Source organism: Kitasatospora sp. NPDC088742 (genome assembly GCF_055584905.1).
This window is the reverse complement of sequence record NZ_JBVJLD010000003.1, coordinates 43654-98888: the sequence shown is the minus strand read 5'-3', so window position 1 is coordinate 98888 and position 55235 is coordinate 43654. Positions and strand designations below refer to the sequence as shown.

Sequence of the window (55235 nt, the reverse complement as noted above, 5' to 3'; positions counted from 1 at the left end):
CCCGTAGCGCGGGGCGTCGCGCAGCAGTGCCAGGACGCAGTACTCCAGCACGCCCTTGCGCAGCTGGGTGGCGACCGCCCCCTCGGAGGGTTCGGTGCCACCGCCGCCGCCCGTCTGTGTGTTGCCAGGTACCATGCGATGCAAGATAGCAGGCGAAGCAAGGCACCGCGCAAGACCACACCCGAAACCGTTTGACCTGTACCGCAGGATGTCAGGGTGATCACCAGTCAGCAGGCCGTCGCCATCGTCGAAGCCCACCTGGCCCGCGCCGAGAGCTGGCCCTGGGACGAGACCCCGCCGCCGGTCGTCATCCAGCGCGTCAAGGAGATCCCGCACGCCGGCTGGCTGATCCACTACGACCGGACCGACTACGACCCCTCCGCGCAGCCGCGCGCCGTCGGCTGGAACGGCGGCCACCTCATGGTCGACGGCGAGGACGGCAGCCTCCACCACGTCAACGCCGTCTGGTGGACCGACGAGGGCTGGACCGACGACTACCTCCTCCACGTCCGGGGCCACCGCTCCCCCGACCCCCTCGCCGCCACCGTCCGCACCCTCCACACCACCGCCGGCACCGTCGCCGCCCTCGCCCACCTCCGCCGAGCCGCCCCCCGCCTCACCCTCTCCCAAGCCCGCGCCTACCTCACCGCCGTCCACGAAGGCGCCGAACCCCCGGACGACCTCCACCAGTTGACCCGCCCCCTCCCCCTCGAACCCCCCACCCACATCGAAACCGTCGCCGGCCCGGCCCGGGGAGCCGTCACCTACTCCTGGGGCCGTTCCCGGTTCGAGGCCCAGGCCGCCCCGGTCGCCTGGGCGGCCGGCGTACTTCGCACCGCGCGCCGGACCATCGGGGACTTCCCCGAGATCGACGACGCGCTGCTGCTGGCAGAGACCGAAGAACGGTGGCCCCAGGCCCGCGAAGTGTTCGACCGGCTGCGGCGAAGAAGCCTGCGACAGGACGCTCCCCTGAACGAGGATCAGGCCCTGCTCTTCACCCTCGCCGAACTGGTGGCCGAGGTGACGCACAACGCATCGGGCTCACGGCCCCCGTTCGATCACGACTCGGGATGGCGCATCGGGCCCGTCGCCCACCGCCTCGCCTCGACGACGGACGATCCTCAGCTTCGGGCCGAACTCGTAGCAGCCCTCGGTGGAGAGCCACCGAACAGTTGACCGAAGAGGCCGGCGTGCGCGGTGGCACGGCCCTCCGAACATCCAGCTCGAACGGGGACTGAGACTCCGTCAAGTGAGCACCGATGAACAGATCGTCGCCATCCGGCCCGTCGGAGGGTGTGCAGGTGGTCACCCCCACCGGCGCGGTCGAGATCGCCGGGCTGACGCCCGCCCGATTACCGCAGGGCGGCGGCCAGTGCCTCTGCGTTCTTCTTGTCGATGCGTGGGAACGTCAGGCTCACGCCGTCGCCCGCGTCGCCGAAGGCGATGCGCAGCAGGCTGACCACGCCGATCTTGGCCTCGGCGAGCGAGACGTGCTCGCGCGGCACCTCGCCGAGCACCTTGCCGCCGGGGCCGCCGAACCAGAAGGTCTGCGTCAGGAAGATCAGCCGGCGGTTGGTGACCACCACGAACTGCTTCGCGCCCGCGGTCAGCAGAGCCGTGCCGAGTCCGCCCGCGGCCTCCAGAAGTACGCCCTGTCTGACGACAGTTCCGAGCCTGCTCGCGGAGTAGGCCCCGACCACGGCGCGTGCGGCGGCTATCGGCTGCTCACCGGGTTGAAGGGCCGATGCCACCTGCTCGAACGCGCGGATCTGCAGCTTCTGGTTCATTACGTCTCCGTCTCGTGCCGTGTGAATTCCGCGCCGATGGTAGTGATCGGGCGCCCGTTCGACGAGAGGTTCGGCACAAGAAAATCGGCCGATGAAGGCCTGGAATGCTTTCCCGCCCCCTGGGAGGCAGCCATTCACCCCTCACCGCCGTCCACGCGGGCGTCGAACCCCCGGACGACCTCCATCAGTTGACCCTCCCCCTCCCCCTCGAACCCTCACCCACATCGAAGCCGTCGCCGGCCCCGCCCGCGCCGGCCACCGCCGGTGGTGCACGGTTCAACCTCGGCCGCAACCTCGGCGCCCCGCTTGACAAGTGGTCTCGGCCTTCCGGTCTTAGAGTCGATAACAGGGGTGTCCGGAGAAGGTGATGAAGTGATCCAGGTCGATGTCTCTCATGTAGTGAAGGCTGCGACCGTCGACCCACCGGCCCCTGAGGGAGCCAGGCCGACGTTCCCCGACGACGTGCGACCCGTTGAGCAGGCCCTGGCCGAACGGGGGCTGCTGCACCCGGACTTCGTGGACGGCTCGTTCGGCACGCTGACCCTCAACGCCTACAGCCGGCTGCAGCAGTCGTTCGGCTTCAGCGGCAGTGACGCGGACGGAATCCCGGGTGTCCGTACGCTCAAGCAGCTGGGCGCGGAGAGCGGCCTGTTCTCCGTCGTCGAAGGCGCGGAGGCGCCAACATCCGCTCAGGGACTCGGTATCCCGATCTCGGCCGTGATCTACGACAAGGTCGTCGACGGCAGCACGAGTGCCGCCATCAACCGGGTCTGCCAGCTCCTGGGCGTCCCGGTCACGGACTGGCTGCCCGGGTACATGACGATCGCCGTCCGTGAATCGAGCTACTTCTTCAACGCGGTCAACACCAGCGACTCCAACGCGCACGGCCCGCTCCAGTCGGACGGCAATCCGCTGTACTGCTCCCGCGGTGTCGTGCAGTGCATCCCGCCGACCTTCGCGAACTACCACCAGCCGGGTACGCCGAACCACATCTACGACGGCATGGCGAACGTCGCCGCGTCGATGAACTACGTCATGGACAGGTACGGCGTCGCCCGCGACGGGCACGACCTGGCGGCCAAGGTCCAGCAGGCGGACTCCAACCGGCCGCCCCGCGGATACTGACGCGCGGGAAGCGCCCTCCCGCCTCCGCGTCACGGCACCACCCTGCCCTGGAGGAACCCATGAAGCTCGTCACCCGTGCGGAACTCGGCTTCCCCGAGTCCGAAGCACCCCTGCAAGCCAGCACACTCGGCGTGAAGGTCCACTACGAGGGAACCAACGTCTCGACGTCCCTGCTGGACGACCACGAGGCCTGCATCCGCGAGTGGAAGGACATCCGCGCCTCGCACCTCGCCAACACCAAGGAGCACTTCTCCGACGTCGCCTACAACTACGCCGCCTGCCCGCACGGCTTCCTGCTCGAGGGCCGAGGGATCGGTCGGCGAACCGGTGCGAACGGCAACCAGCAGCTCAACCGTGACCACTACGCCATCGTCGGACTCGTCGGAAACGTCGGGCTGACCCAGCCCACCGACGCCATGCTCGGCGCCATCCGGGACGGCATCGAGCTGCTGCAGCACAACGGCGCCGGGCCCGACATCAAGGGCCACCAGGACGGCTTCAGCACCGACTGCCCCGGCGAGCCGCTGGAGTCCTGGGTCAGGCACGGCGCACCGCGGCCCAACGGCGCACCCGGGCAACTCAGCGCACTGCTGGAACCGTTCCCCGGTGCGGACTTCTTCCGGCCGGGCCGGCACTCCGACGTGATCACGCGGATGGGCGTGCGCCTCGTCGAGGAGGGCTGCTCCCACTACAAGGTCGGCCCCGGCCCCGACTTCGGCCAGGCCGACGTGGATTCGTACGCCGCGTTCCAGCGCAAGCTGGGCTTCTCGGGCGCCGACGCCGACGGTATTCCCGGCCCCACCAGCTGGGCACAACTCCGCGTCCCGGCCGCCTGACCGACCCGCCGACCCGACGCCGGCACGGACGACCAGCGGGAGTCACGCGGGTTGACCGGGCCGCCTCGGGCCGGCGGCACCCGGCACCCGTCACCAGTCGCCCTTCACCAGTCGGGAGCGACGTCGGACCCGAAGTCCCCGCCGGCAGGGCGCTTTTCGAGGTGCAGGTGCGGACCGTTGGCGTTGCCCGTGGCGCCGACCAGGGCGATCGTCTGCCGCGCGCCCACCGACGCGCCACTGCCGACGAGCCGCTCGGACAGATGGCAGTACCAGTAGTCGAACCCGCCGGAGCGGAGCACCAGGAAGTTCCCGAAGCTGTCGTCCACCCCGGTGCGGGCGACGGAGCCGCCGAGCACCGCGACGCAGCCGGTGCCCGAGTCGGCGGCGTAGTCCGCACCGGTGTGACGGCCCAGGCTCCACATCGGGCCCGTCTTGTTGTAGGCGGTCGTCACCCCGTGCCCGGGCACCGGAGAGTCGGCGCGATCGCCGCCACCGCCACCGGACGGGCCGTCAACTGACGGAACCTGGAGCTGGTCCCAGGACTGCCTGCCCGGGATGCCGTCCGCGTCGTCGCCGAAGAATCCGAGCTTCTGCTGCCAGGCCGAGTAGGACTGGCGGTCGACGTCGGTCCACTCCGGCCCGGGCCCCACCTGGTACCGCCCGCACCCCTCCGCCACCAGACGACGCCCCATCGCGGTGATGACCGGGCTGTTCTGCCCGGCGTGGAAGAACTCTGCTCCAGGGAACGGTTGCGTGGACATCGCTTTCTCCTCAGTGCAGCCTCGTCGGCCCCTCGTCTCCACCGTGCGCTTGCCGGGGGAATCCTGCAATTGCAGTAGCGCGACCAGGAGTTGCTCACGACGCTCGACCGGTGGTCACCGGCGGAAGAACTCCACCTCCGCCAGGGCGACGCGGCGGCCGGGGCCGTTGCCGTAGGCCCCGTCGACGGTGAGCCGCAGGCGCTGGACCTCGCTCACGGCGAGGTGGAACTTCTGCGGGCCCGGCGCGTCGGCGAGGTGCAGGGTGCGGGTGGTGCTGCGTCCGGCGGGGGTGGTGAGGGTGACGGTCAGGGACCGGGGCCGGGCCTGGGTGAGGAACTGTTCCGCGTTGGCGGAGGTCCCGGCGTGGACGACGAGGTCCACCAGGCGGACGGGGGAGGCGAATTCGGCCTCCAGGTACGCGCCGCGGCCATCGTCGCCCTCCGACGACGGGGCCCAGAAGCGGTCGTTGGTGCCGTCCACGGCCAACGCGGCCTGGTGGCCAGGCTGTTCGGAGGAGGCCCGGACGGCGGTGGGGTGGATCTGCTGGGGGTCCGACACCCGGTCACGGACCGCCTCGACTCCCGCCGACAGCTGGGCCCGGCCCAGGTACCCGCCGCCCAGCAGCACGACCAGGACCAGCAGCGGCAGCACGAACCGGGGCCGCCGCCACATCCGCCGCCTCGGCCGCTCCCCCGCCGACGGAGCCACCCGCTTCGGACGGCGCGGCCCGAACAGCCGACGCCACCACGGCGGGCGCGCCGCCACCGGGGCGTCGGCGAGCGAGGATCCGCAGCGCCGGCAGAAGCGCCGGCTCGGCACGTTCCCGGTGCCGCACTGACCACAGATCAACTCCCCTGGCGCGGGCCGCTCCTGCGGCTCGGCGGGAGGTGGCGGCGGCGGCTGCACGGCAGGCGCGGAAGCCCCCGGCTGAACGGGCCCCGCGGCCGGAGCGGCGGGCACACGGGCGGTCGCAGCGGCGGGCGGAGCAGCGGGCGCGGCAGCGGGCGGCACCGTCGGTGGTGTAGTCGGCCGGGGCGGCACCACCGGCCGCGCCGCGGCGGGCGGGCCCGGCTCCGGCCGGTCCTCCCAGGACAGGTACGCGCCGCAGGCCCCGCAGAAGTCCTCGCCCCGCGTGGTCGGCGCCCCGCAGTTCTCACAGGTCGTCACGTGCCCCGCCCTCTCCGTCACCCGTCACGATCTCCACCTGCGGCCGCAGGTGCGCCGGGCACTCCGCCCGGACCAGCTCCAGCACCGCCGCCGCGTCCACCGCCGGCCCGCCCCCGGCTACCCGTAGCCGCACCACCAACCGCCCCTGCGGCGACCCCGGCAACGCACCACCGGGCTCCGCCGACCAGGCCGCCCCGCCGCTCTCCTCGATCTCCGGCCGGACGCCGAAGTGCAGCTCGACCCGGTCCGCCAGCCCCGCCGGGGTGCCGCGCAGCGCGTGCAGCCCGACCGCCCGCCGGACCGCCTCCCGCCGCCGCCCCTCCTCCGCCGGGAGGGCCGGGGCGCCGACCCAGTGGGCCAGGCTCAGCACGAAGTCGGCCGGGGCCAGCGACGGGTCGAAGTAGGCGGGCAGGTTGTCGAGGGTGGCGAAGACCGGGGCGAGCACACCGTCCAGGGCCGCCGTGAAGCGGTGCAGGAAGTCGTTCTCGCCGTAGACGGCCGGGAGTTGGTCCGCGATCGGGTGCGGAGAGGCCAGCCCGGGCACCGCCCCCCGGCCACCCCCGTCGCTCGTCACGAGACCCGCACCTGGTGCTCGAAGGAGAAGACCAGCGCGTGCGGCGCCAGCGCCACCCGGTCGGTCGCCTCGCCGCGCCGCCGGGTACGCGGATCGGCCGGGTACAGCCGGACCCGCTCCACCAGCTCCAGCCCGGGCAGCCGTTGCAGCACCGCGAACAGCTCCCCCGCCACCACCAGCCGCCCGAACGGCCAGCCCTCACCGCCCGGACCGCCCGTCAACGGGTCGAGGTAGCGGTGGAGTTCGGCCGTGGCCAGCCGTTGCAGGGCGCCGCGCGAGCGGCCCGAACGGGCCTGGACCTCGGCCACCACCGTGACGCCCTGGTAGTACGGGGGCTCGACCAGCAGCCGGGCACCGAGCAGTCGGCGCGCGTCCAGATGGGCCGTCACCCTCTCCAACAGGTCGTCCGAGCAGACCAGTTGGGCGAAGTCCAGCTGCCCCGTCCGTGGATCGGCCTCGGCCCGGGGCACCAGCAGCACCCGCACCCCGCCCGCGTCCGGCCCGTGCTCCTCCGCCACGCAGCGCACCCGGCCGACCTCGGGGGCCGCCTCCCGGGCCAGCTGCTCGTAGTCCTCGGCCGTCACCGCCCGTCCCCTGGTGCGGAGTTCGAGCTGTCCGCGATGCCGGGCGTCGTCCACCTGCTCACCGTCCACGCCCCCGGTGGCGGCGCTCCGGTTCTCCACCCGGGCCAGGTAGGGCACCGAGCTGCGCAGCACGGTCAGGGTGCGGCGGGCCACGTTGCCCTGCCGTCCTCCGCCGGTGCGGTAGGCGCGCAGCCGGACGGGGGTGCCCTTGGCCGGGACGGCGCCGTAGCGGCGCAGGGCGCCGTCCGGTTCCCGCACCGCCGGGCCGACGCGGACCTCGCCGGCGGCGCGGTCGAGGCGGAAGTGGCGGTCCTCGGGGCCGGAGTCGGTGAAGTGCTCGACCTCCCGCCACTCCTCGCCCGCCACCTCCAGCACCAGCGGCCCGCCGCCGGCGGCCACCGGTGGGCGGGCCACGGGGAAGCACTGGCCGGGCACGCCCTCGGCGGTGCCGAGCAGTTCGGCCGTGACCAGTTCGCCGTGCACGGCGGTGGTGGTGCCGCCGACGGTGAAGGCGCGGGCCGCGACCAGCTCCGGGCTGCCGGAGTAGTCGGGGCGGCCGGGCAGCGGCGGCAGCACCCGGCAGCGCAGCCAGCCGGCCCGGCGGCGGGCCTCGACCGAGGCGGTGTGGCCGCCGGGGACGTGCAGCAGCACGTCCCCGGGGCGGTTGAAGCCGCCGGTGGTGTCGCTCTCCACCTCGCACTCCACCCACCCCTCGGCCGTCCAGGCCTCCCAGACCAGCGGCGGATGCAGCGGGTTGATGCCGTGGCCGCGGACCGGGAAGTCCAGCCGGAGCGCCACCAGGCAGTGCGGCACGGCCTGGGAGAGGCCGAAGGCCAGCACCTCGCCCGGCTGCGGCACCGCGGAGAAGCAGGCCGTGCCGCGGGCGTCGGAGAGTTCGACGTCACGGTCCGTCAGCCGCCCCTCCACCCCCGCTGCCAGATGGAGCAACTCACAGGGGAGGATGGCCAGTTCGCGGTCGGTCGAGAAGACCACCGGCTCGTCGGCGGCGGTCCGCTCGGTGGCCACCTCGGTACCGGCCGGGACCACCACGGGCTGCTGCTGCGGGGCGGAGAGCCGACAGGTCAGCTCCGTCCGGGCGGCGGCCGGCGGGTGCAGCCGCAGGCCGATCAGGTCCAGGAAGGCCAGGTGGTTGCGGTCCGGCACCCGGTTGAGCCGGTAGAGCAGCTGGTCGACCATGTGGGCGAAGGTCTCGATCAGGGTGACGCCCGGGTCGGAGACGTTGTGGTCGGTCCACTCCGGGCAGTGCTGCTGCACCGCCCGCTTGGCCTCGTCCACCAGGGCCTGGAAGCGGCGGTCGTCCAGGTTCGGCTTGGGCAGGGTCACGGCTGCCCACCGACCGGGCCGCCGGCGCCGTCGTGGTCGTGGTCGTGGTCGGGGATCACGTAGAAGGGGAAGACCAGGTTGCGCGGATCGTTGGTGCCGCGCACCGTGTAGCGGATGTCGATGTAGAGCTTGCCGAGGTCCGCGGTGTCGAAACCGACCGCCACATCGGCCAGTTCGATCCTCGGCTCCCAGCGCTCCAGCGAGAGCCGCACCTCGTAGCCGATCAGCCCGGCGGTGGCCGAGTCGGCCGGGGCGAAGACGTGGTCGTGGATGGCGCAGCCGAAGGCCGGGCGCATCGGCCGCTCGCCCGGGGCGGTGCCCAGGATCAGGTGGATGCTCTGCTCGATCTCGCGGTCGCCGCCGACCAGGGCGATCGAACCGGTCCGGTCGGTGCGCACCGGGAACTCCCAACCGGCGCCGATGAACTGCTCGTTCACACTCATCCGCCGATCAGCACCGTCATGCAGCCCACCAGCACCGGTGCCCCGCACCCCGCCGGATCGCCCATCCGGACGGCGGGCCGCCCGCCGATCAGCACGGTCGGACAGCCCGGCGGCACCATCACCGTGGGCGGGTGCACGGCGGGTGGTGGGAACGAACAGACGTGCGGGGTGCCGACCACGGCGGCGGGCAGGCCGCCGATCAGCACGGTGGGCACGCCGGGCGGCCCGACCACCCCGGGGTGTCCGGTCGGGTCCCCGACCCTGGCTGCTGGCGGCATCCGCCCTCTCCGTCCGTTCGCTGCTTGCCGGTTGACCGCTGATCAGTTGATCCGCACCAGGGCGGCCTGGATGGAGCAGCTGGCACCGCCCTTGATCTCGGTGCTCGCCCGGCCGTCGATGCCGACGGTGGTGCCCTTGAGGTCCACCTGGCCGTTGCTCTGGAGCTTCAACGCCCCGGCGCCGCCGTCCACCTGGACGCCCGCCCGCGCGGTCACCTGCACGGACTGGCCGGCGAGTTCGAGCTTTCCGCTGCCCGCGTCCAGGCTGATGCCCTTGGCCGTCACGGTCACCTTCTCCCGGGCCTCCACCGTGACGGTGCCGTCGCTGTGCACCGTCACCGAGGTCTTCTGCTGGTCCAGGTCGATCCGCAACTTCCCGTCCCCGGAGGCGAGTCGGACCCCGGCGGGCCCGTTCTCGACGTCCAGCAGCTCCAGCCGCTGGCCCGAACGGGAGGAGAGGGAGCGGCGGTTGAGCCGGCCGCTGGTCGGGTCCACCAGGTCCGCAGCGTGCGGGGAGGGGTGGTCCTGGCCGTTGTAGAGACCGCCGAGCACGTACGGGTGGTCCAGCAGGCCCTGGCCGAAGGCCACCAGCACCTCGTCCCCCACCTCCGGGCCGAACACCCCGCCGCCGCCCTTGCCGCCGAACTGCGCCGAGCGGGCCCAGTCGCTGACGTAGTCGTCGGAGAGCCAGGGGAAGGAGAGCTTCACCCGGCCCTGGTGCTCGGGGTCCCTGATGTCGGTGACGAGGGCGTTGACCACGCCGTGGATCCGCTCACGCCGCCGGGACGGCTCGGGACGGGTGCCGCCCCCGCCGACGGTCAGCCAGGTCTGGTACCCCACCGCCGGGTCGAAGACGTGCCGGGTCGCGGTCACCGTCCAGCGCCCCTCGAAGGGCTTACCGAGGTTGGTGAGCGCCACCGCCGACCCCGCCCGCAGGGCCGGGATGCCCATCGCCACCACCTCCAACTCGGCGAAGGAGGCGGCGAGTTCCTCCGCCACGGAGCGAGCCGTGGTGTCCGCCACCGCCCCGTTCCCGTACGGCACCCCGGTGACCGGCAGCACCGGGTGCCCGAACGGTTCGCCGGCCTTCGCCGGGGTCAGCCCGAGCGCGAAGCGGTCGGTCGCCCCGGCCGGCACCCGGGCCACCACTGCCTGCTTGGCCGGGACGCTCCAGCCGCGCAGCTCCACGTCGTGCACCTGGTCGGCGGAGGTGACGACGGCCTGGCAGCGCAACAGGTTCCGCCCCAGCTCCAGCACGTACGGGCTGGCCCGCACGGGGGTGGCGAGGCTGGGCGCGGCCGCCGCCCCGGTCGGCTTGCGGAACTCGAACTTCCCGTCCAGCACGGCGAATTCGCAGCCGGACTCGGCCGCCAGCACGCTCAGGAACTCCCAGTCCGTGACGTTGCCCTGGGTGGTGTACGGGAGCACGGTGCGGGTGGACTCCACCGCCCCGAGCGCCAGCCCGGCCCGGCGGACCACAGTGCGCACGATGTCGGAGGTGGTCATCTCCCGGTAGCCCACCACCCGGCGGCCGCGGAACAGCCGGTGCGAGTGGTCCAGCCCGCGCACCACCGTGAAGGTGCCGGTCTCGTCCAGGTCCACCTCCAGGGCCGTCACCTCCCCGGAGACCAGCAGCCGCCGCTCCGGGTCGTCGCCCGCCTTGGCGTACAGCTTCACCCCGGTGCCGATGGTCAGGCCCGCTGCCTCCAGCACGGTGTGGTTCGGGTCGCGGAAGCGCAGCACGAACAGGTCCGGCACCAGGCGGCTGTCCTCCACCCGGGCGGAGACCAGCAGGTCGGCCACCGGGGCGGGCAGCGCCCGGCCCTCGACCTCGACGGTCAGCGCGTTGGCGAAGGTCTCGCCGGCCATGCGGGGTGCTCCTCTGCTCGGTGGGTGCGGCGCGTGGGGGTCAGTACTCGTGCGGTTCTTCCGGGCCGGGCAGCAGGAGGGTGGTGCCGGGGCGCAGCCGCATCGGGTCGTCGATCCCGTTCGCCTCGGCGATCACCCGCCAGGCGGCCGGGTCCCCGTACTCCTGCCAGGCGAGCAGGGCCAGGGTGTCGCCCGCCACCAACCGGTGCACCCGCCGCGCGGCGAGCGCGCCGGAGCTCGGGTTCTGCCCGGGCTGACTGCCGCTCAGCTCCTCCAGGGTCACCTGGCAGACCGCCCGGATCGGCAGGCCGCCGGCCGTGAAGAGGGTGTATTTGGCCTGCACCTGGCTGATGTAGCCGACGAAGCCGGTCAGTCCGCCCCAGTGGAAGATCACGAAGGGCGGGGTGCCCTGGCGGCGGCTGTGGGTCTGCGCGGTCGGCACGCAGCAGGCGAACAGCCCCTCGACCGCCTCCACCACACCGTTGCCGTGGGTGGCGGTGGCGTCGAAGAACATCTCCAGGCTGAGCTTGCTGGGCTCCGGCCCCTTGAACTCCGCCGGGCCGGCCGTCTTCGCACCGCGCGCGGTCTTCCGCTCCCACTTGGCCTGCTTGCTGAGGCTGAGCTCCTTGGGGTTGAACTGGAAGTCGATCCGGCTCAGGTGCGGGCCCGGGGCGCTGGTGCCGCCGTCGCTCGGCGGGTGCCGCAGTTCCAGGTACGCCCGCTCCAGCTTCGGCCGCACCCCGCCGGACGGGCCGGAGGCGGCGGCGCTGAACGCGACCGGGGAAGATGACATGTCGACAAGTCCCCGTTCACTGGCCCGAGTCGAGGAAGCCGTGGTGGGCGATCTCCAGCGTCTCGGTGGCCACCTTCACGGTCTCCGGGTTGAGCGAGGGCCCCTGCCAGCGGACCGGCACCACCCCCATCAGGCTCCACCGCGCCACCACCCGGCCGTCCGCCGTCATGGCGCTGATCTGGCCGGTCTTGCGGGTGACGCCCGACATCATCCCGGCGATCCACCGGGTCACCTTCTCGGTGTCCCTGGTGACCGGGCGGCTGAGCTTGATGGTCGAGTACTTGATCCGGGACGGCAGCTGCCAGACGTAGCCGTTGTTGCCGCCCTCCTCCCGCTGCTCCATCACGACCTCGCACCCCAGGCCCTCGCAGCTGTTGAACGCCCCGAGACTGAAGTCGTCGATCTCGACGATGAAGCAGACGCTCACCGCCGGGTCCTCGTCGACCGCCGCCATCCCGGCCACCTCCTCTCCTCCTCGGCCATCCTTGATCAGCCTCGGTCGTCGCGGCGCAGGCCGGCCCGCTCCTGATCCAGCCTCAGTTCCGCCCGCAGACGGCGGCTGAGGGGATCGATCAGGCGGCGGACCAGTTCGTCGGTGCTCTCCGCCTGCGGCGCGGCAGCCTCCGGCGGTGGCGCGGCAGGGGCCGCCGCCGGCCGGGCGGACTCCGCCTGCACGGCCGGCGCCGCCCCGAGGGGCGGCGAGGCCGGTTCGAGGGTGAACGGCGGGGCATCGAACAGCACCGAACCGTCCGCCATCCGCTGGGCGATGCCCGCCGCGACGGCCACCGTCCCCGCGTCCGCCGCCGGCCCGACGGCACCACCCCCGCGCACCCCTTCGCCACGCCGCCGCTGCACGACGCCCGCCGCCGACGCACCGTCACCACCCGTACCCGACCAGCGGACCGGCACCGCCGCGCGCTGCACCACCCCCGCACCCGCGGCGATCGGCGGAGTCAGCGGTCCGCCGGCCCGTTCCCCCACCAGCCCGGCCACCGGCCCGCCCACCGGGGCCTCCGGTACACCGTCCTCCACCTCGCCCCGCACCACCGGCCCGGGATCCGTCAACCGCTGCAACGGCCACGGCCCGTGCAGCGCAGGCTCCGACCGGACGGGCTCGGACGGAACCGGCGGCGCCAGCGGCATCGGCGGCGGCACCGCCACCTCCCGGGCCGCCGTCGGCGGCAACTCCCGCAGCGGGGCCCCGAGCCGCCGCCTGGGCCGTGCCCCGCCCGTACGCTGTACCGGCACCGGACCGCCCGTCGGCGTTCCCAGCCCCAACGGCCGCTCCAGCGGCGGAGCTTCGAGGTGAACCGGCGGTTCCACCATCGGCACCTCGCCCACCAACGGCGCGACCACCTCCGGCTCTTGCCGCGCCGGAAGCCGGAGCACCGGCAGTTCCACCGCCCGCGCCACCGTCATCGGCCTCGCCGTACCGCTCCCCCGCAGCGGAACCGCCGCTGCCTCAACTCCCTTGCGTACCACCGGCATCACCATCGACCTGGCGACCGCCACACCCTCCACCGACCCCCTCGGCGCTTCGCCCGACACCAGGTGCCCGAGCCGTCCGGTGACGCTCGGATCACGCCAACTGCTCAACCCCGCACCGAACTTCCCCGGATCGGCCGTCAACTCCGGTGCCCCGAAGGTCCCGATCCGCTGCACCGGCACCTCCCGCCACCCACCCAACGGCCTCCGCAGCACCACCGGAGCAGGCCCTCCGGTCTCCTCGGAGCCGGCCCGTCGCGCCCACCGATCCCATCGATCCCTCCATCGGCTCACCCCTCACCGCCCCGAACCGGGACCCGGCGCGGCCGAGTTGAGCCGGGCGATCTGCGCCACGTACCGCAGCCGCTCCACGTGCTCCAGGTCCAGGATGGCGTCCAGCGGCCAGTGGAAGTGGTAGGCGACGTACGCGACCTCCTCGTACAAGCGCTCGGTCGCGTACGTCACGATTCCCCCAGGCGCCCACCCGCGAGGTCGACCGCGAAGTCGGTCGCGCACGCGGGGCAGGTGACCTGCGCCCGGGTGTGGCCCTCGGCGTTGATCCGGCGGTAGAAGTCCTGGAGGAAGGCCAGGTCGGAGGCGAACAGGTCCTCGATGACCCCGGCGTGCACGTCCGTCACACCGCCGATCCGGGTCACCACCCGGCCGAGCAGGACCACCGACAGGTACGCCGGATTCTCCCGCACCCGGTCGTCCCGCAGCGGGACCAACTCGTCCCGGGCGGTGGCCAGCCGCATCACGCCGGCCCGGTGCACCGTGCCCGCCTCGTCCACGTACCCGCGCGGCAGCTCGAACGCGAACTCCGTCCGCATCGGCTCACTCTCCTTGCGGGCGACGGGCGTCGCCGCAGGAGCGGCCGTCTCCACAGCCTCCGCCGGGGAGGCGATCTGTCGGCGCATCGCTCGGCTCAGCCCACATCCATCTGCTCGTAGGTGATGACGATCTTCTCGGTGAGCACGCTGGTGTCCCCGGCCTTGAGCGAGCCGATCTCCAGGCTCTTGGGCCAGGCGTTGACCAGGACGTAGCGCTTGATCGGGTTGCCCTCGTAGTCGAAGACGATGATCGCGCCGCCCTTGCGCACCGCGCTCATCTTGCCGAAGCGGCTGTCCTTGACCCACTTCTCGAAGCTGTTGTCGGCGGTCAGGCCCCTGGTCAGCGTCACCTCGCCCGCCTTCGGGCGGCCGGGCAGCTTCTTGATGACGTACTTGCCGTCGGCGGTGTTCTGCTTGAGCTCGATGACGTCCTGCTCCATCTTGAGGCCGGAGACCTCGTTGATCTGCTTGATGACGACGCCGTCGAACTCCAGGCCGAAGGAGTGGCCGACCGAGGTGTCCATGTCGGGAAGTGCCATGAGCTGTGAAACCCGCCTTCCTGGGTTACTCGTTGACGAGGCTGGTGCCGCCGGAGAACTGGGCCAGCCGGAAGATCACGAACTCGGCCGGCTTCACCGGGGCGATGCCGATCTCGCAGACCACCTGGCCCGCGTCGATGCCCTCGGCCGGATTGGTCTCCCGGTCGCACTTCACGTAGAAGGCCTCGTCGGGCGTCAGCCCGAAGAGCGCACCCTTCCGCCACTCGTTCACCAGGAAGGCCGCGACGGTCCGGCGGATCCGGGCCCAGAGGGCGTCGTCGTTGGGCTCGAAGACCACCCACTGGGTGCCGATCAGGATCGACTCCTCCAGGTAGTTGAAGAGCCGTCGGACGTTCAGGTAGCGCCAACTCGCGTCCGAGGAGAGCGTCCGCGCGCCCCAGACCCGGATGCCGCGGCCCGGGAAGGCCCGGATGCAGTTCACCCCGATCGGGTTGAGCCGGTCGTGCTCGCCCTTGGTCAGGTTGACCGCCAAGTCCACGGCGCCGCGCACCACTTCGTTGGCCGGGGCCTTGTGCACGCCCCGGGTGTCGTCGTTGCGCGCCCAGATCCCGGCCATCGCCCCGCTCGGCGGCACCAGGCGCAGCTCGCCGCCGGCCGGGTCGGCCACCTTGATCCACGGGTAGTACAGCGCCGCGTACTTGGAGTCGTAGCCGGCGCCGACCATCCGCCAGTCCTTCACCTGCTGCGGCGTCAGCGCGGGCAGCGGGTCCAGCACGGCGACCCGGTTCCCCATCAGCTCGCAGTGGGCGATCATCGCCAGCTGCACCGCCTTGACCTGCTCCGCGTCCAGGGCGCCCCGCTCGTAGGCGCTCATCAAGTCCGGCACGGCCAGCATGGTGACCTCGTCCACCGCCTCCAGCCCGGCGAAGCCGGTCCGGTCGGCCGCGTCGCCCACGTACGCCGCCGGGGTGACCGCCGGAGCGGCCACGACCGGCACGGCGGCGGAAGCAGGGGCGGCGGCCGGGACCGGCGGCACCGCCACGCTCTGGTTCCCCGGCCTGGCCACCGCCGCCGCGCCCGGGGCCGCCTCCTCCACCAGCACCAACCGGGAACGCTCCCGCACCACCGACACCACGTAACCGCGCTGGCCGCGCTTGGCGGAGACCTCGAAGCTCTCCTCCACCTGCTCGCCGCGCTTCACCCGGAGCGTGAACGCGTCCTCGCCCGGGGCCTCGCCGCCCGCGTCCGCGACCTCCACCACCAGGCCCTCGCCGCTGCCCTCCAGCGCCGCCACCCGGAAGCCGTCCAGCGCGACCCTCGGACCGGCCGCCACCGCCCCCTTGGCCCCGCGCCTGCCGGAGGCCGCCGCCGGGGCCACCTCCTCTGCCGCCGCCTCGGCGCCGACCCGCACCACGTAGCAGACCCCGCCGCCGTTCAGGAAGTAGCCGTACACCGCGTGCGCGAGGTACGACCCCGCCACGAAGTCCCCGAACTCCCGGACGTACTGGCTCCAGTTGGTCACCAGCGTCGGTGCGTTGAACGGCCCCTTGGCCGCCAGACCGACGAAGGCGGCCACCGCGGTACCGACCCCCTCGATCGGGCGCGACCCGGCCGCCACCTCCTCGATGTACACACCGGGCGACTGGTACGACGGCATCCTGATCCTCCCTCAGCCCCGACACGGCACGCCCAGCGTGGTGCCCGCGCCCGACCAAGGTCACGACCGACCGGCCGTCCACCAGGGCCACCCCCCTTGCCCGATAGGGCAAGAGCGGATGCCCACCGGTCTACGCTGTCCCCAGGACCGTCAGATCCGCACAAGACCGACCGGCAACTGGATCTGGCGCACGGACGGAGTCGGGGGACCCGGTGATCGTGATCTACCTGTACGTGGTGCTGCCGCTGCTCTGCTGGGTGGTGATGGCCCGTACCCGAACCGCCGGGATCCCGGTCGCCCTCGCGCTGCTGGCCGGAGCGGTGGTGCTGGAGGGCCACGCGCTGGGGTGGTGGACCTTCCGGGGCGCTCCCGAGTTCTACCTCGAGTACCTGGTCCTGGCCGGGCTGGTCGTGCTCGGCGGCGTGTACACCGAACGCCACCTCCTCGGCCCCCGGCCCGCACCCCGCCCGCGCCGGGTCTCGGTCGCCAACGCGGTGTTCGGCGTCCAACTGGGCCTGGTGACCGCCCTCACCCCGTTCTTCGCCCTGCTGTTCTTCAACTCCGCGAGCGGAGTCCCCCGCACCGCCCCGGCCGTACCCGACGGCTTCACCCTGACCCGCCCGGACGGGGAGAGCTGCGGCTCCACCATCTGCACCCTCTTCTGGGAGGTCCACAGCACGGCGGGCCTGCCGCCGGAGGAGACCGTCCGGCGCCTGCGGGCGGTGGAGGAGCCCTGCCGTCCCAACGGCTGGCTGCTGGACCGGCGCAGCCGCTGCGTCTCCGTCGACCGCCAGGGCGACCGGGTCTGGGTGGCCGTCAGCCTCTCCGAGGACGACTGACGGCCACCCGCTACTCGGAGCTCAGCACCGCCGCACTGGTCCGCCGCCCCGCCGAGCGGGCCGGCAGGTAGGCGCCGAGCACCGCGATCACCACCCCGGAGACCCCGACCAGGGCCAGCTGCGGCAGGTGCCAGACCTGCTTGAGGGACTCCGGGAAGACCACCACCGCGATGTCGTCCAGCAGGACCCGGTGCGCCGCCATCCCCAGCGGGATGCCCAGCACGCCGCCGACCACGCCCACCACGGCCATCGAGGTCACGAACATCACCGTGACCTGACGCGGGGTCATCCCGATCGACTTCAGCATGCCGAGGTCCCGGCGCCGCTCCCGGCTGTTCAGCAGCACGGTGTTGAGGACCCCGAGCGCCGCCACCGCCGTGAGCAGCACGGTGAAGACCCCGGAGAAGGCCACCAGCGTGGTGGTCGCGGTGGTGCCGTCGTCGGCGAGCGAGGCCCGCAGGCCGGGATCGGCCGCCGCCACCGCCTCCCGGTACGCCCGGGAGTCCGCGCCCGGGGCCAGCCGGACCTCGTAGTGGACCGCTTCCGCCTCCGGGGCCAGCTGCGCCAGGGTGGCCCAACTCGCCTCCACGAAACGGGAATCGCCGTCCAGCTCCTCGCCGACGATGACCGCCTCGGCCCTCCGCCCGTCCAGCTCCAGGGTGATCCGGTCACCGACCCGTGCACCGTGCTGCCGCAGGTATCCCGGCGAGACCACCACCTCACCCGGCGCCTCACCCAACTCCCGTCCCGCGACCAGCCGTTCACTCCTCCCGGGGTCCTGGTCCCCGCGCCGGAAGAAGGCAGCCAGCTGCTCGGTGGTACCGACCTGGCCCACCTCCCTGATCGCCTCCGCCGTCAGGCCGACCGCCCCCGGCGTGCTGCGCAGCAGACGCTCGACCTCCGCTCCGGTCAACTTCGGTGCGGTCTCCCCGAGCTGGGGCCGCCCGGCCCAGACCGAGATCCGTGCCCCGCCGTTCCCGCGGCCCACCTCGCCCAGGCCGACCAGGGTGCCGGTCAGGCCGGTGGTGAGGGTGACGGTGGTGACGCCGAGCAGCACCGCCGCCAGCGTGAGCGCCGTCCGGGCCGGACGGGCGAACGGCTGGCCCAGCCCGAGACTGACCGCCCGCGGCAGCCGCGTCCCGGCCAGCCACCGCTGCACCCGCAGCCCCCGCCCGGCGCTCGGAGCGCTGCCCGCGGTGATCACCCGAGCGGCCGGGAGCCGGTGCGCCCGGAGGGCGGGCAGCAGCGCGGCGAGCGCCACCACCAGCGGCATGCCGACCGACGCCACCGCGTACACCCAGCCGTCCACCCCGATCTCCGCGCTGCCCCGCAGCACGCCCTGGAACGCGGCCTTCAGCACCGGCCCGCCGAGCACGGCCCCCAGGGCGGTGCCGAGCAGTGCCCCGGCCACCGCCGGGACGGTGACCATCAGCAGGTAGACGCCCAGCACCTGGTTCGGGGTGAAGCCGAGCGCCTTTAGCACCCCGATGTGGCGCAGGCCGGAGACCACCGCGCCGCTCACCACGTTCGCCACGATCAGCACCGCGACCAGTACGCCGAGCAGCCCGAACATGGCCATGACCGGCAGGTACGCCTCGGCGGTCGCGGAGAACACCGCCTTCAGCTCCAGGTAGCTGCGGGCCGCCGTCAGGGCACCCTCGGGCAGGCCCTCGCCGACTCCGTCCACAGCCGCGCGCACCTGCTGCTCCGTGCCGGATTCCGTGAAGCGGTAGAGCATCTGACGCCCCGTCGGGTGCAGCGCGGCAACCTGCTCCGGGACCGCCCAGCCGTCGGCGGTGCGGCTCATCGAGACGGCCACGCCCACCACCGTGAGCTCGGTTCCGCCCCGCAACGACAGCCGGCTGCCGACCAGCCCGGGCCGGATCATCCCGCCGTCCTGGTTGAGCACCACCTCACCCGTGGCCCCGGCCCACCGTCCCGCCACCAACTCGACCCGGTCCACCGCGTCACCCGCGCCGCCGGACCGCCCGACCAGGTCGAAGGCACCCTCCGGCACCCCGGCCACGGGTGCGCTGAGCGCCACCGACACGGTGTCGAAGGGCCCGGCCGCCGCCTCCACCCCCGGCCGCCGCGCGCGCTCGGCGAGCTGGCCGGCCGTCACCTTCGAAGCGTCGTAGACGGCCGTGACGTGCGCACCGTGCTGCTTCTCGAAGGCCCGGTCGAAGGGCGCGGAGAGCGCCACCAGCAGGCCGAGCGCCAGCACCACCGTGGCCGTGGCGGCGAACACCACCAGGCCGATCAGCGTCATCTGCAGCCGGCGCCGCCGCACCCCGGCCCGGGCCGCCCGCCAGACCGCGCTCACCGGCCCGCCCCCGCCCGCGCCGCCACGTCCCCGTCGGTCACGGCGCTCTCCCGCACCACCCGGCCGTCCGCGAACTCCACCAGCCGGCTCGCGCAGCGCGCCGCCAGCAGCGGGTCGTGGGTGACCATCAGCAGCGTCTGCCCGATCTGGTTGAGGTCGATCAGGAGGTCCATCACCTGCTCACCGGAGCGGCTGTCCAGCGCACCGGTCGGCTCGTCCGCCAGCAGCAGCGCCGGACGGTTCATCAAGGCCCGGGCCACCGCGACCCGTTGGCGTTCGCCGCCGCTGAGCACCGCCGGGTAGGCGTTGCGCCGGTCGGCGATCCCCAGCTCCTCCATCAGCTCCAGCGCCCGCCGCCGGGCCTGCTTGACCGGGGTGCCGGTGAGCTGCGCGGCCAGCGCCACGTTGTCCAGGGCCGGCAGGTCGTCCAGCAGGTTGAAGAACTGGAACACCATGCCGACCTGCCGCCGCCGGTAGAGCGCCAGCCCGGTCTCGTTCAACTCCCCCAGGTCCTGCCCGTTCACCGTCACCGTGCCCGAGGTCGGGCGGTCCAGGCCGGCCACCAGGTTCAGCAGGGTGGACTTGCCGCAGCCCGAGGGCCCCATCACGGCCACCGCCTCGCCCGGCCGGATCTCCAGCGAGACCCCCGCCAGCGCATCCGTCTCCCCGTACGCCTTGCGCACCCCGTCCAGCCGCACCACCGGTGGCCGGACTCCCTCGTGATCGTTCGTCATGCCGAGAAACCTAGGAGGCACCACCCGCCGCCCACATCCCTCCCCCGGTGCATCCGACGGCGGCCGTCATCCTGGAGATGTACGGACCCTCCGCCGCCCGGACGGTGACGATCAAGCTCCGGCCTGCGAGGATGACGGTCATGTGGGGGTTGGGAGTGAACGTGGCGGTCGTCGGCGCGGTCGCCGTACCGGTGCTCGTGGCCGCCGTGCTGGCGCTCGCGCTGCGGCGTGCCCGGCGGCTGCACCGCGCCGTGCTGGAGGAGCGCGGCTGGCTGCTGGAGCGCGAGCGGGCGGCGGCGGCCGAGGGTGCCGTCCGGGCCGAACGGGCCCGGATCGCGGCCGAGTTGCACGACGTGGTGAGCCACAACGTGAGCCTGATGGTGGTGCAGGCCGGGGCCGCCCGGGAGGTGCTGGCCACCCTGCCGGAGGAGGCCGCCCGCGCGATGGCCGCCGTCGAGGCGGCCGGGCGCGGCACCATGACCGAACTGCGCCAGCTGCTCGGCCTGCTGGCCCCGCCGCAGGACGGTTCCGAACCGGAGGACCCCGAGGCGCTGCTGACCCCGCAGGCGGGCCTGGACCGGCTCGGCTCCCTCGTCGACCGGATCGCCTTCGCCGGCCTGCCGGTGGAGGTCCGGATCTCCGGCGAGCCGCAGCCGCTGCCGGCCGGCATCGACGTGACGGCCTACCGGATCGTCCAGGAGGCCCTGACCAACGCGCTCAAGCACGGCGACGGCAGCCGGGCCGACGTGACGATCCGTTACTCCGCGCACGCCCTGCGGGTGGAGGTCCTGAACGGCGGCCCCAGCGTCCTCACCGGTACGGCCCCCCGCCCCCGCACGACCTCCGCCCCGGCCGACGGCGCGGGCCACGGCCTGACCGCCCTGCGCGAACGCGTGGCCGTCCACGGCGGCGACCTCGACGCCCGCCGCCGCCTCGGCGGCGGCTACCGCGTCCGCGCCCGCATCCCCCTGGACCGCCCGTGACCACTCCTCCCCCGCCCCTGCCTCCGGCCGCTCCCGCTCCCCGGGTCGTGATCGCCGACGACCAGGAACTGATCCGCACCGGCTTCCGGCTGATCCTGACGGCCCGTGGGATCGACGTGGTGGCCGAGGCCGCCGACGGCGCCGAGGCCGTCAGTGCCGTCCGCCGCACCCGGCCCGACGTCGTCCTGCTCGACATCCGGATGCCCGTCCTGGACGGCCTGGCCGCCGCCCGGCAGATCCTGGCCGAGGCGCCCGCCACCAAGGTGGTCATGCTGACCACCTTCGACCTGGACCACTACGTCTACACCGCGCTCTCCCTCGGGGCCAGCGGCTTCCTGCTCAAGGACGTCACCTCCGAGCACCTGGCCAACGCCGTCCGCCTGGTCGGCACCGGGGACGCCCTGCTCGCCCCCTCCATCACCCGCCGCCTGGTCGAACGCTTCGCCAACCCCCTCTCCCCGCCCGCCCCGCACCCCGACCTCACCCCCCTCACCACCCGTGAACGCGAGGTCCTCACCCTCCTCGGCGGCGGCCTCTCCAACGCCGAACTCGCCCGCCACCTCACCCTCAGCGAAGCCACCGTCAAGACCCACGTCGCCCGCATCTTCGCCAAGCTGGGCCTCCGCGACCGCGCCCAGGCCGTCGTCCTCGCCTACGAAACCGGCCTGGTCACCCCGAACCGCTGACCCACCGGCCGAGCCCGCGCTGCCGTCCGGACCGCTCGGTCTCCGCCCTCGTAGACTCGCGGCATGGGTACCAGGTACAGGCTGTCCGTGCTGGACCGCTCGCACGTCCGGGACGGCCACGGGGCGGCGGAGGCGCTGCGCGAGACGGTGCGGACGGCGGTGGCGGCCGAGGAGGCGGGGTACCACCGGTTCTGGCTGGCGGAGCATCACGGGGTGCCCGGCATCGCCGGGTCGGCTCCGACGGTGCTGGCGGCGGCCGTGGCCGCGCGGACCGGACGGATCAGGATCGGCACCGGCGGGGTGATGCTGCCCAACCACCGGGCGGTGGTGGTGGCGGAACAGTTCCGGGTGCTGTCCGCGCTCTTCCCCGGACGGATCGACCTCGGGGTGGGGCGCTCTGTCGGATTCACCAAGGCGATCCAGCAGGCGCTCGGCCACGGACGGGAGGACGCGGACACGTTCCCCGCCCAACTCGCCGAACTGCTCGACTGGTTGGGCGAGGGGACGACCGCACTCCACCCCCGGGTGCGGGTCCAGCCGGACGAGGTCGAGCCGGTGCCGCCGTACGTCCTGGCGATGGGCGAGGGCGGCCGGATCGCGGCCGGGGCCGGTCTGCCGGTGGTGGTCGGCGGGCTGCACGACCGGGACCGGTTGGTCGGCATCGTGACCGAGTACCGGGAGACGTTCCGGCCCTCCGCCTGGTGCCCGGAGCCGCGCGTGCTGCTCGCGGCCCCCGTCGCCGTGGCCGACACCGCCGCCGAGGCCCGCGACCTGCTGGCGCCCGAGGCCTGGGCGATCGTCCGCTCCCGCTCGGACGGCGCGTTCCCCGCGCTGCCCTCCCCCGAACGGGTCCGGGCGGCCGAACTGACGCCGCGTGAGCGGGAGCTCTTCGACCGGACGGTGGCCGGCCAGGTGGCGGGGACGGCGGAGACCGTCCGCGCGGAGCTCGACGACCTGGTCCGCCTGACCGGCGCCGAGGAGGTCCTGGTCACCACCGGCGCCCACGACCCGGCCGTGCACCGCGAGACGCTCCGCCGGATCGCCGAGGCGCTGGCGTAGCCGCCGCAGACGCGGAACGGCCCGCCGGAGAACCGGCGGGCCGTTCCGCGGACAGGGTCGGGCAGCGGTCGGCGGACCGTCAGGCGCACTTGCCCGGGGTGCCGCTGTAGAGCTTGACGTTCGCCGAGGAGATCCAGCCCTTACCGCTCACCGTGTCCAGGTAGTACCAGGTGGTGCCGGTGATGTTGGCCCAGCAGAGGGCCGTGGCACCGGAGCCGTCCGGCACCGGGGAGCCGTGCGTTCCGCAGCCGCTGGACGGGCCGTCGTAGAGGTTGTAGGAGTTGTACGGACCGTCGACGGTGGCGGTCTTGGAGCTGACGGCGCCCGGCTTCGAGCCGCAGCCGATGGCGGCGTGGGCGGCGGTGCCGGTCGCGACGGTGAGGAACGCGGAGGCGGCCAGAGTGGTGGCCAGGCCCAGTGCGCGGAGCTTCATGGAGTTGCCTTCCGTTGTCCGGTGATCCGGTGAGCGGTGCTTGCGGGACCAGAGACTTCCAGTTGGCCATGGCCGCGTCATCGAACGAGCGGGCTACTTCGAACACCACCGGGTCAACCCCGCGTGGTACCACGCACCGGTGGACTCAACCATTTGGTCTACACCACACAGCTGAGACCGTGTCAGGTCCGCACCCGGGCCGCCGGGATGACCAGCGGCTTCCCGGTCTCCGGGTCCTCGATCACCCGGCAGGGCAGCCGGAACACCTGCTCCACCAGTTCGGCGGTGACGATCTCGGCCGGGTCGCCCTCGGCCAGCACCCGGCCGTCGCGCATGGCGATCAGGTGGGTGGCGTACCGGGCCGCGTGGTTGAGGTCGTGCAGGACGGCGACCAACGTCCGCCCCTGCTCCTCGTGCAGGCGGGCGCAGAGGTCGAGCACCTCGATCTGGTGGGCGATGTCCAGGTAGGTGGTGGGCTCGTCCAGCAGGAGCAGCGGGGTCTGCTGGGCCAGCGCCATGGCGATCCAGACCCGCTGGCGCTGGCCGCCGGAGAGCTCGTCCACCTGACGGTCCGCCAGGTCCAGCACGCCGGTCGCGGCCATCGACTCGTCGGTGATCCGCTCGTCCTCGCGGGACCACTGCCGCAGCAGTCCCTGGTGCGGGTGGCGTCCGCGCGAGACCAGTTCGGCGACGGTGATGCCGTCGGGGGCGATGGAGGTCTGCGGCAGCAGGCCGAGGGTGCGGGCCACCGTGCGCGGTGGCAGCTTGGCGATGTCACCGCCGTCCAGCAGCACCCGGCCGGCCTTGGGCCTGAGCACCCGGGCCAGGGCGCGCAGCAGGGTGGACTTGCCGCAGGCGTTGGGGCCGACGATGACGGTGAAGGAGTTGTCCGGGACCGCCACCTCCAAGCCCTCGGCGATGGTGCGCTGCTCGTAGGCGAGGGTGAGCCCCTGCCCGGCGAGCCGCGAGGAGGGGAGAGCGGTGGTCACCTTGGTGGTCTCTTCCTGTCGAGCCGTCATATCCGTCCTGCCTTGCGTTCGGTGGCCATCAGCCACACCAGGTAGCCGCCGCCGAGCACGCCGGTCACCACACCCACCGGCAGCTGGCGGCCGTCGACCAGGTGCTGTCCGAGCAGGTCGGCGCCGACCGTGAGGGCCGCGCCGACGGCCATCGCGCCGGTGAGGTTCGGGCCGGGGGCGCGGGAGAGGCGGCGGGCGAGCTGAGGGGCGGTCAGCGCGACGAAGGAGACCGGCCCGGCGGCCGCGGCCGCGAAGGCGGCGACCAGGACGGCGGTGGCGAGCAGCAGCAGCCGTACGCCCCGCACGCGCACGCCGAGCGCGGAGGCGGCCTCGTCGCCCATCTCCAGCAGCCGCAGCGACCGTCCGGCGCCGAGCAGCACGGCCGGCAGCACGACGGCCAGCACCAGGGCGAGCGGACCGGCCTGGCTCCAGCCGCGGCCGTCCAGGCTGCCGGTGAGCCAGAGCATCGCCCGGGAGGCGTCGACCAGTTCGGCTCGGGTGAGCAGGTAGCCGTTGACCCCGGTGAGGATGGCCATCACGCCGATGCCGATCAGCACCAGCCGGGTGCCGTGCACGCCGCCGCGCCAGGCCAGCAGGTAGATCAGCAGCCCGGTGAGCAGTCCTCCCGCCACCGCGCCGACCGAGAGGGCGGCGGTGGAGCCGCCGAGCAGCACGATCGCCACCAGCGCGCCGGTGGAGGCGCCCTGGGTGAAGCCGAGCATGTCGGGGCTGCCGAGCGGGTTGCGCACCAGGGACTGGAAGAGCGCCCCGGAGAGCGCCAGCGCGGCGCCGGCCAGCAGCGCGGTGGCCACCCGGGGCAGCCTCAGCTCGTGGACGATGAAGTCCTGGGCGGGGGTGCCGTCGCCGAGCAGGGTGCGCACCACCTCGGCGGGGGAGATCGGGTAGTCGCCGGTGCCGATCGTCAGGACGGCGAGGAGCAGCACCGAGGCCAGGACGAGGGCGAGCGCCACCAGCGCGCGCACGCGCAGGCGCACGGACAGCCCGCCGGCCCGCAGGGTGACCGGCCGGGTGGGGGTGCGGTCCGTATCCGTATCGCCCTGCGTGGCCTTCTGAGTGGTGCTCATGCCCGCACCGCCTTGGGCCGCCTGACGAAGTGGAGGAAGAGCGGGCCGCCGAGCACCGCCGTGACGATCCCTACCTGGAGCTCGCCGGGGCGCCCGAGCACCCGCCCCAGCACGTCCGCGCCGAGCAGCAGCACCGGGGCCAGCACCGCGCAGTAGGGCAGCAGCCAGCGCAGGTCCGGGCCGGTGACCGCGCGCACCAGGTGCGGCACCAGCAGGCCGACGAAGACGATCGGGCCGCAGGCGGCGGTGGCCGCGCCGCAGAGCAGGCCGACGGCGAGGATCGCCCCGGCCCGCACCCGGCCGGGCCGGGCGCCGAGCGCCAGGGCCGAATCCTCGCCCAGTGCCAGCGCGTTGAGCGGCTGGGCGAGGGCGAGCGCGAGCAGCGAGCCGACCAGCACGAAGGGCAGCACCTTGAGAACGGTCTCGCTCTGCGCGGAGGCCAGCGAGCCGACGGTCCAGAACCGCATCTGCTGGAGCGAGGCCGCGTTCAGCAGCATCACGGCCATCACGTAGGAGTAGAGCGCGGCGTTCAGCGCGGAGCCCGCCAGGGCCAGCCGGGCGGGGGTGGCGGTGTGGCCGCCGCCGACGGCGTACACGGCCGCGGAGACCACGGCGGCGCCGCCGAGGGCGTACCAGACGTACCCGCCGAAGGAGCTGACGCCGAAGAAGGTGATGGCGGAGGCGACCGCGGCGGAGGCACCGGCGTTGATGCCGAGCAGCCCGGGGTCGGCCAGCGGGTTGCGGGTGAGGGCCTGCATCACGCCGCCGGCCAGGCCGAGCGCGCAGCCGACCAGCAGGCCGAGCAGGGTGCGCGGCAGGCGCATCTCGTGCACCACCGTCCAGCCGGGCGAGCCCTGCTCGGTGAGCCCCCGCCAGACCTCGCCGGGGTCCAGCTGCTTCGCCCCGACCGCCAGGCTGAGCATCAGGACGAGGAGCAGCAGGAGCACGGAGGCGAACAGCCCGGCGGCACGCCGGGCCTGACGCCCCGGCGGCCGTGGGGCGCCCGCCGCGGCCTGCGGTGGCGACTTGGTCAAGGACACGTGCGGACTCCGGTGCAGTTCAGGGGGGTGCCCCGCCCTGATGGACAGTAACAATGGTTAGGCTAACCTAACGATCGGCGGGCAGTGCTCCGGGCACTCCTGGTGGCCGTTCCCGCCCGCTGCGGCGCGCCCGCATGCCCCCGAATGCGGGCGTGCCCGCCGCGGCCACCCCTACCTCCGAGCTCCGCCCCCGCACGCCTTCGCACGAGAGAAGTCACCGCCATGACGAACGCCGGTCCCGCCCACCTCACCCGTCGCGGTCTGCTCACCGCCTCCGGCGCCGTCGGCCTCGGCGCGGTGCTCGCCGCCTGCGGCAGCTCCGGCTCCAAGGACTCCTCGGCCGCGACGGGCTCGGGTGCGGCGTCCGGTCCGTGGTCGTTCACCGACGACCGCAAGAAGGAGGTCACCGCCAAGGCCGTCCCCAAGCGGATCGTCGCCTTCACCGGCACCGCCGCCGCGCTGCACGACTTCGGCGTCCGGGACCAGATCGTCGGCGTCTTCGGCGAGACCAAGGGCGCCGACGGCAAGCCCGACCCGCAGGCCGGCAACCTCGACCTGGGCAAGATCGAGATCATCGGCAACGCCTGGGGCGAGTTCAGCATCGAGAAGTACGCGGCCCTGCGCCCCGACCTGCTGGTCACCCACATGTACGACGCCGACCAGCTCTGGTACGTCCCCGAGGAGAGCAAGGACAAGATCCTGCCGCTCGCCCAGCAGGTCGCCATCAGCACCGGCCGGGTGCCGCTGCCCGAGCCGATCCGCCGCTACGCGGAGCTGGCCGCCTCGCTCGGCGCCGACCTGAAGGCCAAGGAGGTCACCGACGCCAAGGCCCGCTTCGAGGCCGCCGCCGAGAAGCTGCGCCAGGCCGCCAAGGCCGCCAACGGCCTGAAGGTGCTGGCCTGTTCGGGCGCCGCCGACATCTTCTACGCCTCCGCGCCGAGCATGAGCACCGACCTCATGTACTTCAAGGAGCTCGGCGTGGACATCGTCGTCCCGGACAAGCTGGACCAGGGTGGCTACTTCGAGTCGCTCAGCTGGGAGAACGCCGGCAAGTACCGGGCCGACCTGCTGCTGCTCGACAAGCGCTCCACCGCGCTCCAGCCCAAGGACCTGGCGAGCAAGCCGGGTTGGGCCCAGCTCCCGGCCGTCAAGGCCAACCAGATCACCCCGTGGGACGCCGTCCCGCGCTTCTCCTACGCCGGGGCCGCCCCGCTGCTGGAGGACCTGGCCAAGGCCGTCGAGAGTGCCAAGAAGCTCTCCTGACCCGCTCACGCCTCGGACCGACCGGTCTTGTCGGCCACCCACCCCATTCCCTGACGGAGGTACCCAGCGATGTCCGACCAGCCCTTCGCCTTCTTCCCCGCCGAGGTCGTCCGCACCGCCCGGCTGAGCAGCTCGCTGCTCCGGATCACCTTCGGCGGCGCGGCGCTGACCGGCTTCGCCTCCGGCGGGCGGGACCAGAGCTTCTCGCTCTTCCTGCCGCACCCGGGCCAGCCCGAGCCGGTGGTCCCGGTGGAGGAGGGCGAGGGCTGGTTCTGGGCCTGGCGGGCGCTGCCCGAGGCGGAACGGGCGGTGATGCGCTCCTACACCGTGCGCGCCGCCCGGCCCGAACTCCCCGAGGTGGACGTGGACTTCGTCCTGCACGGCGACACCGGCCCGGCCTCCGCCTGGGCCGGACGGGCCGCCGCCGGTGACCGGGTGCTGCTGCTCGGCCCGGCCGTCGAGGACAACACCAGCGTCGGCTTCCGACCCCCGGCCGGGACGGACTGGGTGCTGCTCACCGCGGACGAGACGGCCCTGCCGGCCGCCGCCGCCATCCTGGAGTGGCTCCCGGCCGGGACCCGGGTAAACGCTTTCCTCGAAGTCCCCACCGAGGACGACCGCCTGCACCTCGCCACCGCCGCCGAGGCCGAGGTCCACTGGCTGGTCCGCGACGGCGCCCGGCCGGGCGCGGCCCTGGACGCCCTGCGCGCCGCCGCCCTCCCGGCGGGCACCCCGTACGCCTGGGTGGCCGGCGAGGCCGCCGCCGTCCGCTCGATCCGCCGTCACCTGGTCGGCGAGCGCGGCTTCGACCGCAGGTCGGTGGAGTTCACCGGCTACTGGCGCCTCGGCTCCTCCGAGGAGCAACTGCGCGCCGAGGCCGTCGCCGAGGCCCAGGCGGCGGCGGAGGCGGCCGCGGGCAACGCGGCAGCTGCTGCGGGGTGACGGCGCGGCGCCCCGCCGGGGCGGCGGCCACCCGGCGGGCTCACGCACCGTCAGGCCACCCGGCGGGCTCACGCACCGTCAGGCCGCCCCGCCTCACTCCTCGGCGGGCGCCTCGTCCTCCTCTGCCCGCTGGACGGACAACCCCTGGACCGGGGGGAGTTCCTCCTCCCCCTCCTCCGTCCGCTGCACCGCCGGGGGCACCGGGGACGCCATCGCCCGGTCGGCCGTCGCCGACGCCTCGCGCTCGAAGCGGTCCGAGGGGTCGCTCACCCGGATGCCGCCCACCGTCTCGGTCCCGTCCACCGCTCCGGCCCGTTGCTGCACCACGTGGGTCAGCTCGTGGGCGATGGTGGTCCGGCCCTGGTGCGAGCCCGGGTCGTACGCGTGCCGCTGGAAGACCACGTGCGAGCCGACCGTGTAGGCGTGCGCGTCGACCGACCGGGCGGAGTCGTGCGCGGCCTGGTCGGTGTGCACCCGGACGTCCCCGAAGTCGTGGCCGAGGCGTGCCTCCATGTCCTGCCGCAACTCCGGCTCCAAGGCCTGCCCGCCGCCGGCCACCACCTCGTGCACCGGCGAGGCCCGCTCCTCCCGCTCCTCACCCGAGGCCTCGCCCAGCACCGCGCCGACCGCCGCGTTCCCGGCCACCCGCTGAAGGCCCAACATCCCTGCCGCGCGGAGCACTTCGGGCCGCCCATCGGCCGCGGCCCGTAGCTCCAGCCCGCCCGGTGCGGCTCCCTCACGGTCCGCCCGGGGCCGCGCCTCCGGGCCGCCGCCCTCCCCCTCGTGCTCGTGCTCACGCATGACGCCCCCTCAGCGGCCGGTCCACCCCGCCCACTCTGGTCCGCGCCCCGCTGCCGCACCCAGGGCCCGTAGCCACCGGACCGGGCACCCCGCCCTGCCCGATCGGGCAGGCCCGTCACCGCGACGGCAGCGTCCGCCGAACCCACTGGAAACGGCGGGTGCCGGTACCTCATCATCGGCCGGTGCAGAAGATGAGACACGGCTACACCAACCGCACCGTCGGCGACGGCTCGCGCGTCCGCAAGACCTACGAGGGGCCGGACGCCGCGCTCCGGCTCGCCCGGGAGCGGGAGCTGCTGGCCGCCCTGGCCGGGGACCTGCCGGTCCCGCCCGTCCTCGGAACGGACGAGGGCTCGCTCACCCTCGCGCTGCTCCCCGGCGTCCCCGGCCAGGACCTGCTCACCGAGGACTCCGCCCAGGCCGCCGAGGTACTGGCCGCGTGCGGCGCCCTGTTGAGCCGGATCCACCGTCTACGGCCCGCAGTGCTTCCCCTCGGCCCCGGCCAGGTGTTGGTGCACGGCGACTTCGGACCCAACAACGTCCTGCTGGACCCGACCACCCGTCAGGTCACCGCCGTCCTCGACTGGGAGTTCGCGCACCCGGGCGCCCCCGTCGAGGACCTGGCCTGGTGCGAGTGGATCGTGCGCATGCACCACCCCGAACGGCGCCCCGCCCTCCGCCACTTCTTCGAGGCCTACGAGGGCCCGGTCCCGGACTGGGCCGAACGGCGCGCCGCCATGCTCACCCGCTGCGCCGAACTGGAGCGCTTCTGCGCACGGTGGGCCCCCGATGGCCCCGCCGTGCGGCAGTGGCGCGACCGGGCCGCCGTCACCGCCTCCTGGACGGAGTGAGGACCCCGGCCGGCAGGGCGATCAGGTGCGGACCACGACCTGGTCGCCCTGCGGGCCGAAGAGGTGCAGGACCTCGACGGGGTGGTCGTCGGCGGGGCCGAACCAGTGCGGCTCGCTGGTGTCGAACTCGGCCACCTCCCCCGGACGGAGCGTCAGTTCGCTCGCGCCGAGGATCAGGCGGACGGTGCCGGCCAGGACGTAGAGCCACTCGTAGCCGCCGTGGGTGACCAGCTTGGGCTCGCGCGGGGACAGCACCTGCTTGAACACCCGGACCCGGCCCGGGTACTGGGTGAGCGGCACGACCACGCTGCCGTCGTGGCGGTGGACCGGCTGGAGGTGGACGCGCGGGTCCCCGCTGGCGGGGGCGGCGACCAGCTGGTCCAGGGCCACCCGGTGGGCCCGGGCGAGCGGGATGAGGAGTTCGAGCGAGGGCCGCCGCTTGCCGGACTCCAGGCGGGAGAGGGTGCTGACCGAGATGCCGGTGGTCTCGGCGAGCGCCTCCAGGGTGAGGCCCCGGTCACGGCGCAGGGTGCGCAGCCGGGGGCCGATGGCGTCCAGTACCTCTTCGAGTTCCACGTCCACGGGGCCATCCTTGCAGGAACGGCAAAGCACCTGGGCACGACGGGGCCCGCAGCCCCAGGCTGGGCGGCAGCACCTTCCTGACGCACCGTTCCGACGCCCTGTCCTGCCGCACCGTGAGAGGCCACCGTGAGAACCAGCTCCCCCGCCGTCACCTCCTCCTCCGCCCAGCCACCCCAACTCGACGCCCGCCGCCGGTGGACGGTGCTGGCGGTCTGCTGCCTCAGCCTGTTCCTGGTCGGCCTGGACACCACCATCGTCAACATCGGCCTGCCCGCCATCGGCACCGGCCTGGACGTCTCGGTGCACGCCCTCGCCTGGACCCTCGACGCGTACACCGTCGTGCTGACCGCCCTGCTGATCACCTCCGGCGCCCTGGCGGACCGCTTCGGCCGGCGCCGGATCTTCCGCCTGGGGCTGGCGGTGTTCGGCACCGCCTCGCTGCTCTGCGCGCTGGCGCCGTCCCTCGGCTGGCTGGTGGCGGCGCGCGCCGTACAGGGGATCGGGGCCTCGATGCTCAGCCCGGTGGCGCTGGCCATCGTGGTCAACGCCATGCCCGACCCCAAGGAGCGGGCCCGGGCGATCGGGATCTGGGCGGCGGTGTTCGGGCTGAGCATGGCCGCCGGGCCGGTGACCGGTGGTGCGCTGGTGGACGGCCTCGGGTGGCGCTCGCTGTTCTGGGTCAACGTGCCGGTGGTGCTGGTGGCCCTGGTCCTGACGGCGCGTCACGTACCGGAGTCGCGGGCGCCGCGGGCCCGGCCGCTCGACCTGCCGGGGCAGGTGCTGTTGGCGGTGCTGGTCGGGGTCACGGTCGGAGTGCTGATCGAGGGCCCTCGGATCGGCTGGACCTCCCCCGCCGCGCTGGCCGCCTACGCGGTGGCGGGGGCCGCGACGGTCGCCTTCGTGCTGGTGGAGGGGCGGCGCGCGGAGCCGTTGATGGACCTCCGGCTGTTCCGCCGCCCGGCCTTCACCGGCGCGGTGCTGGGCGCGGTGGCGGTGTTCGTGGCGCTCGGACTGACGCTGCTGCTCTCCACCCTCTACCTCCAGCAGACCCGGGGCTGGACCGCGCTGGCCGCCGGGACCGCCACCCTGCCGATGGCCCTCGGCGCGATCGTCTGCGCCCCGTGGTCCGGCCGCCTCACGGCCAGGGTCGGCCCGCGCCGGCCGCTGCTGCCGGCCGGTGGTTTCCTGACGGCGGGCGGCGCCTGCCTGTTCGGGCTGTTCTCGCTGGAGGGGGGCGGCGGGCTGACGGTCCTGCCGCTGCTGCTCGGCTACCTGCTGGTCGGGATCGGCTTCGGCTTCGCCAACGCCCCGATCACCAACACGGCGGTGAGCGGCCTGCCCCCGGCCCGCGCCGGGGTGGCCGGCGCGATCACCTCCACGGCGCGGCAGTTCGGCTCCGCGCTGGGAATCGCGCTGGCCGGCGTACTGGTCGCGGGCGTGGCACCGGCCGACCTGGCGTCGGCCACCCGGCCGGGGTGGCTGCTGGTGGCGGCCTGCGGACTGCTGCTGCTCCTGGTCGCCCGGGCGGGCCACGGCGAAGGCTCGTCGAAGGCGGCAGCCACGCGGCCGTCCTGACGGTAGGTCAGCGGGCCAGGTGGTGGTACGGGCCAGTGCGTCAGCGGGCCAGGTGGTGGTACGGGCCGAACTCGTTCGGCAGGCAGAGGCGGCCGAGCTTGCGGTACTCGCGGGCCACGGCCGCGACCACCTCGGTCATGCCGACCGGACGGTCCGCCTCCGCCGCCAGGTAGGCGGCGGTGACGGCCGCCGAGCGGATGTCGCCACCGGCCAGCTCGAAGGAGCGCCCGCAGAACGGCAGGTCGAGGTCGCCGCCGCGCGGCAGGGCGGAGCCGAGGCACCGCTCCCAGAGGGCGGTGCGCTGCTCCGCGTCGGGGAGCGGGAAGTCGACCACCAGGTCGAGGCGGCGGGTGAAGGCCTCGTCGAGGTTGGCCCGGAGGTTGGTGGCGAGGACGGCCAGGCCGTCGAAGCTCTCCATCCGCTGGAGCAGGTAAGCGCTCTCCACGTTGGCGTACCGGTCGTGCGCGTCCCTGACCTCGGAGCGCTTGCCGAAGATCGCGTCGGCCTCGTCGAAGAGCAGCACCGCGTTCACCCCGGCGGCCTCGGTGAAGATCCGCTCCAGGTTCTTCTCGGTCTCGCCGACGTACTTGTCCACCACGGTGGCCAGGTCCACGGTGTAGAGGTCCAGGCCGAGTTCACCGGCGATCACCTCGGCGGAAAGCGTTTTCCCGGTCCCCGAATCGCCCGCGAACAGCGCCATCACCCCCCGTCCGCGCCCGCCGCCCGGCCGCATCGCCCAGTCCCCCAGCACCCTGTCCCGGTGCCGGGCCCGGGCGGCCAGCTCGCGCAGTTGGCCGGACACGGCCGGCGGCAGCACCAAGTCCGCCCAGCCCACGCCCGGTTCGATCCGGCGGGCCAGCCGCTCCAGTCCTGAACTGTTCTGCGCCCGCGCCCCGTGCAGGAGTTGGGCCTCGGTGAGCGGCCCGCCGGCCAGCAGCGCCTGCTGCTCGGCTGTCCGGGCGGCCCGGCCGACCTGCTCCGGGGAGAGCAGGAACGGCGTCGTCACCCGAAGGTCCACCGCCGCCCCCGGCAGCGCCGCCCGCCAGAGCCCGGCCCGGTCCGCCGCGCCCAGCCGCCCGGCCTCCACCAGCAGCGGCACCCGCACCGACCACTCCGGCTCCCAGCTGACCCGCCCGGCCAGCAGCACCGGCACCGGAAGCTCCGTCAGCGCCCGGATCAGCTCCGGCCGTTCGGCCAGCGCCTCCACCGGCCCGGCCACCACCCCGGCCGCCGTCCCTCCCTCGGAGCCGCCGAACCCCGCCTCCCTCCCCAGCGCCGTCAGCGCCTCGGCCGGTGCCTGGTCCCGCGCCAGCCGGTTCAGGTCCAGCACCAATGCCGCCCGCCCGGCCGCAGCGAGCGCGTCCACCGCCACCTCGCGCGCCGACCCTCCCGCCGGCTCCCGCAGGTACACCAGCCCGAGCGCCTCCAGCGCCGCCGCCAGCCGCTCCTCACCCTCGCGCTGCCTCTCACCCTGGCGGGGACCGTACCGGTGCCCGAGTCCCAACGGTGCGGCCGGCAGCAGCAGTTCGGCCAGCCGGTGATCCGGCGCGTCGTCCCCCAGCAGATGCGCCGTGACCCGGTCCGGCACCCGCAACGACCGCCCCAGGAACGGCCGTTCGACCTCCTCCACCAGGAGCAGCCCGCGCGCGAGCAGCGGCGCCGGGGCGGCCAGCCGTCCGCGTGCCGCCGCCGAGACCACCGGTACGCCGCAGAGCGCCAGCGCCAGGCCGACGGACGGACGGCGCCGGGTCACGTCGTCGTTGAGGTATCCGTAGAGCTGCTCGAAGCGCGCGTCCAGGTCGGGCACCAGGGCCACCAGCAGCAACTCGACGTCCAGCGGCTCCAGTTCGAAGCCGACCTGGAGCGAACGGAGCCGCGAACCGGCCGCCTCCGCCCGCCGCTCCGCCTCCGCCAGCCGGGCCTCGTCCACCGCGTCCGGCCCCGGCACGGCGGGGAGCGGCCGGTCGAGCAGCCGCTGCACCGTCTCGTCCGCCAGGTACAGGCCCCGGAACGGGTCGTCGGGCGCCGGATCCACCGCCCGCCGGGCCGCCACCGCCCGCCGGATCCGCTGCTCCACCAAGGCCACCCGCTCGGCCAGGTGACCGTCGCTCACACCCGCCTCCCGCGCCGTCGTCCGCGCCCGTCCGCCGGGAGACCGTCCTCGGTCAGACCCTCCCCTTCCCCCTCCGCCGCCCCCGGCGCGGGCGGACCCAGGAGCTCCCCGCTCCGCAGCCGCAGCCCCTCCTCGCCGACCGGCGGGCCCGCCGGGTAGAGCGGTGCGGTGACCACCGGGGCGCTCACCACCAGGTCCAGCGAAGGCTTCAACTCCCCGCCCAGCGCCGACCAGACGTCCGCGAAGGCCCGGTCCTCCGGCGGGGGCAGCGCGATCCCGATCGGCACCGGCAGTCCGGTGGCGGCGAGTTCGGGCCCGAGACCGGCCGGAGGCAGTGCGGTGTGGCGCAGGAAGCAGTGCAACAGGGCGGCCAGCAGCCGGTGTTCGTCCTCCGGGCGCTGGGTCCACGCGCTGATCAGGTAGGAGAGCTTGAAGTAGCGCGGCGGCAGCGTGCGCGCCACCACCGCGCCCTCGGCGTCGTAGACGTTCTGCCGGCCCCGGGAACCGCGTTTGAGGTCCTCCCGGATGTCGTAGAGGTAGAGGTTGACGGTCGGGGTGTTGCGACGGGCCGCCCAGTCCCTGGTCGGGGCGTCGAAGACCAGGTCCACCTCCGCCCCGGCCAGCACCTCGGCCCGGACCAGTGCCCGCAGTGCCTCGTCCACCTCGTGGATCACCGCCGCGCTCACCGCCGCCACTGGAAGTCGCGCGGCTGGAGCACCCCGGGCACCACCCGGAAGCCGGTCCGCACCTCACCGAAGACCGGCTCGCCCGGAGCCGCCGGCCGCACCGCCAACTCCCGTGCTCCCAGCACGTCCTGGCGCATCACCAGCACCGGTGCGGCGAAGGTCCCGTCCGCCCCCACCCGCACCGGAGCCGCGGCGGCCGTAACACCCGTACTCCAGCTCAGCCGCAGCTCGGCCCCGGGCGGGAACTGGCTGCCGTAGGCGAGGGTGACCATCCCCGGCGGTCCGATCGGCGGGCTGAGCAGCACCCTCGGCTGACGGACGGTCAGCGCCGCGGAGGCGGTGTTGTTGCCCGGCTGCTCGTCGTCCCCGGTGACGGTGAGCGTGCCGGTCACGGTGCCGCTGTACGGGACCACCGGATCGGGCGAGGCGGCGGCAGGCAGAGAGGCGGCGGGCCGGAACACCACCGTGACCACCTGCTCCGCCCCGGCCGTCGGCAGGCTGACCGGGCAGGCGGCGGTGCAGCCGCTCACCACCACCGCTCCGGGCGGGAGTTGGGTGGTGAGGGTGACGCCGCCGGCGGGGGCGCCGCCCAGGTTACGGACCGCGACGCGGGCGGTGACGGTGCCGCCGACGTAGGCGGTCGCCGGGTCCAGGGCGACGGTGACCGCCGGGTCGGGCCGGGCGGAGGGCTGGCCCGAGGTGACGGTCAGGGTGGCCCGGGCCGTGTTGTCACCGGGGTCGGTGTCGCGGCCCTCCACCGTCCGGGCGGTACCGACCACGGTGGCCACCGTCGGCGCGTCGGCCGTCAGGACCAGCACCACCTTGACCTCCGCGCCGGGTGCCAGGCCGCCGAGGGCGCAACCGGTCCCGCTCGGACAGTCCGGGGTGGCGGACACCACCCGCAGCCCGGTGGGGAGTTCGGGCACCAGACGGACCTCGGGCGCCGCGCCCTCGCCCCGGTTCCGCACGGTGAACTCCGCCGTGGCCCGGTCGCCGACCGCGATCCGGTCGGGGGTGATACTCAGGGAGACCACCAGGTCCGGCAGCTCGGCGGGCACGACGGTGACGGGGGCCTCGGCGCGGTTGTTCTCGGGGCGGGGGTCGACGGTGCCGCTCTGCGGCCCGTTCCCCGTTCCCGTCCCCGTCCCTGCGCCCGCGCTGCCCGTGGCGGTCTGGGTGCCCAGGGCCCGGGCGGTGACCGTGACCCGGACGGTGGCCTGCTCGCCCGCACGGAGCGTGCCGAGCGCGCAGCCGGGCGGCGGTGCGGGTGGGGAGGCGGCGCAGGTGCCCTGGGAGGGGCTCGGCGGACCGGTGGGGACCAGGCCGGCCGGGAGGGCGAGGTCGGCGGTGGTGGGGCGTGCGGGCGCGGGGCCCAGGTTCCGTACGGTGAGGGTGAGTTCGGCGTTCTCGCCCTCGGCCACCTGCGGGCGGTCGGCGCTCAGCGCCACCTCCAGGTCGGCGGTGGGCTGCCAGGTGGGGGCGGTCTGCTCGGCGTACACCGGGCCGGGCAGCAGGTGCCCCTTTCCGGTGACGGCGTCGGCGAAGCCGAGCGTGGTGACCTGGTACTCGCCGTCGCCGTCGGGCTCGACCCGCTCGGTCTCGAAGACCAGTTGACGGCCGTCCGGCGACCAGGCGGGAGCGGCAGGCTCGCGGAAGGGGCCGTCCCAGGGCAGCACGGGCCGGACGTAGGTCGGGCAGGCGTCGGTCCGGGGCACCACCTGCCGGCAGTCGGCGGCGGAACCGGCCATGGTCAGCAGGGTGCGGTTCTCGGTGCGGTACGAGGCGCGCAGCCGGGGCGGGGCGGGGGTGGGCGAGGACGGTGGCGCGGCGGTGGGCGTCGGCGGCCGTTCGAGGGTGACCCGGCTGAACGCGAGGCGGTCGCCCTCCGGCGCGTACGCCGGGCGCTCGTCCCGGACCGGGCAGTCCTCGATCCCGCACTGACGGGCGGTCAGGTCCCTCTGGTCGGACCCGTCGACGGCGCTGACGGTCCAGACGTGGCGCGGCCCTCCCCGCTCCTCGGAGGCCAGCCGCTCCGGGGCGCGGTCGGCGGCGAAGGCCGGGCCCGGCGAGCCCGCAGCTGCGGCACCCTCACCTCCGTCTCCTCCGGCCCCCGGGCGCCCCGCGACACCGACCACGCCGAAGCACTGACTCGCCCGGGAAAGCGCTATCCGGGTACCGTCGGCCGACCAAGTCGGGTCCAGGTCCTGGGAGTGGCAGCGGTAGCCGGCCTGGACCCGCTCCGGCACGGTGAACAGCACCCGTGCCCGGTCCGCCCCCGCGCTCAGGTCCACCACCTTGATCTCGCCGCCCTGGTACATCTCGTCCTCGGGGCAGTCACCGCCGTTCCCGCACTCGCCCCCGCCGCTCTCCGTGTAGGCCAGCTCGGTCCCGTCCGGTGACCAGGAAGGACGGCGCTTGCCGACCCGCACCCCGCCGATCCCGTCCCCGCCGAGCGTCACCACGTGCTCCGGATCGGCCGGGTCGCCGACGATCAGCCGGTAGTCGTCCGGCGCCTCACTGCGCGTCAGCACCCGGACGAAGGCCAGCCGCCGTCCGTCCGGGGACCAGGCCGGGTCGCGGTACTCGATCCGGTCGCCCACGTCCCACGGCACCAGGTCCAGCCGCTCCAGCGGCGCGCTCGGGAAAACGCTTTCCAGGTGCCGGTAGCTCCCGTTCACCCCCGTCAGCAGCACGGTCGGCTGCCCGCCGCCGGGAGCGGTGTACCAGGCCGTCGACTCGAAGGGGCGCCTGCCGTACGCCACCTGCCGCACGCTGCAGCCCCCGCACCCGTCGTCGACCCGGACCACGGATGCGTATCCGCCCCAGAGGAAGGCGATCCGCGTCCCGTCCGGCGACCAGGCGAGGTCCTGCCCGGCGTACTTCACCACCCAGGTGGGCGCACCTCCGCCGGGCGGGACGGTCCCGATCGACGACACACCGTCAGGGGCGGGGGCCAGGAAGGCGATCCGCCCGTGCCCCTGCCCGCCCACCGGCTCCCAGGCCGGACGCCTGGCCGTGTCCGTCCCGGTCGCCACCCGCACCGCCGCGCCGCCTGCCACCAGCGGGGCCCGGTACACCGCCTCGGCGTGCTCGTACGCCAGCTCGCGCCCGTCCGGCGACCAGCTGCCCCAGCCGGCGTCCACCGCCACCCGCCGCAGCCCGCTCCCGTCCGTCCCAACCACCCACAGGCCCGGCCGGTGGTCCTCGTCCCGCGTGTCACCGGCCTCCGGCACCGGGTAGCGGTCCTGGTAGTCGTCCTGGCGGCAGAGCCCCTCGAACGGCTCCTCGGACCGCCAGGAGGTGAAGGCCAGCCACTGCCCGTCGGGCGACAGGGCCGGGTGCTTCAACCGCCAACCGGGCCGCTCCAACAGCACCTTCGCCGGGCCCTCCCCCTGACGCCACATCAACCGCTCGCCCTGCCCGCTCCGGTCGCTCACCCAGAGCAGCACGTCCCCCCGCGCCGAGGGCTGACAGTCCTCCCCGGCCGTCCCGGGCGGCAGCAGCGTCTTGGACGGGGCGTCCGACCCGGCCGCCAGCACCAGCGACCGGTGGGTCTGGTCCGCGGCGTACACGATCCGCCCGGGAGCCGGTTCGGCCGCCGCCGGCACCACCCGGCCGACCCCGGCCCGGGGCACCGCGGCCAGCACCGCCGCCACCAGCACTCCGGCCAGACAGACCGTCAGCACCCGCCGCACGGCCGCCGGCCGCCCCGCACCGGGCCACCGCAGGCCTCGCCGACCCGCACCACGCCGACCCGATCCCCGCCGGACCACACCTCGCGCCACGGTCTCCCCCGGCCTCCGCCGCCACCTCCGACTCTCCGCACCACCCTCCCGGATCCCCACCCCCGCCACACCCCACCGCGGGCACCCACCAGGGCACCCCCCGCTGCCCCTTCGGGCGGCTCGCCCCCCACGCACAGGCCGGATCCCCCTCGCTCAAGCCCCTCAGATGAAGCCCTCCCGCATCGCGTAGGCCACCGCGTGCGAGCGGTTGCGCAGTTGCAGCCGGGTGGTCACCTCGTGGAGCACGTTCTTGACGGTCCGTTCGGAGAACGCCAGCGTCTCCGCGATCTCCGCCGTGTCGTGGCCGGCCGCGACCAACCGCAGCACCTCCACCTCCCGCGTCGACAGCCCGGTGAAGGCCAGGCCCCTCGGGTCCAGCACCTGACGCTGGAGGCGGCCGACCTGTTCCAGCAGCCGGCCGAGCAGATCGGCGGGCACCGTCCCCTCGCCCCGCGCCGCCGCCACGATCGTCTGCACCAGCCGCGCCGCCGTGGCCTCGCTCCGCCGCACCACCCCGACCACCCCGCACTCGACCGCCGCCACCAGCCCGGCGTCGTCCAGTTCGGTGCCGACCAGCACCAGCCGCCCTGCGGCGGTGCGCCGCAGTTGACGGAGCGTCTGCACCTCCTGCTCGCCGATCCGGTCGAAGGCGACCAGCAGCACGGCCGCCTCGTCCCCCTCGTCCTCCCGCAGCAGCCGCAGCTCCGGACAGGGCCTCAGCTGCCCGGACAACCCGGCCTCGGTGATCGGATCCTGCGCGCAGAGCCGGACCTTGATCTGCTCGCCGCCGCCGTTCCCCTGGTACCGCACCGGCCACACCCCCTGACTCGGCCGCGCCCGGCGCCCCACACGCACCGGGCGGACGGTCCGGCGCTCCGCACGCACCGGACGGACGGCCCGGCACCAGTGAACTCCCGGGCAGTCAGCAGGCACTTCACAAGGACTCAACGGGCACCATCCGTGCCCGGAAGTGTGACCGCAGAGCACCTGCCGGTCCGGAGGCCGCTCCGTACCCTCGCGGCATGACCACCTCCGCCCGCCTGGAGCCGCCGGCCAGTTCGGTGCTGCCCGGCGAAGAAGTCCGGATCAGCCTGGAAGTCCGCAACAGCGGTGAGATCGTGGAGGCCTACCACTTCGAGGTGCTCGGTGCGGCGGCGCCGTGGTGCACGGTCGAGCCGGACCTCCTCTCCCTCTACCCGGGCACCACCGGCCAGGTCTCCGTCCTGGTCCGGCCCCCGCTGGACGAGGCGCCGCTCGCCGGACCGGTCCCGTACGCGGTGCGGGTGGAGCCGCAGGAGCGCCCGCAGTCCGCCGCGGTGCCCGAAGGGGTGGTGGAGATCCTCCCGATCGGGCGGTTCGACGCCGAGCTGAGCCCGCAGATCTCCCAGGGGCGGAGCGCCGGCCACCACCGCCTGGCCCTGGACAACCGTGGCAACCGGCCGGTCTCGGCCACCCTCGCCGGCGCCGACCGCGGCGAGCTGGTGACCTTCGACCTGCCCGCCACCGCCGTGCCCACCGACCCCGGGCGGGCCTCCTTCGTCGGGCTCAAGGTCCGCCCCGAGCGGCGGATCTGGCGCGGCACCGCCGTCCCGCACGCCTTCCGCCTGACCGTCACCCCGGACGGCGCCGAGCCGCTCACTCTCGACGGCACGTACGTCCAACAGCCGGTGCTCTCGCGGGGGTTGCTCCGCGCGCTCGCTCTGCTGCTGGTCCTGGCGGCCGTGCTCGCCGGGCTCTGGTTCGGGGTGCTGCGGCCCAGCGTCCGGAGCCTCGCCAAGGAGGCGGTCAAGGCTCCGCTCGAATCGGCGCAGTCCCAGGCCTCCGCCGCCGAGAAGAAGGCGGGCGAGGCGGCCGAGGCCGCCGCCGAGGCCCAGAAGGCCGCCGGGGTCAATCCGCCGCCGCCCCCCTCCCCGAGCCCCAGTGCCAGCCCCGTCCCCGGCGCCCCGGCCCCCGGCCCGGAGGCCGCACTCTTCTCCACCCGGCTGACCGCCTCCCCCGCCACCGGCAAGGAGGCCTCCGAGAGCTACACCGTGCCCGAGGGCAAGACCCTCCGCCTCACGGACCTGGTCCTGGAGAACCCGCAGGGGGACACCGGCACCGTCACCATCTCGGTGGACGACAAGCCCCTGCTCGCCCCTGCCCTGGAGAACTTCCGCGAACAGGACTTCCACTGGGCCTCGGCGATCCTGGTCAACGCCCAGCAGAGGGTCACCGTCCGGGTCAACTGCCAGGCCCCCGGCCACCCGCCGACCGGCCCCGCTCCGACCACCTGCTCCGCCGCCGCCCTGATCAGCGGCACCCTCGGCTGACCGGCCGCCCGTCCATCGGCCCGGCCACCCGCCAACCGGCCGCCACTTGAGGGTCAGTCAGGCTGCACCGGATCGAGCACGCCCTGCCGCGTGAGGTCGTCGGACCAGGCGAGCCGGCCGTCCGCCGTGAGGCGCAGCTCGATCCGGCTCGGGCAGGAGCGCCCGTCGAAGACCGCGCCGGCCACCTCCTTCTTCACCTCGCCGACCGTGAGCGGCACCATCCCGTCCGCGGGCCGCTGCTGCTGCGCGACCTCGGCGGAGCAGTTGTGCATGGTGAGCGTGCCGACCAGCAGACGCGGCCCGCTCGCGGTCTCCACCGCCCGCACGACCAGCCGGACCGTCGCGCCCTCCGCCGACGACCCACCGCCGACCGTCCCGCCCCAGGCGCCGGCCATCCGCGTGGTGATGCCCTGCCCGGGGCTGCCCGACGCCGCGTCCGGCCCGCTGGGTTCCGGAGCGCCCACCGACGGACGCCACACCGTCGGCGGCCCCGTCGTCGCGGGCACCGTCGTCGCAGGCCCCGCCGTCGCTGGCCCCGCCGTCGGAGCACCGGTCGGCGAACCCCCGTCCGCCTGACCCGCCGTCACCGTCGGCTGCTGGGACGGCCGGGGGCCTCGGGACAGTGGGGACAGGCCGTCGGAGACCAGCATCCCGGCCGTCCCGCTGAGGTACCGGGCCGGCACCAGGTACCTCCCCCGGAACGCCACCGGGATCCCCAGCCACCCCGCCACCGCCCCGCCCACCACCAGCACGGCCGCCCCCACCCCCACGGTGCTCCGCCGCACCCTCGGGCGGGCCTGCTGCACGATCAGTGTCGAATGGTCACCGATCACCGCGTTGCTGACGTTCCCCCCGACGGCCACCGCCTGATCGCCGCTCGCCGTGACCTCATCGCCCTGCCCCGCCCCGGACCTCATCCGCCGCCCCACCCCATCCAGGCCCCCAGCCAGTGCCGCTCCGCCCGCCGGCCCAGCCGTCGAGCGGAACGCCGGATCGCCAACTCTAGGGCCACCCACCGGACTTCCACCACGAAACCGTCACACACGGAACCCGTCCCTCGTCCGGAGAACCGCCCCACGGCCACCCGGCCCGGCATCCCGTACGGTGGCATCCGCGCCCGGCGCCCGACAGCCGTCCACCCGGAGGACGATCACATGCTCACGGTCCTGGTCAACGGACTCCCCGGCGCCGGGAAGTCGACCCTCGCCCGGTCCCTGGCAGCCGAGTTGGGACTGCCGCTGTTCAGCAAGGACGTCCTCAAGGAGACCCTGGCGGACACCCTCGCCGTCCTGCGGTCACCGGACTGCACCGACCAGGAGTGGAGCCAGGTCCTCGGCCGCACCGCGGGCGAGACCCTCTGGACGCTCCTGCGCGAAGCGCGCGGCAGCGCCGTCCTGGAGAGCCCCTGGCTGAGCCACCTCCGCCCGGTGGTCGAAGCCGGCCTCCGCCGGGCCGGGGTCGCCCAGGCCCAGGAGGTCTGGTGCGAGGTCCCGCTCGACGTGGCCCGCCAACGCTTCACCGCCCGGACGACGGACCCCCACCGCCACCCCGTCCACCCCGAACGCCCCGACGGCCCCTCCCCCGACTGGGACCTCTGGTCCCGCACCGCGCACCCCCTCGGCCTCGGCCCCGTCCACCGCATCGACACCACCCGCCCGGTCGACGTCCCGGCCCTCGCCGCCGCGCTCCGGAGAACGGCGCCCTGAGACACCGTCACCCAGGTCGTCGGCCTGGCCCTGGTCACCGCCGGACTGGTCACCGTCCGCCTGGGTACCTCGGGTTGAACCGTCGCGCACGGGGGCGCCGTACTGGCGGATCACCCGGCGAGGGGGCCGCCGCCTCGTGCGGAAGTCCAGTGCTCCCCACAGTGGCGGGAGGCTTGGATGGGTGGTGCGGCCGGGACACGGGAGGGCCGCACCGCTCCGGTCCTCAAGCGGGTCGGCCACGCCCTCCCGGGTCCCGGACGGCCCACGCGAGCGACCCAGGGGTGGGCGGCTCGCGTGGGCCTCCCCCGCACCGGCCCCACCACGGCACCCCGACCCACACCGACCACCACCACTCCGACCCGGTACCCTGACGGCCCGAAACCTGCCGAACCTGCCGAACGGGAGCCGCGGACATGGGCGTGACGCTGGGCGATGTGGCACGGGAGGCCGGGGTCTCCCTGGCCACCGCCTCCCGGGTGCTCAACGGGTCGACCCGCAAGGTCAGTTCCGGCCTGGCCGGGCGGGTGCGGGACACCGCGGCCGCGCTCGGCTACCTTCCGAACGCGCCCGCCCAGGCGCTGGCCCGCGCGACCACCGCCACCGTGGGCATCCTGCTGCACGACGTCTCCGACCCGTACTTCGCCGCCCTGGCACGCGGCGCCTGCGACGCCGTGGTGGCGGCGGGTCTGATGCCGCTGGTGGTCAACACCGACGGCGACCCCGCCACCGAACTGCGCGGCGTGCGGATGCTGCACGCGCAGCGGGTGCAGGCCATCGTCCTGGCCGGGTCCGGCTACACCGAACCGGAGGCCACCGCCCGGCTGGACGCGGCGCTCGCGGAGTACCGGGCCGGCGGCGGTTCGGTGGCCGCCGTCACGGACCACGGGCCGGAGTACCACACCGTCCGCCCGGCCAACCGGACCGGCGCCGCCGAGCTGACCCGGGCTCTGCTCGCGCTCGGGCACCGGGACTTCGCGGTGATCACCGGACCGACCCGGCTCCGGGTGCCGGGCGAACGGCTCGCCGGGGTCCGTGAAGCGCTTTCCGACGCCGGGGTGGCCCTGCCCGAGTCCGCCGTGCTGCGGTCCGAGTTCACCCGGGAGGGTGGCCGCCGCGCGATGGCCGAACTCCTCCAGGGTGACGAGCAGGGCAGCGTCCCCACGGTGGTGCTGGCGCTCGCGGACGTGTGCGCGGTGGGCGCGCTGGCCGCCCTCCGGGAGCGCGGGGTCCGGGTGCCCGAGGACATCTCGCTGGCCGGGTTCGACGACATACCGCTGGCGGAGGACCTCAGCCTGCCGCTGAGCACGGTCCGGATACCGCTCACGCTGATGGGCGCCGAGGCGGTCCGGCTGGCGCTCCGCTCCCCGGCGGACACGGTCGGCACCTTCGACGCGCCGGTCCAGGTGGTGCTGCGCGCCACCACGGGCGTGCCCCGGCGCTGAGACGGCGGGGGCGCTCCAGCCCGAGGTCCGGGCACGGAGCGCCTCGGCCGCATCTGGAAAGCGCTTACCACCAAGCCCACCAGGGCTCCATCCCATCCTGCCCAGACCATTGACGCCCCTTCAGGAAAGCGCTTACCGTCGTCCCGCCCCGGCCCCCACCGCCCCGGAGGACGTCCCCCCATGCCCAGCGAGCCCCGCACGCCCCGCCCCGCCCTGCTCTCCCGCCGCCGCCTGCTCCAACTCGCCGCCCTCGGTGCGGCCTCGGCGCTCACCCTCACCGACCAGGCAGCAGCCGCCACCACCGCCGACGCCTACGACACCCTCCGCCTCCGCTGGCGCGACCTGCTCACCGGCACCGGCTTCGACCCCGCCGCCTCCCCCTACGCCACCACCCTCGCCGCCCTCGGCGACCGGGCCCGGACCCAGCTCCAGGCCATGGCCCCCACCGCCACCTCCCTCTGGCCGGACCTCCCGCTCGGCAGCAACTCGGCGAACGTCACCGCCTCGCACACCCGCCTGCGCACCATGGCCCTGGCCTGGTCCCAGCCCGGCACCGGCCTGACCGCCGACCCGGCCCTGGCCACCGCGATCACCACCGGCCTGGACCACCTCAACACCACCCCCGGCGGCTACACCCCCGCCGCCACCGCCTACGGCAACTGGTGGGACTGGCAGATCGGCACCCCGCAGGCCCTGCTCGACGTCTGCGTCCTGGTCCACGGCCGCCTGACGCCCGCTCAGCTCGCCGCCCTGCTCTCGGCCGTCGACCGCCAGGTCCCCGACTCCCGGGTGGCGAGCTATACCGGCACCAGCACCGGGGCCAACCGGGTCGACCTCTGCCGCGTCCTGTCGCTGCGCGGCGTCCTCGGCCGCTCCTCCGCCAAGCTCGCCACCGCCACCACCGCCCTCTCCCCGGTCTTCCCGTACGTGCTGACCGGTGACGGCCTGTACGCCGACGGCTCCTTCGTGCAGCACACCTGGGTCCCGTACACCGGCTCCTACGGCGAGGTGCTGCTCGGCGGCCTCAGCAAGCTGTTCGCCCTGCTGGCCGGCTCCGCCTGGCAGGTCTCCGACCCGTCCCGCCGGACCGTCTTCGACGCCGTCACCGGCGCCTACGCGCCCTTCCTCTACAACGGCCTGGTGATGGACTCCGTCAGCGGACGGGCCGTCAGCCGGGGGCGCCAGAGCGGCGACCAGTTCCAGCTCCAGCAGGACGACCACACCCGGGGCCACACCCTGATCGGCCACATCCTCCGGCTGGCCGACTCCGGCGCCGCCCCGGCCGGTGATTCCGCCGCCTGGCGGTCCGCCGTGAAGGGCTGGCTCAGCCGCGAGTACTACCTCCCCTACCTCTCCAACGGCTACCTCGACGTCCCCGAACTGGCCCGTGCCCAGGCGCTCCTGGCGACCTCCGAGTCCGCCACCCCCACCGCCCCCGAGCCGCTCGGCGCCCGGGTGTTCGCGATGGACCGCGCCGTGGTCCGCCGCTCCGGCTGGGCCGCCTCGCTCAGCCTCTGCTCCGCCCGCACCGCCTTCTACGAGACCGGCAACGGCGAGCACCTGCGCGGCTGGCACAGCAACAACGGCATGCTCTCCTGGTGGGGCGCCACCTTCGGCAACGGCCAGTACTCGGACGCCTTCTGGTCCACCGCCGACCCCTACCGCCTGCCCGGCACCACCGTCTCCGCGAAGCCGCTCGCCGACGCCGCCGGCGGCGCCTGGGGCGCGGCCCGCCCGGACGCCACCTGGGCCGGCGGCGCCACCGACGGCACCTACGCCGCCGTCGGCCAGGACCTGCGCGGCCTCTCCTCGACCCTCACCGGCCGCAAGTCCTGGTTCCTGCTGGACGATTCGGTGGTCTGCCTCGGCGCGGGCATCAGCTGCGCCGACGGCACCCCGGTCGAGACCGTCCTCGACAACCGCAACCTCGGCCCGACCGGCACCCACACCCTCACCGTGGACGGCGCCACCCAGCCCACCACCCTCGGCTGGTCCCAGCGCTTCGACGGTGCCCGCGCCGTCACAGTCTCCGGCTTCGGCGGCTACGTGCTCCCCGCCGCGACCGCCCTCCAGCCCGTCCAGTCCCTCCAGGTCAAGCGGGAGGCCCGCACGGGCAGTTGGCACGACATCAACGTCAACGGCTCCACCGAACCGCTCACCCGCCGCTACCTCACCCTCTGGTTCGACCACGGCACCGACCCCACCGACGCCTCGTACGAGTACCAGCTGCTGCCCGGGGCGACCCCGGCCGCCACCGCCGCCCGGGCGGCCGCTCCCACCGTCACCACCCTCGCCAACTCCCGCACCGTGCAGGCGATATCGGACTCCGCCTCGGGCGTCACCGCCGCCAACTTCTTCGCCGCCGGGACGGCCGGGCCGATCACCGCCTCCGCCCCCTGCTCGGTCCTGGTCCGCGACACGAGCACCGGCACCGGCACCACCCGCACCGTCACCGTCGCCGACCCGTCCCGCCAGTCGGCCACCGTCACGGTCACCCTCGCCGGCACCGGCCGCCCGACCGCCCCAGTCCCGGGCGTCAACGTGCTCACCACCGAGGGCACCACCACCCTCCTGGTGGAGCTCGGCGGCACCCAGGGCGCCGGACGCACCGTCACCCTCGCCACCACCACCGACACCCCGGCCGCCACCACCGCGACCCTGCTCACCCCCACCGGGGACAGCTTCGTGCGCGACGGCTCCTACGCCACCACCAACTACGGCACCGCCACCACCCTGACGGTCAAGAACACCAACACCACCGACAGCGGCTACGGCCGCCGCGCCCTGCTCGGCTTCGACACCACCGCCGTCCCCGGCACCGTCCGCCGCGCCGTCCTCTGGGTCCACGGAGCGGTCGCCGACTCCGGCGGCACCCTCGCCACCCTCCAGGCCTTCGCCACCGCCACCACCCCCTGGACCGAGGCCGCCGTCACCTGGGCCAACGCGCCGGCCCTCGCCCAAGCCCTGGGCACCGGACGGATCTCCACCACCGCCGACTGGATCCCGCTCGACGTGACCGCCGCCGTCACGGCGGGCGTGCCGGCCCTCACCCTGGCCGTCTGGCAGCCCCTCGCCGCCGCCGGCCTCGCCGTCAACCTCGACGCCCGCGGCCACGCCGCCTTCCACCCGGTCCTGGAGGTGATCAGCTCCTGACCCGCCGTCAGCGAAGGGTGGCCGTCCACCGGATCCCGGTCGACGGCCACCCTCGCGAAGCCTTACGGACTACGGACTACGGACTACGGACTACGGACTACGGACTACGGACGGACGTAGGGCCGGGTCATGACCTCCATGTTGTGCCCGTCGGGGTCCTCGAAGTAGACGCCCCGGCCGCCGAACCAGTCGTTCTCCCGGCCGGGGTCGGTGTGGTGCGGGTCGGCGTAGTAGGTGGTCCCCGCCGCCCGCAGCCGGGCGATCACGCCGTCGAACTCCGCGTCGGGGACGAGGAAGGCGTAGTGCTGGCTCTGCACGGGCTCGTCACGCCGCTCCTCGTAGTAGTCGAGGGTCACGCCGTTGGCGAGGTCGACGGGGAGGAACGGCCCGAAGGGGTTCCCCACCTCCAACCCCAGGACGTCGGCGAGGAATTCGGCCGACCGCCGGCGGTCGCTGGCGAGGACGGCCGTGTGGTTCAACTGGACGTGCGACATCAGTGGTGTGGTCTCCGCTCCCGGGATCCGTTGGAAAGGTGCGCCGCTCGAAGGGGCGCCGGACGCAAGAAGACGGAGAAGACGGCGGGGCTCTCACCCGCCTCGGGCTCACGCCGAGGCCGGGTAACCCACTCGTGAATGGCCCAAGGCCGACCCGGTAGTCACACGAACGACCATAGTTACCAGGGCAGCTGACTGCAAGACGGTTCCCGCGTGTCCCGTCCGCTCAGTCGGAGAGTCGATCCGCTCCGACCAGTCCCGGTGCTCGATGTGGTCGCAGAGCGCGTCCAGTGACCGCCCCCGCCAACCGGGCAGCGCCTCGGGCTCCACCGCCCTGAGCAGTGCCTACAGGACGGTGATCGCGAAGACCCACAGGTGCGGCGAGGCCGGGACGATCGCGTAGTGGACGATGGCGTGCGGCGTGGTGACGACCCGGACGGTGTCGTCGAGGTCGTAGCGGTCGGCCAGGGGCCAGGTGTAGGGGTGGGCCTGGGCGCGCAGCAGGGCCTGGTGGAGCTCCTGGCGGGCGGGGCCGGAGAGGTCGCCGACCGCGGTGGCGACGGTCTTGGCGATGCGCAGCGTGTACGGGTGGGTCACTGGCCCGGGTCCTCGCGGGGTGGCCGGGCCCGTTGACCCGGCGTCATACCGCCACCCTACCGACAGCCGGCGACCGGTGGGCCCGGAACGGCGCGCTCACCACCGCCACTCCGGGCCCACCCCGCCACGCCACCACCGTGCCACCGCCGTGCCACCGCCGGTCACGGCAGCAGCAGGTTGACGTCCCCGAACTCGTGCCACAGGTAACGGGCTCGGAGCGCCTCGGCGTAGCACCGTTCGAGCAGCGGCCGGCCGGCCACCGCCGCCAGCAGGTCGAGGTGCGAGGCGCGCGGCTCGTGCCAGCCGGTGAGCAGACCGTCCACCGTCCGGACGCCGCGCTCGGGCGTGACCACCAGCTCGGTCCAGCCCTCCGCCGCGTGCACGCTGCCGTCCTGCGCCGTGGCGGACTCCAGCGCCCGCACGGCGGTGGTGCCGACCGCGATCACCCGGCCACCGTGCTCCCGGACGTGGCCGACCAGCCGGGCGGTCGCGGCCGGGACGCGGTACCACTCGGGGTAGGGCCGTTCGTGGGCCTCGGGCGAGGCCACCCCGGTGTGCAGGGTGACCGGCGCCACCAGGACGCCCCGCGCGGCCAGCCGGGCGACCGTGTCGGCGGTGAACGGCCTTGCCGCGCTAGGCATTTCACTGCTGCCGGGCTCGCTCGCGAAGACCGTCTGGTACGCGCCGAGCGGCCAGTCCCGGTCCACGTAGCCGTACCGGATGGCCCGGCCGTGGGTGGCCAGGTAGCCGGTGAGCGGTGCGGGCAGGGCGAGCCGGGCGTACCAGAGCCTCGGGGTGTAGGGGCTGGTCAGCTCGGCGCTGCCGCCGCCCGGCAGGGTGACGGTCAACCCCGCCCGCGCGGGCGAGAGTTCCGGCGGGAAGTACTCGGCGGCGCCGCCGGTCGGCCGTCGTAGTTCGACCAGGTGCGCTCCCCGGGCGTCCGGCCGGGCCGAGGAGAGGTGCAGGGTGACGGGCGTCCCGTCGGGGAGCCGGCCCGGCAGGGCGGCGGGCAGCGTGGCGGAGTTGTTGACCACCAGCAGGTCGCCCGGCTCCAGGACCTCGGGGAGGTCGCCGAACACCCGGTGCTCGGTGGTCAGCGCGGCCCGGCGGCCGACCAGCATCCGGACGCCGTCGCGGCTCAGGCCGCGGGCCTCCGCCGGTGCGTGGGCGGAGAGTTCGGTCGGGACGGTGAAGTCGAGTCCGGGCTCCAGGGCGGTGGCCATCAGTGTTCTCCCGTCGTCGGCGCGGCTGCGGGCACGGGCTGGAAGTCGGCGGCCCGGTAGCGCCCGGAGTCGGGGCGTCCGGCCAGCAGGGCGAGGAAGGCGGGGACCACGGTGACGGGCAGCGGCCGGTCGGAGATGTCCTCGCCGGGGAAGGCCTCCTGGTGCATCCGGGTGCGCATGTCGCCCGGGTCCACCGCCCAGACCCGGAGCTCGGGCTCCTCCTCGGCCAGTACGGCGGAGGCGTGGTCGAGAGCGGCCTTGCTGGCGCCGTAGCCGCCCCAGCCGGCGTAGGCCTCGACGGCGGCGTCGGAGGAGAGGTTGAGCACCGAGCCTCGGTGGGTGCGGAGTTGGGGCAGCAGCAGCTGGGTGAGGGCGATCGGCCCGAGCACGTTGACCTCGAAGGTCTCCAGCAGGCCGGGGAGCGGGAAGTCCGCGAGCTTCGGCAGCGACGCCCCGTCCAAGGGGTAACCGGTCAGCGTGGAGGCGTTGTTGACCAGCAGCTCGGCGCCGCCGAGCGCGGCGGCGGCCTCCGCGAGCCGCTCCCGGTGGTCGTCGTCCACCACCGATCCGGCCAGCGCCACGACCTTGGTCCGTCTCGCCAACTCCTGCTCGGCGGAGGCTAGTTCGGTCGCACCTCGGGCGGTGATGACCAACTGCCAGCCCTCCACGGCGAGCGCCCTGGCAAGCTCCAGCCCGAGACCCCTGGAGGCACCGGTGACAACGGCGACGCGGGGGGAGGCGGCGGAGGCGGGGGAGGCGGCGGTGTGAGCGGTGTTGTCCATGTCCCAACTGTGGCCCCCACCACCCCGCCCAGGGATCGGCCACCGGACTCAGCCCTCCCGGTCCGTTGGGCCTACTCCCGCAGGCGCAGGACTCCAGGCTCAGGACCCCCGCCACCTCCCCTGGCCCTCACCGCCCTCACTCCCCCGTGACCACCGGGAGTTCGGGCAGCAGCCCCCACTCGCTCCACGAACCGTCGTACACCGCCAGCCGGTCGTACCCGGCCAGGTCGGCGCCCAGCGCCAGCACGCACGCCGTCACCCCGGAGCCGCAGCTGAACACCAGCTCCTCCCGCTCCCCCACCAACTCGCCGAACCGCGCACGCAGTTCCGCCACCGGCAGCATCCGGCCCTCCTCCTGGAGGCTGCCGAACGGCAGGTTGACCGCCCCGGGCATGTGACCGCCCCGCAGCCCCTCCCTCGGCTCCGGAGCCGTCCCGGCGAACCGTCCGGCCGTCCGCGCGTCCAGCACCGCGCGGGCCGGATCGGCCAGGGCCGCGGCGACGACCGCGCGGTCCACGACCAGCCCGGGGCGCGGCGCGGCGGTGAAGTCGCCCGGCACCACGGCCTCCGGCCGCCCGCCCCGGGGCAGTCCGGCCGCCTCCCAGGCGGGCAGGCCGCCGTCCAGCACCGCGACCCGGTCGAAGCCCATCGCCCGGAACATCCACCAGGCCCGGGCGCTGGAGTAGATGCCGACGCCGTCGTAGACCACCACCGTGGAGCGGTCGTCGACCCCCAGCTCCCGCACCGCCGCCGTGAACCGCTCGACCGACGGCATGGTGTGCGGCAGCGCGCTCGCGTGGTCGGAGAACGCCCCCTCCAGGTCGAACACCCCTGCTCCGCGGACCGGCTCCACCCCGTCCACCCGCTCGCCGACCGGCACGTCCAGCACCACCAGACCGGGGTGGTCCAGGTGCCGGGCCAGCCAGTGCACGTCGACCAGCGGTCCGGGCAGGGAGAGCGAAGTCATCTGCGGCGTCCTAACGTTCCGATCGTGAGCCGCGGGCCGCACTGCCCGCCGCACCCCGATTCTGGCCCACGTCCCCGCCGACCTCCCCCATCACCCCTCCTCCGGCTCCTTCGGCGCGTACCGCAGCAGCACCACGTCGCCGACCGTGCTCGCGCCGAGCAGCCGCATCCGCCGGGTGCTCCCGCCGGGGAAGCTCGCCGGGTACACGAATCGTGGCGCCCCCGCCTCCCCCACCAGCAGCGGCGCCACCGCCCACTGCACCTCGTCGGCCAGCCCCTCCGCCAGGAACTGCGTGTGGATCCGCCCTCCGCCCTCCACCATCAACCGCCGCACCCCACGGGCCCCCAGGTCGTCGAGCATCAGCCCGAAGTCCACCGTCTCCCCGAGCCCGACCACCTCCGCCAGCCCGTCCAGCGCCGCACCCAGCCGGACCGCCCCGGCATCGGTCGTGTAGACGACCTTCCCGCCCCCGAAGTGCCAGAACTTCAGCTCCCGGTCCAGCTCCCCGCTCGCCGTGACCGTCACCTTCAACGGGTACTCCGGCTTCCCCGCCGCCACCCGCGCGGCCCGCCGCTCCTCACTGTTGACGAGCAGCCGAGGATTGTCGTTGCGGATCGTGTTTCCCCCGATCAGAATCGCGTCCGACTCCGCCCGGACCTGGTCGACCCGGTCGAAGTCCGCCGCGTTCGACAGCATCAGCCGCTGCGGCGAGGTGTCGTCGATGCACCCGTCGATCGAGGTGGCGACGCTCAGCAGGACGTGGGGGCGGACGGCCATCACAGGCTCCGTTCTTCCGTGGGCGTAGGCTCTCGGCTGATCATCCGTCATACGAGGGGCAGACATGGGCCAGAAGATCATCCGGTTCTCCGACCTGACCGGCAAGCACGTCGAGGACGACGGCGCGTTGGTGCGGATCGTGGTCCGCGAGCACCCGGACCTCGCGGACGGCCCGGTCGAGATCGAGGCGCTGGCCGAGGAGCTGGCCTCGGTGGAGGAGCTGGCCCTCGACCTGGTGACGGTCGAGCTCCACCGACCGGGCGCCGACGCGCCCGAGGTCCTGGTCATGGAGGCCGGCGTCTTCGACCGCCTGGCCGTCGCCACGCCAATGGCCGAGGTGCTGCGCGGCGCCCAGCGCCTCCCCGCCCGGACCGTCCCCCACCAGGCGTCCTCGGCCTCCACCGCCAAGGAGCGGGTCAACTACGCGAGCCTCGAACACGCCGGCCGCCCGCACAAGGGCCGCACCACCGACGCCGAGAAGCACCTCGTCCGGGAGCACCTCGACGAGGTCAACGAACGCCTCGCCGCCGAGGGCGTCCGCACCATCGACCTCGCCAACTCCGACCACGTCTCCCGCTACGGCCTGGAGTCCCTGGCCCGCGACCTCGGCGTGATGCACGGCTGACACCCCGCCGTCCCGACGGGAATGCTCCCCCGTCGCGGCCGCGGCCGGGCATGCTGGTGTCCATGGCGAACCAACCGGCCCTGACGGTCGACCAGGTCATCGAGCGGATGCGGCAGTTGCGGGCGGCACTGCCCGGGGACGACGGGGTCGCGGTGTTCAACGCGATGTACCTGACCGTCACCGAGCTGATCGGGCAACGGCTCACCGCCGGGTTCTTCGACGACCCGGCGTTCATCGCGGAGCTCGACGCCCGTTTCGCCGGGCGGTACCTGGCGGCCGTGGACACCGCCGCCACCGGTGGGCGGCCCGCCGCGTGCTGGCGGCCGCTGTTCGAACTGCGCGGGCACCGGGGGATCCACCCGCTCCAGTTCGCGCTCGCCGGGATGAACGCCCACATCGAGAACGACCTCCCGCTCTCGGTGGTGGACACCTGCCGGGCGCTCGGCCGCGAGCCGGAGCAGGTCGAGCGCGACTACCTCCGGGTGAACACCCTGCTCTCCCAGGTCGAGGACCAGGTCCGCGACGAACTCCTCGGCAGCCAGGCCGAGTTGGACCTGGCCGACCCGCTGATGCACGTCGTCGGCGTCTGGAGCATCGACCGCGCCCGCGACGCCGCCTGGGCCAGCACCCTGGCCCTCTGGGAACTGCGCGGCATCCCCTTCGTCCGCGGCGCCTTCACCGACACCCTCTCCGGCTCGGTCGGCATGGTCAGCCGCGCCCTGCTCACCCCCCTCAACGGCCGCTAGGAGAGACCGGAACTGCCGGTCACCCGCCCCGGGAAGGGGAGGTGACCGGCCGTCATGCGGCGGAGGTGGGGATCAGGCCCAGCTGGAGTGCAGCGGCTTGCCCTCGGCGTAGCCGGCGGCGCTCTGGATGCCGACGATCGCCTTCTCGTGGAAGTCCTCGAGGCTGCGGGCGCCGGCGTAGGTGCACGAGCTGCGGACGCCGGCCACGATCGAGTCGATCAGGTCCTCGACGCCGGGGCGGGCCGGGTCGATGAACATCCGCGAGGTGGAGATGCCCTCCTCGAACAGCGCCTTGCGGGCGCGGTCGTAGGCCGACTCCTCGGAGGTGCGGTTGCGCACGGCGCGGGCCGAGGCCATGCCGAAGCTCTCCTTGTACTGGCGGCCCTGGGCGTCGGTGTGCAGGTCGCCCGGGGACTCGTAGGTGCCGGCGAACCAGGAGCCGATCATCACGTTGGAGGCGCCGGCGGCCAGGGCCATCGCGACGTCGCGCGGGTGGCGGACGCCGCCGTCGGCCCAGACGTGCTTGCCGAGCCTGCGCGCCTCGGCGGCGCACTCCAGCACGGCGGAGAACTGCGGTCGGCCCACGCCGGTCATCATCCGGGTGGTGCACATGGCGCCGGGGCCGACACCGACCTTGAGGATGTCCGCCCCGGCCTCGACCAGGTCGCGGACGCCGGCGGCGGAGACCACGTTGCCCGCCACGATCGGGATCTGCGGGTCGAGGCCGCGCACGGCGCGCAGCGCGCTGATCATCGACTCCTGGTGGCCGTGCGCGGTGTCGACCACCAGCACGTCGGCCCCGGCCTCGATGAGCGCCTTGGCCTTGCCGGCCACGTCGCCGTTGATGCCGACGGTGGCGGCGATCCGCAGCTTGCCGGCGGCGTCGGTGGCGGGGGTGTAGAGGGTGGCGCGGAGCGCGTTCTTGCGGGTCAGGATGCCGACCAGGGTGCCGTCGGCGGCGACCACGGGGGCCAGCTTGCGGTGGGCCTCGTTCAGCTTCTCGAACGCGGCGCGCGGGTCGATGCCCTCCTCCAGCAGGAGCAGGTCACGGCTCATCACCTCGGAGAGGCTGGTGAACCGGTCCACGCCCTGGCAGTCGGACTCGGTGACCACGCCGACGGGCTTGCCGTGCTCGACCACCACGAGCGCGTTGTGCGCGCGCTTGGGGAGCAGGGACAGGGCGTCGGCGACGGTGTCGCCGGGGCTCAGGGTCAGGGCGGTGTCGTGCACCAGGTGGCGCTGCTTGACCCAGCCGATCACCTCGGAGATGACCTCGGTCGGGATGTCTTGCGGGATGGCGACCAGGCCGCCACGACGGGCGACGGTCTCGGCCATCCGGCGGCCGGCGATGGCGGTCATGTTGGCGACCACGAGCGGGATGGTGGTGCCGCTGCCGTCGTTCGAGGCGAGGTCCACGCTCTGCCGGGAACCCACCGCGGAGCGGCTGGGGACCATGAAGACGTCGTCGTACGTGAGGTCGTAAGCGGGCGACAGGTCGTTCAGGAAGCGCATGAAAGGGGCTCTCTGGCTGGGGGGAGGTACACCTCGGGTGCTGATGCGGTCAGACCGCCGGGCGCCCTCG

At 74.2% G+C, this 55235-nt stretch carries 52 protein-coding genes and 2 pseudogenes (1 of these 54 running past the window's edge); 17 read left to right on the top strand and 37 right to left on the bottom strand.

Going from position 1 to position 55235, the window contains the following annotated elements; genetic code table 11:
* A protein-coding gene (locus tag ACZ6ZR_RS04785) for a PadR family transcriptional regulator (protein ID WP_465639381.1) crosses the window boundary here: on the bottom strand, positions 1-135 show its beginning. Its footprint begins 252 nt before the window's first position; 135 of the gene's 387 nt are visible here — the first part of the coding sequence; it begins with the start codon at positions 133-135; its stop codon lies beyond the left edge, outside the window.
* 81 nt (positions 136-216) lie between these two features.
* Here ACZ6ZR_RS04785 and ACZ6ZR_RS04780 point away from each other — a divergent pair, with 81 nt between their 5' ends.
* A complete protein-coding gene (locus ACZ6ZR_RS04780; protein ID WP_465639379.1) occupies positions 217-1176 on the top strand; it encodes a hypothetical protein in 960 nt (319 codons plus the stop codon).
* Positions 1177-1352: 176 nt separating this feature from the next.
* On the opposite strand, the gene ACZ6ZR_RS04775 is transcribed toward ACZ6ZR_RS04780, so the two are convergent.
* Positions 1353-1787 carry a hypothetical protein gene (locus ACZ6ZR_RS04775; protein ID WP_465639378.1) on the bottom strand — a complete coding sequence of 145 codons (435 nt, stop codon included), beginning with the start codon at positions 1785-1787 and terminating at the stop codon, positions 1353-1355.
* A 372-nt stretch (positions 1788-2159) separates the two neighbouring features.
* Between ACZ6ZR_RS04775 and ACZ6ZR_RS04770 the strand changes: the two genes are divergently transcribed.
* Positions 2160-2912: a hypothetical protein gene (locus ACZ6ZR_RS04770; protein WP_465639376.1), complete on the top strand. Its 753-nt coding sequence runs from the start codon at positions 2160-2162 to the stop codon at positions 2910-2912.
* Positions 2913-2971: 59 nt separating this feature from the next.
* Entirely contained in the window at positions 2972-3748 is a 777-nt protein-coding gene (locus ACZ6ZR_RS04765; RefSeq protein ID WP_465639374.1) for a peptidoglycan-binding protein, read from the top strand.
* 104 nt (positions 3749-3852) lie between these two features.
* Here the strand turns inward: ACZ6ZR_RS04765 and ACZ6ZR_RS04760 are convergent.
* The 15 genes and pseudogenes from ACZ6ZR_RS04760 to ACZ6ZR_RS04690 form a co-directional block, all read right to left on the bottom strand.
* Positions 3853-4143, bottom strand: a pseudogene (locus ACZ6ZR_RS04760) (M23 family metallopeptidase); the annotation flags it as partial.
* A gap of 117 nt (positions 4144-4260) precedes the next feature.
* Positions 4261-4500: pseudogene (locus ACZ6ZR_RS04755) on the bottom strand (peptidoglycan-binding protein); the annotation flags it as partial.
* Positions 4501-4623: 123 nt separating this feature from the next.
* A complete protein-coding gene (locus ACZ6ZR_RS04750) occupies positions 4624-5358 on the bottom strand; it encodes an NADase-type glycan-binding domain-containing protein (RefSeq protein WP_465639373.1) in 735 nt (244 codons plus the stop codon).
* Between the two features lie 304 nt (positions 5359-5662).
* Positions 5663-6250 (bottom strand): phage tail protein, encoded by a 588-nt coding sequence (locus ACZ6ZR_RS04745; RefSeq protein WP_465639372.1) that lies wholly within the window; start codon positions 6248-6250, stop codon positions 5663-5665.
* Positions 6247-8178, bottom strand: a complete 1932-nt coding sequence (locus ACZ6ZR_RS04740; protein WP_465639370.1) for a putative baseplate assembly protein — start codon at positions 8176-8178, stop codon at positions 6247-6249. The genes ACZ6ZR_RS04745 and ACZ6ZR_RS04740 overlap by 4 nt, the downstream gene beginning before the upstream one ends.
* Positions 8175-8615, bottom strand: a complete 441-nt coding sequence (locus ACZ6ZR_RS04735) for a GPW/gp25 family protein (RefSeq protein ID WP_465639635.1) — start codon at positions 8613-8615, stop codon at positions 8175-8177. Before ACZ6ZR_RS04735 ends, ACZ6ZR_RS04740 begins: the two co-directional genes overlap by 4 nt.
* A gap of 2 nt (positions 8616-8617) precedes the next feature.
* Entirely contained in the window at positions 8618-8899 is a 282-nt protein-coding gene (locus ACZ6ZR_RS04730; protein ID WP_465639368.1) for a PAAR domain-containing protein, read from the bottom strand.
* A gap of 42 nt (positions 8900-8941) precedes the next feature.
* Positions 8942-10768 (bottom strand): VgrG-related protein, encoded by a 1827-nt coding sequence (locus ACZ6ZR_RS04725; protein ID WP_465639366.1) that lies wholly within the window; start codon positions 10766-10768, stop codon positions 8942-8944.
* A gap of 40 nt (positions 10769-10808) precedes the next feature.
* Complete coding sequence (locus ACZ6ZR_RS04720; RefSeq protein ID WP_465639364.1) at positions 10809-11561, bottom strand: CIS tube protein; 753 nt, start codon at positions 11559-11561, stop codon at positions 10809-10811.
* 16 nt (positions 11562-11577) lie between these two features.
* Positions 11578-12015, bottom strand: a complete 438-nt coding sequence (locus ACZ6ZR_RS04715) for a phage tail protein (protein ID WP_465639361.1) — start codon at positions 12013-12015, stop codon at positions 11578-11580.
* A gap of 35 nt (positions 12016-12050) precedes the next feature.
* Positions 12051-12626: a hypothetical protein gene (locus ACZ6ZR_RS04710; RefSeq protein ID WP_465639359.1), complete on the bottom strand. Its 576-nt coding sequence runs from the start codon at positions 12624-12626 to the stop codon at positions 12051-12053.
* Positions 12627-13343: 717 nt separating this feature from the next.
* A complete protein-coding gene (locus ACZ6ZR_RS04705) occupies positions 13344-13511 on the bottom strand; it encodes a DUF6760 family protein (protein ID WP_465639358.1) in 168 nt (55 codons plus the stop codon).
* Complete coding sequence (locus ACZ6ZR_RS04700) at positions 13508-13963, bottom strand: hypothetical protein (protein ID WP_465639357.1); 456 nt, start codon at positions 13961-13963, stop codon at positions 13508-13510. The genes ACZ6ZR_RS04705 and ACZ6ZR_RS04700 overlap by 4 nt, the downstream gene beginning before the upstream one ends.
* A gap of 8 nt (positions 13964-13971) precedes the next feature.
* Positions 13972-14415 (bottom strand): phage tail protein, encoded by a 444-nt coding sequence (locus ACZ6ZR_RS04695; protein WP_465639355.1) that lies wholly within the window; start codon positions 14413-14415, stop codon positions 13972-13974.
* Between the two features lie 25 nt (positions 14416-14440).
* Entirely contained in the window at positions 14441-16033 is a 1593-nt protein-coding gene (locus ACZ6ZR_RS04690) for a phage tail sheath family protein (RefSeq protein WP_465639353.1), read from the bottom strand.
* A gap of 212 nt (positions 16034-16245) precedes the next feature.
* On the opposite strand from ACZ6ZR_RS04690, the gene ACZ6ZR_RS04685 reads away from it, so the two are divergent.
* Positions 16246-16872 carry a hypothetical protein gene (locus ACZ6ZR_RS04685; RefSeq protein WP_465639352.1) on the top strand — a complete coding sequence of 209 codons (627 nt, stop codon included), beginning with the start codon at positions 16246-16248 and terminating at the stop codon, positions 16870-16872.
* Positions 16873-16882: 10 nt separating this feature from the next.
* Here the strand turns inward: ACZ6ZR_RS04685 and ACZ6ZR_RS04680 are convergent, their stop codons facing one another.
* Together ACZ6ZR_RS04680 and ACZ6ZR_RS04675 are read right to left on the bottom strand one after the other, a co-directional pair.
* Positions 16883-19195 carry an ABC transporter permease gene (locus tag ACZ6ZR_RS04680; protein ID WP_465639350.1) on the bottom strand — a complete coding sequence of 771 codons (2313 nt, stop codon included), beginning with the start codon at positions 19193-19195 and terminating at the stop codon, positions 16883-16885.
* Positions 19192-19929, bottom strand: coding sequence for an ABC transporter ATP-binding protein (locus ACZ6ZR_RS04675; protein ID WP_465639348.1), 738 nt, complete (start codon positions 19927-19929; stop codon positions 19192-19194). Before ACZ6ZR_RS04675 ends, ACZ6ZR_RS04680 begins: the two co-directional genes overlap by 4 nt.
* Before the next feature lie 140 nt (positions 19930-20069).
* On the opposite strand from ACZ6ZR_RS04675, the gene ACZ6ZR_RS04670 reads away from it, so the two are divergent.
* From ACZ6ZR_RS04670 to ACZ6ZR_RS04660, 3 genes are all read left to right on the top strand, one after another.
* The gene (locus ACZ6ZR_RS04670) at positions 20070-20912 is read left to right on the top strand and encodes a sensor histidine kinase (protein WP_465639347.1); all 843 of its coding nucleotides are present in this window, start codon (positions 20070-20072) and stop codon (positions 20910-20912) included.
* Entirely contained in the window at positions 20909-21598 is a 690-nt protein-coding gene (locus ACZ6ZR_RS04665; RefSeq protein ID WP_465639345.1) for a response regulator, read from the top strand. Before ACZ6ZR_RS04670 ends, ACZ6ZR_RS04665 begins: the two co-directional genes overlap by 4 nt.
* 63 nt (positions 21599-21661) lie before the next feature.
* Entirely contained in the window at positions 21662-22657 is a 996-nt protein-coding gene (locus ACZ6ZR_RS04660) for an LLM class flavin-dependent oxidoreductase (RefSeq protein WP_465639343.1), read from the top strand.
* Between the two features lie 79 nt (positions 22658-22736).
* Here ACZ6ZR_RS04660 and ACZ6ZR_RS04655 read toward each other — a convergent pair whose 3' ends face one another.
* From ACZ6ZR_RS04655 to ACZ6ZR_RS04640, 4 genes are all read right to left on the bottom strand, one after another.
* The gene (locus ACZ6ZR_RS04655; RefSeq protein ID WP_465639341.1) at positions 22737-23090 is read right to left on the bottom strand and encodes a hypothetical protein; all 354 of its coding nucleotides are present in this window, start codon (positions 23088-23090) and stop codon (positions 22737-22739) included.
* Positions 23091-23272: 182 nt separating this feature from the next.
* Positions 23273-24109 (bottom strand): ABC transporter ATP-binding protein, encoded by an 837-nt coding sequence (locus ACZ6ZR_RS04650; protein WP_465639339.1) that lies wholly within the window; start codon positions 24107-24109, stop codon positions 23273-23275.
* Positions 24106-25194, bottom strand: coding sequence for a FecCD family ABC transporter permease (locus tag ACZ6ZR_RS04645; RefSeq protein ID WP_465639338.1), 1089 nt, complete (start codon positions 25192-25194; stop codon positions 24106-24108). Before ACZ6ZR_RS04645 ends, ACZ6ZR_RS04650 begins: the two co-directional genes overlap by 4 nt.
* Positions 25191-26234, bottom strand: coding sequence for a FecCD family ABC transporter permease (locus tag ACZ6ZR_RS04640; protein WP_465639336.1), 1044 nt, complete (start codon positions 26232-26234; stop codon positions 25191-25193). The genes ACZ6ZR_RS04645 and ACZ6ZR_RS04640 overlap by 4 nt, the downstream gene beginning before the upstream one ends.
* 222 nt (positions 26235-26456) lie before the next feature.
* Between ACZ6ZR_RS04640 and ACZ6ZR_RS04635 the strand changes: the two genes are divergently transcribed.
* Both ACZ6ZR_RS04635 and ACZ6ZR_RS04630 read left to right on the top strand, forming a co-directional pair.
* Positions 26457-27497: an ABC transporter substrate-binding protein gene (locus ACZ6ZR_RS04635; protein WP_465639334.1), complete on the top strand. Its 1041-nt coding sequence runs from the start codon at positions 26457-26459 to the stop codon at positions 27495-27497.
* Positions 27498-27566: 69 nt separating this feature from the next.
* Positions 27567-28439, top strand: coding sequence for a siderophore-interacting protein (locus ACZ6ZR_RS04630; RefSeq protein ID WP_465639332.1), 873 nt, complete (start codon positions 27567-27569; stop codon positions 28437-28439).
* Between the two features lie 93 nt (positions 28440-28532).
* Here ACZ6ZR_RS04630 and ACZ6ZR_RS04625 read toward each other — a convergent pair whose 3' ends face one another.
* Positions 28533-29240 (bottom strand): eCIS core domain-containing protein, encoded by a 708-nt coding sequence (locus ACZ6ZR_RS04625; RefSeq protein WP_465639330.1) that lies wholly within the window; start codon positions 29238-29240, stop codon positions 28533-28535.
* A 191-nt stretch (positions 29241-29431) separates the two neighbouring features.
* On the opposite strand from ACZ6ZR_RS04625, the gene ACZ6ZR_RS04620 reads away from it, so the two are divergent.
* Positions 29432-30091, top strand: a complete 660-nt coding sequence (locus ACZ6ZR_RS04620; RefSeq protein WP_465639633.1) for a phosphotransferase family protein — start codon at positions 29432-29434, stop codon at positions 30089-30091.
* A gap of 21 nt (positions 30092-30112) precedes the next feature.
* Here ACZ6ZR_RS04620 and ACZ6ZR_RS04615 read toward each other — a convergent pair whose 3' ends face one another.
* The gene (locus ACZ6ZR_RS04615; RefSeq protein WP_465639329.1) at positions 30113-30673 is read right to left on the bottom strand and encodes a helix-turn-helix domain-containing protein; all 561 of its coding nucleotides are present in this window, start codon (positions 30671-30673) and stop codon (positions 30113-30115) included.
* Between the two features lie 126 nt (positions 30674-30799).
* Here ACZ6ZR_RS04615 and ACZ6ZR_RS04610 point away from each other — a divergent pair, with 126 nt between their 5' ends.
* Complete coding sequence (locus ACZ6ZR_RS04610; protein WP_465639327.1) at positions 30800-32248, top strand: MFS transporter; 1449 nt, start codon at positions 30800-30802, stop codon at positions 32246-32248.
* Positions 32249-32288: 40 nt separating this feature from the next.
* Here ACZ6ZR_RS04610 and ACZ6ZR_RS04605 read toward each other — a convergent pair whose 3' ends face one another.
* The 4 genes from ACZ6ZR_RS04605 to ACZ6ZR_RS04590 all read right to left on the bottom strand — a co-directional run bounded on the left by ACZ6ZR_RS04605 (position 32289) and on the right by ACZ6ZR_RS04590 (position 39642).
* Positions 32289-34361: an AAA family ATPase gene (locus ACZ6ZR_RS04605; RefSeq protein WP_465639325.1), complete on the bottom strand. Its 2073-nt coding sequence runs from the start codon at positions 34359-34361 to the stop codon at positions 32289-32291.
* Entirely contained in the window at positions 34358-35047 is a 690-nt protein-coding gene (locus tag ACZ6ZR_RS04600; RefSeq protein ID WP_465639323.1) for a Pvc16 family protein, read from the bottom strand. Before ACZ6ZR_RS04600 ends, ACZ6ZR_RS04605 begins: the two co-directional genes overlap by 4 nt.
* On the bottom strand, positions 35044-38733 hold the full coding sequence (locus tag ACZ6ZR_RS04595) for a hypothetical protein (protein ID WP_465639321.1): 3690 nt from the start codon (positions 38731-38733) through the stop codon (positions 35044-35046). Before ACZ6ZR_RS04595 ends, ACZ6ZR_RS04600 begins: the two co-directional genes overlap by 4 nt.
* Positions 38734-38994: 261 nt before the next feature.
* A complete protein-coding gene (locus ACZ6ZR_RS04590; protein WP_465639319.1) occupies positions 38995-39642 on the bottom strand; it encodes a helix-turn-helix transcriptional regulator in 648 nt (215 codons plus the stop codon).
* Between the two features lie 212 nt (positions 39643-39854).
* On the opposite strand from ACZ6ZR_RS04590, the gene ACZ6ZR_RS04585 reads away from it, so the two are divergent.
* On the top strand, positions 39855-41141 hold the full coding sequence (locus tag ACZ6ZR_RS04585; protein ID WP_465639317.1) for a COG1470 family protein: 1287 nt from the start codon (positions 39855-39857) through the stop codon (positions 41139-41141).
* A gap of 53 nt (positions 41142-41194) precedes the next feature.
* Here ACZ6ZR_RS04585 and ACZ6ZR_RS04580 read toward each other — a convergent pair whose 3' ends face one another.
* Positions 41195-42058 carry a hypothetical protein gene (locus tag ACZ6ZR_RS04580; RefSeq protein ID WP_465639315.1) on the bottom strand — a complete coding sequence of 288 codons (864 nt, stop codon included), beginning with the start codon at positions 42056-42058 and terminating at the stop codon, positions 41195-41197.
* A gap of 237 nt (positions 42059-42295) precedes the next feature.
* On the opposite strand from ACZ6ZR_RS04580, the gene ACZ6ZR_RS04575 reads away from it, so the two are divergent.
* The 3 genes from ACZ6ZR_RS04575 (at position 42296) to ACZ6ZR_RS04565 (ending at position 47442) form a co-directional block, all read left to right on the top strand.
* Positions 42296-42847: a P-loop nucleotide/nucleoside kinase family protein gene (locus ACZ6ZR_RS04575; protein ID WP_465639313.1), complete on the top strand. Its 552-nt coding sequence runs from the start codon at positions 42296-42298 to the stop codon at positions 42845-42847.
* A gap of 413 nt (positions 42848-43260) precedes the next feature.
* Entirely contained in the window at positions 43261-44289 is a 1029-nt protein-coding gene (locus tag ACZ6ZR_RS04570; protein ID WP_465639312.1) for a LacI family DNA-binding transcriptional regulator, read from the top strand.
* A 180-nt stretch (positions 44290-44469) separates the two neighbouring features.
* Positions 44470-47442, top strand: coding sequence for a polysaccharide lyase family 8 super-sandwich domain-containing protein (locus tag ACZ6ZR_RS04565; RefSeq protein WP_465639311.1), 2973 nt, complete (start codon positions 44470-44472; stop codon positions 47440-47442).
* Positions 47443-47546: 104 nt separating this feature from the next.
* On the opposite strand, the gene ACZ6ZR_RS04560 is transcribed toward ACZ6ZR_RS04565, so the two are convergent.
* From ACZ6ZR_RS04560 to ACZ6ZR_RS04535, 6 genes are all read right to left on the bottom strand, one after another.
* Positions 47547-47936, bottom strand: a complete 390-nt coding sequence (locus ACZ6ZR_RS04560; protein WP_465639309.1) for a VOC family protein — start codon at positions 47934-47936, stop codon at positions 47547-47549.
* Between the two features lie 345 nt (positions 47937-48281).
* Complete coding sequence (locus tag ACZ6ZR_RS04555) at positions 48282-48533, bottom strand: hypothetical protein (protein WP_465639307.1); 252 nt, start codon at positions 48531-48533, stop codon at positions 48282-48284.
* Positions 48534-48694: 161 nt separating this feature from the next.
* A complete protein-coding gene (locus tag ACZ6ZR_RS04550; protein ID WP_465639305.1) occupies positions 48695-49756 on the bottom strand; it encodes an S-adenosylmethionine:tRNA ribosyltransferase-isomerase in 1062 nt (353 codons plus the stop codon).
* Positions 49756-50538: an SDR family NAD(P)-dependent oxidoreductase gene (locus ACZ6ZR_RS04545; RefSeq protein WP_465639303.1), complete on the bottom strand. Its 783-nt coding sequence runs from the start codon at positions 50536-50538 to the stop codon at positions 49756-49758. The genes ACZ6ZR_RS04550 and ACZ6ZR_RS04545 overlap by 1 nt, the downstream gene beginning before the upstream one ends.
* Positions 50539-50674: 136 nt before the next feature.
* Complete coding sequence (locus tag ACZ6ZR_RS04540; RefSeq protein WP_465639300.1) at positions 50675-51505, bottom strand: sulfurtransferase; 831 nt, start codon at positions 51503-51505, stop codon at positions 50675-50677.
* Positions 51506-51595: 90 nt separating this feature from the next.
* Positions 51596-52282, bottom strand: coding sequence for a RibD family protein (locus ACZ6ZR_RS04535; protein WP_465639298.1), 687 nt, complete (start codon positions 52280-52282; stop codon positions 51596-51598).
* Between the two features lie 64 nt (positions 52283-52346).
* Here ACZ6ZR_RS04535 and ACZ6ZR_RS04530 point away from each other — a divergent pair, with 64 nt between their 5' ends.
* Together ACZ6ZR_RS04530 and ACZ6ZR_RS04525 are read left to right on the top strand one after the other, a co-directional pair.
* The gene (locus tag ACZ6ZR_RS04530; RefSeq protein ID WP_465639296.1) at positions 52347-52907 is read left to right on the top strand and encodes a hypothetical protein; all 561 of its coding nucleotides are present in this window, start codon (positions 52347-52349) and stop codon (positions 52905-52907) included.
* Positions 52908-52969: 62 nt separating this feature from the next.
* Entirely contained in the window at positions 52970-53653 is a 684-nt protein-coding gene (locus ACZ6ZR_RS04525; RefSeq protein ID WP_465639294.1) for a DUF5995 family protein, read from the top strand.
* A 72-nt stretch (positions 53654-53725) separates the two neighbouring features.
* On the opposite strand, the gene ACZ6ZR_RS04520 is transcribed toward ACZ6ZR_RS04525, so the two are convergent.
* On the bottom strand, positions 53726-55165 hold the full coding sequence (locus ACZ6ZR_RS04520) for a GuaB1 family IMP dehydrogenase-related protein (protein ID WP_465639293.1): 1440 nt from the start codon (positions 55163-55165) through the stop codon (positions 53726-53728).
* Positions 55166-55235 lie beyond the last annotated feature (70 nt).

What these genes read in the sequence shown, in the direction of transcription:
- ACZ6ZR_RS04630 (WP_465639332.1), top strand. Translation starts at nt 27,567, where the DNA reads ATGTCCGACCAGCCCTTCGCCTTCTTCCCCGCCGAGGTCGTCCGCACC.
- ACZ6ZR_RS04655 (WP_465639341.1), bottom strand. Translation starts at nt 23,090, where the DNA reads ATGAAGCTCCGCGCACTGGGCCTGGCCACCACTCTGGCCGCCTCCGCG.
- ACZ6ZR_RS04650 (WP_465639339.1), bottom strand. Translation starts at nt 24,109, where the DNA reads ATGACGGCTCGACAGGAAGAGACCACCAAGGTGACCACCGCTCTCCCC.
- ACZ6ZR_RS04540 (WP_465639300.1), bottom strand. Translation starts at nt 51,505, where the DNA reads ATGACTTCGCTCTCCCTGCCCGGACCGCTGGTCGACGTGCACTGGCTG.
- ACZ6ZR_RS04575 (WP_465639313.1), top strand. Translation starts at nt 42,296, where the DNA reads ATGCTCACGGTCCTGGTCAACGGACTCCCCGGCGCCGGGAAGTCGACC.
- ACZ6ZR_RS04535 (WP_465639298.1), bottom strand. Translation starts at nt 52,282, where the DNA reads ATGGCCGTCCGCCCCCACGTCCTGCTGAGCGTCGCCACCTCGATCGAC.
- ACZ6ZR_RS04700 (WP_465639357.1), bottom strand. Translation starts at nt 13,963, where the DNA reads ATGCGCCGACAGATCGCCTCCCCGGCGGAGGCTGTGGAGACGGCCGCT.
- ACZ6ZR_RS04690 (WP_465639353.1), bottom strand. Translation starts at nt 16,033, where the DNA reads ATGCCGTCGTACCAGTCGCCCGGTGTGTACATCGAGGAGGTGGCGGCC.
- ACZ6ZR_RS04520 (WP_465639293.1), bottom strand. Translation starts at nt 55,165, where the DNA reads ATGCGCTTCCTGAACGACCTGTCGCCCGCTTACGACCTCACGTACGAC.
- ACZ6ZR_RS04725 (WP_465639366.1), bottom strand. Translation starts at nt 10,768, where the DNA reads ATGGCCGGCGAGACCTTCGCCAACGCGCTGACCGTCGAGGTCGAGGGC.
- ACZ6ZR_RS04635 (WP_465639334.1), top strand. Translation starts at nt 26,457, where the DNA reads ATGACGAACGCCGGTCCCGCCCACCTCACCCGTCGCGGTCTGCTCACC.
- ACZ6ZR_RS04645 (WP_465639338.1), bottom strand. Translation starts at nt 25,194, where the DNA reads ATGAGCACCACTCAGAAGGCCACGCAGGGCGATACGGATACGGACCGC.
- ACZ6ZR_RS04560 (WP_465639309.1), bottom strand. Translation starts at nt 47,936, where the DNA reads ATGTCGCACGTCCAGTTGAACCACACGGCCGTCCTCGCCAGCGACCGC.
- ACZ6ZR_RS04730 (WP_465639368.1), bottom strand. Translation starts at nt 8,899, where the DNA reads ATGCCGCCAGCAGCCAGGGTCGGGGACCCGACCGGACACCCCGGGGTG.
- ACZ6ZR_RS04775 (WP_465639378.1), bottom strand. Translation starts at nt 1,787, where the DNA reads ATGAACCAGAAGCTGCAGATCCGCGCGTTCGAGCAGGTGGCATCGGCC.
- ACZ6ZR_RS04585 (WP_465639317.1), top strand. Translation starts at nt 39,855, where the DNA reads ATGACCACCTCCGCCCGCCTGGAGCCGCCGGCCAGTTCGGTGCTGCCC.
- ACZ6ZR_RS04695 (WP_465639355.1), bottom strand. Translation starts at nt 14,415, where the DNA reads ATGGCACTTCCCGACATGGACACCTCGGTCGGCCACTCCTTCGGCCTG.
- ACZ6ZR_RS04625 (WP_465639330.1), bottom strand. Translation starts at nt 29,240, where the DNA reads ATGCGTGAGCACGAGCACGAGGGGGAGGGCGGCGGCCCGGAGGCGCGG.
- ACZ6ZR_RS04545 (WP_465639303.1), bottom strand. Translation starts at nt 50,538, where the DNA reads ATGGACAACACCGCTCACACCGCCGCCTCCCCCGCCTCCGCCGCCTCC.
- ACZ6ZR_RS04720 (WP_465639364.1), bottom strand. Translation starts at nt 11,561, where the DNA reads ATGTCATCTTCCCCGGTCGCGTTCAGCGCCGCCGCCTCCGGCCCGTCC.
- ACZ6ZR_RS04660 (WP_465639343.1), top strand. Translation starts at nt 21,662, where the DNA reads ATGGGTACCAGGTACAGGCTGTCCGTGCTGGACCGCTCGCACGTCCGG.
- ACZ6ZR_RS04550 (WP_465639305.1), bottom strand. Translation starts at nt 49,756, where the DNA reads ATGGCCACCGCCCTGGAGCCCGGACTCGACTTCACCGTCCCGACCGAA.
- ACZ6ZR_RS04765 (WP_465639374.1), top strand. Translation starts at nt 2,972, where the DNA reads ATGAAGCTCGTCACCCGTGCGGAACTCGGCTTCCCCGAGTCCGAAGCA.
- ACZ6ZR_RS04530 (WP_465639296.1), top strand. Translation starts at nt 52,347, where the DNA reads ATGGGCCAGAAGATCATCCGGTTCTCCGACCTGACCGGCAAGCACGTC.
- ACZ6ZR_RS04670 (WP_465639347.1), top strand. Translation starts at nt 20,070, where the DNA reads ATGTGGGGGTTGGGAGTGAACGTGGCGGTCGTCGGCGCGGTCGCCGTA.
- ACZ6ZR_RS04715 (WP_465639361.1), bottom strand. Translation starts at nt 12,015, where the DNA reads ATGGCGGCGGTCGACGAGGACCCGGCGGTGAGCGTCTGCTTCATCGTC.
- ACZ6ZR_RS04675 (WP_465639348.1), bottom strand. Translation starts at nt 19,929, where the DNA reads ATGACGAACGATCACGAGGGAGTCCGGCCACCGGTGGTGCGGCTGGAC.
- ACZ6ZR_RS04580 (WP_465639315.1), bottom strand. Translation starts at nt 42,058, where the DNA reads ATGAGGTCCGGGGCGGGGCAGGGCGATGAGGTCACGGCGAGCGGCGAT.
- ACZ6ZR_RS04620 (WP_465639633.1), top strand. Translation starts at nt 29,432, where the DNA reads ATGAGACACGGCTACACCAACCGCACCGTCGGCGACGGCTCGCGCGTC.
- ACZ6ZR_RS04525 (WP_465639294.1), top strand. Translation starts at nt 52,970, where the DNA reads ATGGCGAACCAACCGGCCCTGACGGTCGACCAGGTCATCGAGCGGATG.
- ACZ6ZR_RS04565 (WP_465639311.1), top strand. Translation starts at nt 44,470, where the DNA reads ATGCCCAGCGAGCCCCGCACGCCCCGCCCCGCCCTGCTCTCCCGCCGC.
- ACZ6ZR_RS04570 (WP_465639312.1), top strand. Translation starts at nt 43,261, where the DNA reads ATGGGCGTGACGCTGGGCGATGTGGCACGGGAGGCCGGGGTCTCCCTG.